The sequence below is a fragment of the Vibrio crassostreae 9ZC13 genome (genome assembly GCF_000272045.2).
Lineage (GTDB): Bacteria > Pseudomonadota > Gammaproteobacteria > Enterobacterales > Vibrionaceae > Vibrio > Vibrio crassostreae_C.
This window is the reverse complement of sequence record NZ_AJYZ02000019.1, coordinates 2034625-2092295: the sequence shown is the minus strand read 5'-3', so window position 1 is coordinate 2092295 and position 57671 is coordinate 2034625. Positions and strand designations below refer to the sequence as shown.

The window sequence follows — 57671 nt, the reverse complement described above, 5'->3', positions numbered from 1 at the left end:
AAACAAGCACGTTACTTCAACTCTATACGTGTGTTGGGCGGCTCAGGCTGGTTTGAAATTACTGTATGATTTGCCAAAACGCACGCGTAAAGAGAAGTTGTCTGGTGTTTATAATCACGAGATACATAACCCATACCACCCTATTTTACGTGGCTTCGACGATACATTCTTAGCTCCGCACTCTCGCTATGCGGACTTCTCTCAAGAGTACTTAGCGGAACATACTGACCTTGATGTTCTTGCAACTTCTGATGTTGCAGGCGTATACCTAGCAGCAACCAAAGATAAGCGAAACGTGTTTGTAACGGGTCACCCTGAGTACGACTCTCACACACTTCACAATGAGTACATTCGAGATTTGGGTGAAGGCATGGAGCCTGTGATACCAATCAACTACTACCCGAATAACAATCCAGACAACAAACCGGTTGCAAGCTGGCGCAGCCACGGACACTTGTTGTTCTCAAACTGGCTAAACTACTGCGTTTACCAACAAACGCCTTACGATCTGGATCATTTCAGCGAAGACAACTTTACCAAAGACGATTAAGTTCTTTCTTCCGATTCACAAACACATAAACCGTGTTCAGTATGTTGTTGATAAAACGACGAATTGGACGCGGTTTTTTTATGGTGTGTGGGTCGCATTCCATGATAGATTTACGACTTCAATGGGTTTGATTTCATATGATGGGTTGGTGTTCATAAGGAGCTTCACATGCCTGCCAAGCCATCATTTTCAAATCCGATTTCGTTGTCCCGCCCTCTTTCGTTATCAAGTGTGGTACTACTTGCCTCGCTTTCCTTGGCCGGTTGTGTCTCTGTCACTGAAGGACCGCCAAAGATTGAAAGTGATCCTATCGCGATGTCTGAATCTCGAATCGAATTAGGTTTGGGCTATATGGGACAAGGCAATATGGTGAGAGCGCGTGAAAACCTTGAGCTCGCGATTAAACACGCACCTAGCTACTACCGTGCTCGGCTTTCAATGGCGCATTACTACGAACAAGTGGGTGAAGTAGATGAAGCGAGAAGCACTTACCGCAAAGCACTCAGTCTTGATTCAAGAAATGGCAATGTATTGAACAACTACGGTACCTTCTTGTGTAAACAGGGCGAATACGAACAAGCCGATAATTACTTCAATCGCGCCATCGACCAACCCTACTATTACTTGGTGTCTGCAAGTTATGAAAACGCCGCGTTTTGCGCATTTAAGGCTGGCAATACCGACCAAGCGAAGTACTACTTCAGCAGAGCGATTGACCACGATCCAAACCGCGTAAAATCGATACTACAGTTATCAAAAATTGAAGTGAGTGACGCCGATTACAATGACGCTCGAATCCGTTTATTCAAATTCCACCAGCGTTATGGCTATCAAATTCCATCGCTTAAAATCTTGGTCGATCTCGAAAACAAAGCAGGTAACAAAGCTCTAGAGCAGAAATATCAGAGTAAGTTAGATGAGTTGCTTTCTGCTTAGGTTATATGCAAAACACAAAAAAAAACGGGCTTGTTGCGTTAACAACAAGCCCGTCCGTATTTCAGCTTAATATCTTAACTAAGTGCAGCCGCTATTTTAGCGCGATCCACTCTTGTCTTTGCTCATCGTCCATAAAGGTCCATGCGATAAAGCGACTTACCTTCTGGCCTTGTGACATCTCGACGACTTTCACTTGTTTAGCTCTAAGCTTGCCAAGCTCTGAACGAACCATATCGACGTTATCTTTCTTAGAAATCAATGTCGTAAACCACAAAACTTGAGTAGCAAAAAGTTGACTCTCTCTCGCCATCTTCATAATGAAAGCGGCTTCACCACCTGGGCACCAAAGCTCGGCTTTTTGACCACCAAAGTTTAAGGTTGGTTTATCTTGCTTAGTTGATTTATCTAACTTAACTGGCTTCTTATTCATTTCTGGCTTGAACGACTGACCGGCTTTCTTAGCACGGTTCGCCGCTAGATTATCCAGTTTACGTTGTGACCCCTTTTCAGCCTCTTCAAGAGAGCTGTGGAATGGAGGATTACAAATAGTGACATCGTAACGTTCATTATCCTTAATCACGCCCTTAAAGATAGATTCAGAGTCAGCTTGTAGGCGAGCGCGGATCTTACCTTTTAGATTAGGGTTGCTTTCCGCTATGAAGTTCGCTGTTTTGATGGAGACTGAATCAACATCTGTCCCTGTACAACGCCACTTATACTCTGTCGCACCAATGATTGGGTAGATACAGTTTGCACCGACACCAATATCTAATGCTTTCACAGACGCGTGGTTATAGGGTTCACCTTGGCCATCGCTATTAAGGATGTCGGCCACTCTGTGAATGTAGTCTGCACGACCAGGAATTGGCGGGCACAAGTAACCAGCAGGAATATCCCAATGTTCAACGCCATAGTGATGCGCCAACAAAGCTTTGTTGAGTAGCTTAACGGCCAATGGATCAGAGAAATTAATGGTGTCTTCGCCAACCGGATTCTTGATCAGATGCTCTTTTAGCTCAGGCAAGGCTGCAACTAGTAACTCGAAGTTATAGCGGCCAGTGTGCTGGTTTCTTGGGTGTAATCCACCTTGAGGTTTTTCAGCCGAGCGTCTTTTCTGAGCTGCGTTCTTGTTAAAAGCCGTTTTATTGAAAGAACCCTTATTCGATGATCCTTTATTTGCACCCTGCTTCCCTTTACTGTCTTTTGCAAAAGGTCGCTTTGCTTTGTTATTGCCCGCGCCTTTAGGTGCACTATTCTTGCGGCTTTTATCAGATGTATTCTTTGTAGAAATACGCTTGTCGCTGCTTGGCTTAGCTGTACTTGGCTTAACATCAGCTTGGTTGTCTTTTGTTTTTGCTGATGAAGTGCTGTTTTTCGACAGGCTTAGCGTCGTTCTATTTTGTGATTGGCTCATTGGGCTACTTCTTTAAATCTAAATACATCATGAATAAACGGGCATCCAACTCAAGTTGATGATATTCCGGTTCCATGTGACAGCATAGTTGGTAAAAGGCTTTGTCGTGCTCTTTCTCTTTGATATGCGCCAGTTCGTGTACCACCAGCATTCTTAGCAAAGGTTCTGGTGCATTTTTAAAAACACTGGCGATACGAATTTCATTCTTTGATTTGATCTTTCCACCGTGATTCTTAGCAACGTAAGAATGCAGACCTAACGCATTATTGATTAGGTGTATCTTGCCGTCGTAAATCACTTTGCTGATCGGTGGTGTTTTTTTCATGTAGCGATTTTTTATCTCAATCGCATAGTCAAACAGGGCTTTCTCGCTTTTTATTTCATGATTCTTTGGGTAGCGAGCTTCAAACCAAGGCACCAAATTACCCGACTCTACAAGTTGAGTAACAGGATCAAGAATGTGCTTAGGATAGCCTTGAATATAGCGTAAAGAAGGATGCATGCTGAAAGACCGTACAAGTTACACCACGACAATACGTTGTGGTCTTGAAAATTGAGCCGCATAGTGTAACTGATCACACTTTTCTAATCACCTAGGATTCGTTACACTTTAGCGAGATTCACCAAGAGAATGAAAAAATGAAACGTGTTGTATTGTACGTCGCAGACAAATGCCCGCACTGTAAAGATGCCCAAAGGTATTTAGACTCTAAGAAAATTGTTTACCGCCTAACGAATGCAAAGATGCAGCGTGGTCGTAAAGAATTGCAAGCGATGGGTGCTCGTTCTATCCCCGTGCTTAAGATCGGCGATCAAGTGATGGTCGGTTGGAATCAGAAGAACTTCGATAAGATGTATAACTCAAAGAACACTTAACGTGATTTAAGAGACTTATATTTCTACAAACAAAGCCCGAATGTCCAACCTAGGATGTTCGGGCTTTGTTTATTTAAATCTTACTAAATCACACATACCGCTTAACGAAATCAATAAAGGTTCGGTCTGCTTTTGACAGATACCCTTCCTTTCTCCACGCCAAAGATAGGTTCAGTTTCACAGGGTCTTTAAATGGCACGCCTACGACATCTTCCTCGTATTCTGTCACCAAGCTAAGCAACGCGGTGATGGCAAACTCTCGCTTCACGATAGAAAGAATCATTGGCAATAAATTGGTTTCGAACGCAATGGTCATATCGAGATTGTACTTCTTACAAGTCGCATCGATAAAATCGCGGTGGAAGTAGCCCGATTTGAACATGATCAGCTCTTGAGCAAAAAATTCTTCAAAGGTGATGGATGGTTGCGTTGCCAGTGGGTGATCTTTGCCAACTACAGCTAACATTTCTGAGCTTAACAGATGATCCGTTTCCAAATCATCTGGAACGTTTTCATGATTAATTACGCCAATATCGAGTTCGCCGTTTAACAGCATTTCACGAATCGATGCGGTGCCAGCATCAATCAAGGTCAACTTTAGGTTTGGGTATTGGCTTTTAAATGCCATCACTACTTGGGGGAAAAAGTAACTGCCCATCATACTTGGAGCGCCTAATCGAACCTCGCCTTTTTCTAGCCCCTTTAGTTCATTCATCGCGAGCTGAGCATCATCAAACTGCTGGGCGATTCGCTTTGCATGCTCAAACAGTACTTTGCCCTCCTCCGTTAAAGTGACGGATTTATCGCCTCGACGAAATAGAATCAACTCTAGTGTCTGTTCTAGTTTTTTAATGGAGATACTCAATGCAGGCTGTGCGATATGCAGCGCTTTGGCCGCCTGGGTGAAGTTACCAAACTGAGCAACAGCCAGAAAATGTCGAAGTGGTTTTGATTCAAGCATGGCGATATATTTAATATATAGAGGTGATATTTTTAATATATTTCTTTAATCACACCTGTACTGATAACTTGTTCACAAATAGCTTACTAACTCGCGCAGGCACAACGTAAATGTTTGATAAAGGCAGTCCTCAATACAAACGTATCACTCAATCATTGGCGATTGGTTCATTTATCATTTTCTGTAACCTTTACCTCTTTCAGCCTATCTTGCCGCACATGGCGGAGCACTTCCAAGTATCTGAAACTCAGATCAACTGGTTATTTGCTGCTACAACACTCGGCCTTTCGATTAGCTTGGTACCTTGGGCAATTGCCTCTGAAACCTTTGGTCGTAAACCCATTATTCTGTTCAGTCTGTTCGCTATCCCATTAATAGGGTTAAGCATGGTGTTCACGACTACCTTGTTGCAACTCGTTATTGCCCGCGCATTTATGGGCATCGCTGTGGCGGCGTTTGCTGGTGTGGCGGTTGCCTATATGGTTGAGGAGTTAACACCCAAAGCCTTTGCTGTCGCGATTGGAGGTTATATTGCGGCCAACTCATTGGGTGGAATCTTCGGACGTGTATTAGGCGGCTTAATTACAGACTATTTCGATTGGCATGCAACTGTACTGTTTTTCGTTGTCGGTTCATTGCTTGGTGCACTCTTTATTGCCTATCGCCTACCTGACCAACAGAACTTCAAACCTCAAAAAGGGCTGTTCTTTCATCACAACCGCTCCGTTGTAATGCACTTAAGAAACCGTACCTTGTGGCTTGCCATGTTGATTGGTGGTGCTAACTTCGCGCTGTTTGTTAACCTGTACTCTGTAATGGGCTTTAGGCTAGTATCCGAACCTCACTCGGTACCCGTTGGTTTAGCTTCACTGATATTCCTATGTTACTTGGCCGGTACGGTAAGCTCTAAGCTCTCCAACAAATGGACACTTCGCTTTGACCCGTTAAGCGGAATATTGATGGGCGTGTGTATTAGCTTAATCGGAATGCTAATTTCTGCAGTCGACAAAGTTCCGTTCATGCTAGCAGGCTTGTTATTGATTAGTGGCGGCGCGTTCTTCGCCCATACCCTTGCCTACTCTTGGGTAAGTCAAAAAGCACCGAGCGCCAAAGCGACAGCAACGGCACTTTACTTAGTTCACTACTACATTGGCGGGAGCTTAGGTGGTTTCTTACTCTTATATTGTTGGCAGCTGTTCGGTTGGAATGGCGTGATTGCGGGCGGTTCAATCTTCTATGTCGCGATATTTGCTTGGGTCTACCAGTTGAAACAGCTACAAGTATCGGCGTCTAAACTTGCACAAGCATAAGTACGACTAAGGTTGTAACTCAATTATTGCTTTTGATTGACGTCCGTTCTGATATCCTACGCAAAATTTCATTTCGGAACCTGTTATGTCGAACACTCAAAGCACAGATCTTCAAACCATCCACGACCAAGTAAAACAGTGGTTAGACGATGTCGTTATTGGCCTAAACCTGTGTCCATTCGCAGCCAAGCCACAACGTAATAAACAGATTAAGATCTTTGTGAGTGAAGCAAATACGGAAGAAGCGTTGTTGCAAGACATCATGACGCATTTCGTAGAGTTAGATAACACGCCAGTCGCGGAATTAGAGACGACTTTGGTTGTTGTACCTAACATGCTGCAAGATTTCTTCGACTACAACATGTTCATTGATTGGATTGAAGCGTTGATCAAGCAAGAAGATTGGGAAGGCGTTTACCAAGTAGCAACCTTCCACCCAGACTATTGTTTTGGTGGTGCGGATCCAGAAGACGATGAAAACCTAACGAACCGTTCTCCGTACCCGGTTTACCATTTGATTCGTGAAGCGAGTATGGAAAAAGTGTTGAAGCACTACCCTAACCCTGAAGCGATTCCTGATACCAACATCGCGAGAGTTGAATCCTTAACTCCGGAAGAACGTCGTCAACTGTTCCCTTATCTGTTCAGCTAATCGTTCAGTTAATCGCTAACAAAATGGCTCATATTCCTGAGCGTTCTTGATGATATGGACGAGAAATGAACTGATCTCGTCCATTTTGTTTCGCAATATACAGGCATTCATCGGCAACTTTGATGAGCTTATCTAACGCCGACATCCTTTCCCCTTTGGTATCCCCTGTACTCAACTCAAAATGACACGCACCGATTGATATAGTGACAGGCTTTCTATCCAGTGTGATTTTCTTCATCTCTTGCAAAAGAGTCATGAACTTATCTTCAACACAACTTGGTGTTTTATTTGGGTACCAAAGAATGAACTCCTCGCCACCAAAGCGCGCCACAAACTCACCTTCTTGAGTGTTATTGCTCAGCACGCTCGCCACTTTCTTTAATACAACATCGCCCATTTGGTGACCGTAAATGTCGTTAACCTGTTTAAAGAAGTCGATGTCGACAACCGCCAAGGTTCCCTTTCCTAAAGAACCTTTTAACTGCTCGACTTCCGCATTCAACGTTTTAAACAAGCAACGTCTATTTGGCAAGTGTGTCAGAGGATCATACAGAGCTTGGTACTCTAACTTCTCATTCAGCTCTTTGAGTTTTCGTTCTTGCTGTCTTCTAACCAGCTCCACTTCAATCCATGATGCCATTAGTCTCATCACGTCAACATCGAACTCTTTGAACTCGCGATGATAGGGGGCTGGGCTTGAAAAGTTTAAAGTGCCATAAAGCTCATCATTAACGAAAATGGGAACCCCAATATAAGACTCCAAGCCAAAAGACTGGTAAGCAGGGTGCTTCGCATACTTATCGTGTTTACCACAATGCTCAATGCAGATAGGACCAATCGATTTACAGGTAATTTCGCAATAGGTTGAACGATAATCAAAAGTGTCACCGCTATTGAGTTCTACCCCTTCAGGCGTAACACAATGTTCAACAACATAAGTATTGCCATCGACTTTCGATAAGATACCAATATCTAAATCGAAACGCTCAAGCCCCATTGTGAGCAACTGAGCAATCTGAACGTCGAAGCCCTTTCGATAATCATTGGTGATTTGATACAAGCGGCGTATAACAATTTCGCTTTCACTGGCTTGGTTCATAAATGGGATTCCACTACTGCTGACATTAATGGCAACATTAATATTTCGTATATTAAGAAGAGTAAAGTGTAAAAAAACATAATAATCAATTAGTTTGTATGCAAAATACCTCATTGGTCCAATGAATAAAAGTCGCGTTCTTCCACTTTGCGTTAGCACCCCATTCCTACCTTTGTTAAAATGGTCCATTAACGAAACAAAATGGATAGGAATATGAACCTTTCTCAACTAAACCAAGAAATCTACGATCACCTTTACCGCGACATTGAAGAGTTCCGCAGTACTTTTGATCTGCCGGTTGCTGCTCCTGAAACAATGGACGAAAAAGGCGATACGCTACATACCTCTCTAGCGATCGAAGAGCTAACAGAACTTGCAGAAGCTGACTCTAAAATCGAACAAGCGGACGCTATTGTAGACAGCGTTTATGTTTTGATGGGACGTTTGGTTCACCTTGGCCAATCCAAAGTAGAAGACAACCTAGCGATCAGCTACTTAATCGACTTACTGTTGAACGTTGCCAAAAACCGTTCAATTGACTTCTTACCTTGCTGGGACGAAGTACACTCAAGCAACATGAGCAAAGTATGCCGTAATGAAACAGAATACGCAGAAACAGAAGCATTCTATGCTGAGCAGAACATTAAGCTAATGGCGGTTCAAAAAGGTGAATACATCATTGCTAAATGCGCTGAAGATTTTGTATCGGAAGGTAAAACAGTTCGCCAAGGTAAAGTACTAAAATCTGTACACTACCGTCCTGCGAACCTTGAGCCTCTTACAGCTTAAGTAGAGTTAAAACTGAAGCGCTTCAAAGCATCAGTTGACTGAAATAGAAAACGCCACGTTATTGTAACGTGGCGTTTTATTATCTATTGAAGAACTCTAGCTGTTTTAATTGTAGCCTTGGTTAGAAGCCGAGCGATATACTAGTCGAGCCATATGATAAGCCGCCACATATTCGCCATTTCTGAAAGCGAATCCTGCGGACTCTCCTTCAATCACGAAACCAAACTTCTTATACAGACTGATCGCTCTTTCGTTATCGGTATACACCGTTAACTCCATTCGCTTGATGTTAATCCAGTTATCACACAAGTCGATTGCTGTTGCGAGCAGTTGGCTACCGACACCTTTGCCTAGCACATCGTCCTTAACACCCATACCAAATGAAGCCACATGTCGTCTTCTTGGGTTCACACACACTTCCATTCCCAAGTTGCCAACAATCTCATCGTCGATCATCGCGACATACGAATACACGTTATCAGGCATATTAGAGATTCGTTTTTGCCAGCTTTCCAGAGATGGATTTGGGAGTTGCAGCGTACCGGTATAAGCATTCGTGCATTCGTAAACTTCTTTTATTCCCTTCGCATCTGACGGCTCAGACCGTCTCACTATAATACTCATCGCAACTCCTACTATTTTCATCGCTAAATATGAAACACATCCTCAATGTGCACCTAAACACACTAACAAATAGTGAATATTTAACAATAGGTTAGATGAACTTATCTTATTGGGCTTAATTGATACTGAGTAAACGCCCTCTCTCAATATCTTGCTCAAGTACCTCCGGCGTTAAATCGCCATGTCCATGGTGGTCATGATTATGGTGATGACCATGATCGTGTCCGTGGGAATAACCTTTGTGTTCATTTGCTCTTTGAGCTAACTTGTGTGAGTCCAAATAGGTATCAGTTAAATCAGCACAATATTCTTCGGTCCATAAACGTCGAGCCTCATCATCACTCATGATTTGCTCGGCTTTAGGGCCCAATTTGTCCATGTAGAACATCCCCAACTCCTCTCCTTCAACATTGGCGTGGTTGATAAGGTTCATAAACGCAGGCTCTTGATTCTCATCTGATAGATGACCATTTTTGTAACACACGGTTAGGCCAATAATGTCGTCGCCAAGTTGCTCTAATTCAGGGTTAAAATGATTGTGACTGTGATTATGTTCGGCAGCGGCGACAAGCATTGGAGTAAGTAAAACACATGCGATAGCCAGTAGCTTAATGGTATTTTTCATGGGATAGACCTTCTGTATTTTCGAATACAAATTTGATTAGTTGGCTGACTTAGCTTCTTGTAAGGTGAGCTAAGCTGAGGGGAACTTCATGAGCATTTCAGCCTGAGTACCCCTCTGTCTCACTACAAATAATCAATGTGATTGGATAACAAGGCTCGATATAACGAGCGTTCTGTAGACAAAAATCACTTATCAACTACGATTCTTGCTGGTGCGATGGTGTAAGTCATTGGCTTCACCTCCCATTCACCTTTTGCTTCCAATGCAACCGCTAGTGCTTGCGCCTCTTCACATACCTTCGCTGGTTTCCCATCAGCCCAAAATGAAGGACCCGAGGTGTATCCACACATAACAGAAAAAGCGTGTTGGCCATCCTTTATTGTGTATTCCGTCATAATGCCTCCACCTTCACCGAGCGTTATTTTTAGCGAGCCTTCATCGGCAACATGCATTGCATCGGAAGGTGCTCTACCACTTACGTTACTCAGCAGCGCAGCGTTTGCGACTTCGACTCAAGTTTACATCGAACAAAACGTTGCCTCTAATGCTGCTGATAACGGTGTCTACACCACAGAAGCTGGCGCATTAATCGATACCTCAGAAAATGGACAAGTCTATATAGGTTTTGATGACCAGGGTTGGTTGGCAGCGGGTTACGGGCACGATTTTCACATCAGCGAATCTTTCACGTTCAACTTATACGGTGAACTTGGTAAATGGGACAACGGTGAAGAGTTATTAATCGAAGCTATTATCGATTATCAAGTGAACGACAACTTCAATGTATTCAGTGGATTGGGATATAACCAGTCAGGGCAAGTACTCGAGAATGTAAGCGACACCACGATCAACACCAATAAGTTCATCGCCGGTGCGGGGTACTCACTCGCAGGCTGGAATTTAGCTTATCAATACACTCACGAAAACAGTGATGGATCCAATGGCGGGTTTACCCACAACGATGACAACGTAATCTTTCATCAAGGCGACTACCGTACCAATGAACACGAAGTCGTTCTCTCTAAGAGCATCGACGACTGGACACCCTACGTGAAATACACCTATTTCAACACCAACGAAGGTGACCTTTACTTGAACGGCCAATCGATGGGCCCGATCGACAACGACAGCATCATCACACTTGGTTTGTCTTACGACTTCTAAATATCTCAGATTCAATTCTCATAGGCAGATGGATTTGCCCACCTTTCGAGGGCACTACTATGAAAATTACTTCTCAACGTAACAAAGCCATTAATATCGCTGCAGCGATCAGTATCGTTTTGTTTTCTGCGATTCCCACCTACGTAAGTGCTGATCACTTAGACCCCCATTATCTAGAGCCGAGTTATCTAGAAACCAGCTATCTAGACTCCTCCTCCGTCGAATTTATGACACCAGATTTTGATCAGGGGTATCTTAACGATGAGATTAAAGAAAACCTTATTCTGAAATAATTCGTCAACACATTACAAAACGTTATATAGCTCTTGTTTTCTATATAACTCTCATCTTCTTATAGAGCCGTGCTGAGTGATTAAGACTCCGTTCCTGAATCACTTTTTCTAGGCTGATGACATTCAAAACCGCAAATGCAGACGCTAAAAAAGACACCACACTCGTCAAAAAGTGTGGTGTCTTGGTTATTATTGCAAGGCTAATTAACTAACAATAGTTAAGATTAGTTGGCTGGACGCCAAACGCCCCATTTGTCATTTTCGTAAGTCGCTTTAGGGTTAGTACCACCTTGAACCCACCATTGTGCTTTCCATGACTGGTTCGAGTAAGTCACGACTTCGCCACCAAGGTAAGTCGCTGATGAGTCCCACGTACCTGGATCTGGCGTAGGGTCTGGGTCAGGAGTCGGATCAGGATCCGGCGTTGGATCTGGGTCTGGTGTCACGCCACCGTCATCGGCAATTACTTCAAAAGTGAAGGTTTCAACACTGTCGCTTTCAATCGAGCTAGCCATAAACGATAAAGTTTCGTTTGCAGTGATGCCAGTGGTATCAACTACGATAGAAGCCGTGCCGTTATTTTGAATGCTTACTGAAGAACCTTGAGTTTGAGTCAATGTCGCGGCTTCGCTTGTTGCAATCACAACCTTATCGCCAGCATTGACTACATTGTCACTCTTCACTAGCTCGTAGATGTCACCTTTCAATGGTTCAACACCACCGTCGCCACCATCAATCAACGTTAACTGACCAGAAGCACGGCTATCTTTTGAGTTGAAGAAGTTACGTGAAGGATCGTTTTGGAAGTACATGTAGTGCTGCATTTCAGCGTGCCAATCACCAATGAAGATCGCGCTGTCTTTAAACTCTTCATGCCAGCCGTTAATTTCTGAAGCCAACAAACGAGCCCAATCGTTAACGTTTGAAGCGTCGATGACGATGGTGAAGCTACGCGCTACTTCACCGTACTTGTTGATGATGTCGTATTTAACCGTATCACCAATTTCTGGCGTGCCAAACTGGTCAGAAACAAACAGGTCACCACGCACTAGATCAGGCTCTGGACCCGGCTCTGGTGGAGGGGTTGTGCCACCCGCGATAGTGATGTCTGAACAGTTGTAGAAGCCTTCGCCCGCAGCATCATCACGTTGCCAACGAACGAATAGAATCGCATCGCCAGAACGGTCTGAAGGAATAGTGACATTAATGCGGTACTTGCCGCCATTAACCGGAACGTTACCCTCTTCTTGGATAAGATCTAAGTCTCCCCACGCTAGGCCTTTGCTTAGGTCCGCGTTTGGTTTCGTTAGGTAGAACTCCCAGAAAGAAGGGTTGTGTGGCGCTGTCGCATTGAATACATATTCAAACGTACCAGTATTTAGCTCGGTACGAGTCCAACCAGTATGAGGCGCACCCATGCCGCGTTTTTGCGAATCGTTGGCATAACATAACGTGCCGTCAGGAATCGCCGCTTTTACAGCATTGATGTTGTTGAAATCTTGGATATTTTTCGCGTACTCGTTACGTTGAACAAACGGGTATGAACCCGAAATGTCTTTTGCTTGAGCACACGCAGCATTAGGTGGTGTACCCGACCAAATCCCGCCTTGCTCGTAACACGTGTTCTGACGCGCGCTTGGAAACTCAGACCAACCATGAGCATTTGCCACTGACGGCACACTCGATAGCATAGCCATACCCACTGCTATTTTTAGAATATTATTATTTATTGTTGTCACTTTCCCACTCTCTATTATTTTACCCTAAACACAAAACCAATTGGTTACTAACCAACCAGCACTGTAATTCGAAGGTTTATAGTTTCTGACTTAAAGAACAACGAAAAATATATACGTCAATTTTATCAATAACAGCGGGTTTTATATTGATAGGAATCAGCATCACACAACTCAAACAAATGCGTTGTAGATAGATGATGTTGCTTCGAATTATGACATTTCAGTATTCTATGTTGATTGAGGGAACATTATTCGGAATGAATAAAAAAGCGGCTTTATGATTAAGCCGCTTTGGGGATATAAAGGCGTTAGGTAGTAAGAAGATATTTAATAACGGCTATGCATGCCCATGCGATGTGACATGTCATCGTCCATACGACCGCCCTTCCAACCGCCGCCACCCAATAGATTAAGTACATCTCGCGCTGTGTAGTCTTCTCCGCCAAAGAAGTCATTAGACACATCGTTACGCAGCAACTGAATAGTTGGAGCTAATTCAACAGCAAGATCTTGTGGATCCGCAAACAAGGCTAAAGCAATCTGTTGTTGGCGTTTACTCAACTCACGAGAACTTGTTTCAACCTGCCCAATAGAGAAGAAATCACGGCTTCCGTAGCTCTTTACCATCTTTGCAGATAGCAGCTTAATCACCTTTTTGATTCTTCGTCTTTGGATGTATCTAAACATATTTGATCCCTTTACTAGCTCGTCTTTAACCCAATAATCAGCTAAACCAGATGACCTTTTTAGCAAATACTCTTTCTAGCCAAACGCCCTCTCTAACCAAACAGCAGATAGGTTTGATTATCGACTGAGATACTTTTGACTTCGGTATTGAACACCGATTCTAGTTGTTCTGGAGTAAGCACTTGATCAGCTGTACCTGATGCTTGAAGTACGCCTTTATCGAGCAGCAACACCTGGTCGGCGTGTCTTAAGGTGCGATTCAGGTCGTGGTTGGCCATGATCACGGTAATACCCTTCTCCGCCACTCGTTCAATAAGTTTGTAGAGCAAAGCTTCTTGCGCAATATCCAGCGGAGCTGCGGGTTCATCGAGGATCAATAGCTTTGCGTAAGGATTAAGCGTCGGCCAAATTTGCAAGCACATTCCCGCCAAACGGACGCGTTGCCATTCACCACCAGACAGTGTCTGAATTGAGCGATGAAGTTTGTCTGCAATGTCTAGCATCTGGCTGATTTCTTCCAAAGCTGCGTTGATTTCAGCATCAAGGCCGTGTGAGGAGCTTGGTAGTGACAATGCAAGATATTGGAACACTTCTAAGTTGAAGGCTGGCCTTGCGCTTTGGCACAAGTAAGCACGATGCAATGATAAATCTTGTAAAGACAGCTCCGACAAATCCTGCCCGTCGATCTTTATATCGCCTTTGTAACCATCACCAATTCCAGATATCGCTTCGAGCAAGGTACTTTTACCGCTGCCATTAGGGCCGATAACGTGAGTCACCTGCCCTTGCTTGAGCTCAAATGATAGTGGTAATAAACGAGCGCCGACGCTCAGGCTCTTAATTTGAATCATGATTTTTAATTAACATCCAAATGAAGATAGGCGCACCGATACTGGTGGTCATCACACCCAAAGGCAGCTCTGCGGAATCTAATAAGGTTCTTGCACAGATATCAGCAAACACCAACAACGCAGCGCCAGCAACGGCAGACAAAGGAAGAAGGTATTTGTTATCAGTACCAATCGCTAAACGCAATAAGTGTGGCACAACCAAGCCAACAAAGCTGATCACGCCGCCCAATGCCACCGCGCAACCTACTAAAATAGACACGGCGAAAATTAGACGCCAGCGTAATCTCGGAACGTTCACGCCTAACTGTGCGGCATGCGTTTCGCCAATCATTAACTTATCTAGCTTACTACCTTGCAGGCACAGCCAAATAATCACGGGGATCATCACCAACGTGAGCGAGTGTTGATACCAAGTGACGCCACCTAAGCTGCCCATCAGCCAATACATCAATAAGCGTAGACTTAAGTCATCACTAAAATAGAACGCCCATGTCACCATCGCGCCAGAAAGAATGCCCAACGCGACACCGACTAGCAGTAATTTAGCCGTGGTGAGTCGCATGGTTTTTACCATGCTCACTAGAATCACGGTAAAACAAAGTGACCCTAAAACGGCGGCAATCATGAACAGTTCTGGTGTAGGAGCAAACGGCAAGAAGAACAGTACGATAACCATCGCCAAGCTTGCGCCACCAGAAATACCGAGCACACCTGGCTCTGCTAATACATTACCCAATAAGACTTGTAGGCTTGCGCCAGATACAGCTAACCCTGCCCCGATGGCAATAGCCGCCAATAATCGAGGTAAGCGTAAATCAACCAGTAGTTTTTGTTCTAACGTGGACAAGGTGCCCAGAGGGGAAATGAAAAGATCGCCAACCATTAGGTAAATCGCACTCAGCGCGACAAGCAGTGCTGCCATCAGATAAATGGCTCTAGTCCATTTGCGCTGTTTTTGGTGAAGAAGTTGTTGGAAATCCATATCAAGCTACTTTGAAAATGTTCGCGTAACCTTACCTGTATCCCCAAATAAACTCAAGGCTCACACCGTAATGTGAACCTTGATATTTCAACCAGTTGAGCGGTTGTTTTCGTCGTTTAAACCCGAGTCGATATTAATCGTACACAAGCTGACCATGGTCGAATCGCGTTTCAACTTCACACACCATTAAGGCTGCTCGTTGACCGATAGCAACATTACGATTAGGGAACACCACCGCTTCGTTTTCATTCTTAGCCATTAACGGTTTATCACCATCATGACCGAATACTTCACCGTGCTTGAACGCGGTAAAGTTCTCTACAGAATCTGAGAACATGAAATCGAAGTCATCATGTAAACGAACAATGGTTCTGCTCACGCGATAAGTGATGGTTCGCTTAGGTAAATGCTCTGGCTCAACTTCAGCAATCAAGTTACGCATCGCCAAGTCAAAAGCCGTTAGCTTATCAAGTTGGTTCTCACCAATTCTCGCGACCTGCCCTAGTTCCATTGTCAGTGCTTGCGCTTCGAAGTTTTCAGCACTGTACCAACTGAATGTACTGGTTGGCGCATTTGACAACAACACTGCTTCCACGTGCGCACTGTTAATGAAATCAAACAGCTCTTTACTGCGTACTTCGTGGCGAACTTTAGGGCTCACTGCAAACGAGTAATGCTTAGATAAACGGATTGCACAGTGCAAATCTAGATGCCAACGAGTGGCAGGTTCCGTTTCTTTGTAAAACTCAGTCACCAAGAACTTCAAGTTCTTCGCGATATCCACTTCTCGATTGCTCTCGTACTGCTTTTCATCAAACAGACGATTCATGTTCACATCAAGAAAACGAGTATGCGCGTTAGTGGCTTCTGGGTGAGCTATGATAAACAAGCATCTCGCGTTTACTACTTGGAAACCTGTTTCAATATCCTCAATGAGCTTATCGATCAGCTCCATTGGTGAAGTTTCGTCGCCATGAACACCGGTTGAAAAAATGATGTTCTTGGTTTCAGAATTAAAATCCGCGGGAATCACTTCCAAGACACCGCGTTGATGAAGCTTAATTTGAACACCGTTACTCAGTACGGTCTGTCCTGCAAACACTTCTTGCTCAAGATCTAGGCTGTCAAAAAGAAATGATTGGCGAAAGAGGGTCTTCGTCATGCGCTACTCCTTAATTGCACGGCCGTATGTTAATAAATTGTACATAGAAATTGTGTTGCTAGGATCGCACTTATCAACAGAAACTCCGTTATCACTCACAAATACTACCCATATATTTTTATATTACCTGCTGACTTTACTAACCGACATCTGTTCCAAATAACTTTCTCTTAAAGAGACTTTTGGTTGTTTCGGCTTATCTCAGGTTATGCCAGCAAGATAAGAGCCACGTAAGCTAACACAGCTCTTACCTGCTATGAACAGATTGAGATCAATTAATCTTCCTGATCGAGCAATCTTTCAAATTCATCGATTTGAACTTTGACCATGTCGATGCTTTGTTGCCAAAAATCAGCTTGAGTCAGGTCCATTCCTAAGTGCTTTTGAACGACTTCTTCCGCCATCATGCTGCCCGTATCACGAAGCAACGAAACGTAATCGCTGTAGAATTGCTCACCTTTCGCATCGCGCTGAGCGTAAACACCTTTACTGAACAGGTAACCGAACAAGTATGGGTAGTTGTAGAAGCTTACTTGAGAGATGCTGAAATGCAGTTTGCTCGCCCAGAAGTAAGGGTCAGCTTCTGTCATTGCATCGCCATACCACTCTTTCCAAGTCGTTTCCATCAAGTCACACAGCTGCTGAGCCGTTAGCTCGCCTTTTTCACGCTGCTCGTAGAAGGCTTTTTCGAATTCGAAACGCACTGGAATGTTCACCATTAAAGCGAGTGAAGAAGACAACTCTTCCCATAACATCTCAAGTTTCTCGTTACGTGTTTGAGCTTGCGTTAACAAGTGATCACGAACGATGTTTTCAGCAAAGATAGAAGCGGTTTCTGCTAGCGTCATTGGGTAGCGTGTTTGACACAACGGCATGTCTTTCATCACCCAGTTGTGGAACGCGTGGCCTAACTCGTGTGCCAATGTCATTAAATCTGAGCGGCTACCGCTCCATGTCATGAACACAAGCGGAGTGCGTGTAGCAGCAAACTTGGTGCAGTAAGCGCCTAAACGTTTGTTGGCTGCTGGTGCGGCATCAATCCAACCATTATCAACCATCAAAGCGACAAAATCAGCCATCTCTGGATTTACTTCAGCGAACGCAGTTTTGATCACGTCGATCGCCTCATCAAATGGGTAAACCTCAGATTCAGCGTCACCCAGCGGCGGCATCGCAGCTAAGTGATTCCAAGGCTTCATTTCATCTAGCCCGTGAACTCTTGCCATTAACAAACCTGCTTTCTGACCAACAGCTCGATTAGCTTTCGCTACCGACATCATGGTGTCTAGCGTTTCTGGCACAATGCGGCTGCCGTGTAGGCTTGGATCTAGGAAATGCACATCGCTAATCTTCGAACGCTTTTTGTTTTCAGTCAGTCGCCAACCCGCCAATGCATTTAGAATCGAAGCAAAAGACTCTTGGTGCGTTTTCATCGCACCTTGAACCGCGCGCCATGCTGGTTCTTGTTTGTCGAATTCGCTGCCGTACAACAGGCTCGCGGCTTGTGAAAAGCCTAGGGCTTCCTCTTCACCGTCCAGCTTTAGCGACAGTTTTAAAGATCCGGTTAGGTTATCGTATAAACGACCCCATCCGTCACGACCATCAACCTTCATCGCTGCCAATAACTGCTCTTCAGCAACACTGAGTCGGCTGCTTGATAACTTACGAGAGCTTTCAATCGCAAAGCGCTGCCCTGCTACGTCCGCACTATCATGCTCTAATACTGCATCAATAAATTCTGGTTCTGCGTGAATTAGCGTATCTTCGTAAGGGCTGAACGCTTGAGACATTTCAGAGTTCAGCTTCGCTACACGACCAAGCAATACTTTCGCTTCTGTGTGTGTCGCGTCGACCGATGCGTGGCAATTAGCGAAGGTGTTGATTGTACTCAGTAATGTGCCTGCCGCTTCTGAAGTCTGAATCGCGTTTTGCATCGCTAGAATGATATGACGCTTTTCAACGTGTAGGTTCAACAGCTCAATGCACTGCTGAATGAGTTCAATGTCCTGTTCGATTTTTGCATCATTAAGATCGCTATAAGCAATGCTTAGATCCCAACTTGGTGTTGTCATGACTAAATTCCTTTCACGTAGGTAGTAATACCAATCAGGTATAGCGGCTGTGAACGCCGCTTTATACTTCTATTTATATTTCTGTTTCTATTTACAGATCTAAAAGATTGTTAATTCTTAAACTGTGTTTTTTGAACACTCAGAGAACAGGTATCCCTATCGATTTAACGCTGATAAAGCTCTGCGCAAACTGAGTGATTTGAATATGCGTTATCGATGCGTTTTCTATCGATAACTTCGAGTACAAACTCGGGTTTTTCCAATCAATATTAAGGCAGTGCGCTAGCAGTATGCGAATCACACCACCATGAGTAACCAACAATATGTTGTCACTTGAATCATTCAAAAGTTGCGACCAAGCTTGAGTTACTCTGTCGTGGAAGCTCTGTAAACTTTCTGCGCCAGTTAATTGATGATTAGCAGGGTCTTTCCAAAAGGTTTCTAACATTCCCCACTTGTCTTCAAGTTCATCAAATGGGACACCATCTACTTCACCGAAGTTCATTTCCTGAAAACCCGATGCAACTGATAAAGGCACAGACATACGCTCTGCAAACAAGCTCGCGAGATCACCACATCGTCTTAGTGGAGAGCTAACCACGCTATCAAAGGTAATGTCTTGTGTAGTTAGTGCCTCACATATCTGTTCTTGAAGATCAGAGTTGACCAGCACATCAGATAAACCATTGAGCGCAGCTTTTCCTTCGACTTTGCCATGTCTTAACAAATAGATGTTTTTGGTTGTTCCATTGACCATGTGTGCGACCTAGCCTTGAATATCAAGCAAGTGATTAGATGGTTTTAAGTGCAGCGGCAATCCGGCAGCAACCAGCGTGACGCGCTCAACGACGCGAGCTAGCGCTTGGTTCATTCGTCCTGCATTGTCCACAAACAAGCGAGACACTTTACCCAGCGGCACCACACCTAAACCGACTTCGTTAGAGACCATGATAATTTGCGCCGGACTTTGCTCGACGCTTTTGACCAATACTTCAACCACGGCTTCAACCTGTTCATTAGTTGCGTCATCACCCAGTTCAAAGATGATGTTGTTCAACCACAAGGTTAGGCAATCAATCAATACCACATCTTCTTTCTCAAAAGACTGCAGTTTTTCGGCTAATTCGACGGGTACTTCATGCTCAATCCACTGCTCGCCACGACGTTGTTGATGGTGCGCGATTCGTTCTCGCATTTCATCATCAAGATATGTCGCTGTCGCAATATAATTGAGGCGTCCATTTGAACATGCTTCAAGCGCACATAATGCTTGTTGCTCTGCAAAACTAGACTTACCCGAACGAGCCCCGCCCAATACCAAATGGCTGTTTCGCTGACTTGCTTGATTAATTTGATTAGCTTGAATAGTTTCATTCGTGTTGGTCATAGGAAGCCGTTATAGAAAGCCATTGTAAAATGCAGTAATGAATACAAGGTAAGTCAGCAACTCCATTAACTGTTGAGCCGCACCCAAGCAGTCCCCAGTAAAGCCGCCAATTCGAGCCGTTAACCACGTTTTAAAACCTGTTCTGAACAGATAGGCGACGACAGATAAAACCAAAGCGAATTCAAGACCAAACCACAGGCTAGGCAGCACGCCTACCAGCAACAAGAAGACAAGTTCGCCTTTGGTTTGCTTGTTGGCCAATGGTTTACTTTTACTGGTATCTAAATCACTGACATAAGGCATGTCGTAAATTAGCGATGCAGCAATCGCGCGGCTAAAGGTATAACTGGTCACGATTACCATAAACAGTCCCGTCATGCTTATGAGTTCATTCAACAGCACCCACTTGCCAAGCAGAGCCATAATCAGAGCAGACGCACCATAAGTACCGATTCGACTGTCTTTCATGATGGTCAAACGGCGTTCTAGGGTCATGCCGCCACCAATGCCATCGGCCATATCAGTCAAACCATCTTCATGGAATGCGCCAGTGAGCATCAGGCTAAAACTCATCATCAAAAAGATCGCTACTGCACTCGGCAGTACCACATCAAGTAGCAAGAACACACCGCCACACAGAACACCAAGCAACAAACCAACCGTTGAAAAGTAGCGACCAGAACGGTTCATTCGCTCTCTAGAATAGGGCGTGTTTTTCGGCATTGGCAAGCGAGAAAAGAAACCTATCGCCAGCGCAAAAAGCTCCCACTGATAAGTAACTCGATCTTTCAACGATCTTTCTGGTGCATCACTCATTAAACCGTGACTCCAGCACTTTCGAAGCTCGCCATGTTGTTATAGAACTCGGCTGCCGCACGAATGATTGGCATAGCTAGCGCAGCACCTGTGCCCTCGCCTAATCTCAATCCAAGATCGAGCAGTGGCTCAGCGTCGAGCAGCTCTAACAGAATTTTGTGTCCTGACTCTTCAGAGCGATGGGCGAAGATCATATAGTCTCGGCAACTCGGTTCAATTAAAGTCGCGACATACGCCGCAACCGACACGATAAAGCCATCGACTAATACTGGGGTTTTGTTTTGGTAAGCGCCAAGGAAAGCACCGACCATTTGAACGATTTCATAGCCACCGACTTGTGCGAGTACCTCTTTAATATCTTTAACTTCATTCGCATCTAAACCTTTGCAACGCGCGACACCTTGCTCAACCACAGCCACTTTACGTGCAAGCTGTTCATTGTTGATGCCAGTGCCTAGGCCAACACACTCCGCTGCAGCACGATTCGCTAATGCACTTAAGATCGCTGATGCGCTGCTGGTATTTCCGATACCCATTTCACCAAACATGATGATATTGGTGCCATTCGAAATGGTTTTAGATACAAGATCTGTACCCAGTTCAATCCCACGTTCAACCGTTTCTAAACTCATTGCCGCTTCATTGGCAAAGTTATTGGTTCGCGTACCCAAACGCTGAGAGATCAACATGTCACTGTCTGATTCCACAGGCAACAATATCCCCGTGTCGACTACCGTGATATCGATATTATTCACCGCACAGAAGCAATTGATCGCCGCGCCATCGCTTAAGAAGTTCAACACCATCTGTTGTGTTACCGCGCTTGGAGCAATACTCACGCCTTCGTCAGCAATGCCATGGTCGCCAGCAAAAATGATGATACTTGGCTTATTCAATTCGATGTGTTCAACCGCAGCTTCTTTGCCTTGGCTCTGAATCAAAGCCAGTTGATGTGCGACTTTTTCTAGTAAGCCAAGTGCGCCAAGTGGCTTGGTTTTTTGGTCAATTCGGTGTTGGATGTACTGCGAGTATTGGGTATCTAACATAGTTTTTAAAAACGCTTATTCTGGGTACGTTGATATAGGGCTGCTACTTAGGTATTGCTACTTAGGGCGTGCGACAGAAAACACATTGGAAAGCGTGGCGTATTCACCGCCACCCAATCGAGATAAAGGATCAAGTGCTAACGCGTCGATCTTAAGACGCTCACTGTCTTTGTCGATCACGTCTTCGGAAATGTACACGGTTTCGACTTGAGCAAAGATAAGGCTTTGTGGCACTTCTCCAACCTCTTTTACTTCGTACAAGGTGCATCCAAAAGCGACCGCGCACTCTTTCAATCTCGGTAAAGAGAAGCCTTCAAATTCAACCAGATCAATATTATTCGCGGTGACTTCCGAATCACCATGTTCAAGGGTAGCTGCTGTCGCCGTCATGGTTTCGGCAGAACTTGAAGAAGCAATGTGAATCACTAGCTTACCCGTTTCTAGGGCATTACGAGTGGTATCTTTGATTTCGCCGGACGGCTTCTTCCCAACCGATAACATCAGTAACGGCGGATTACTAGAAACAGGCGTGAAATAAGAGAAAGGCGCGAGGTTGTACTCTTGGTCAGAAGATTCCGTCAATGCCCACGCAATCGGGCGAGGAACAACGGTTTGTGTCATCAGGTGATAAATCTGAGTGGGAGCAAGAGTATCAAGCTTGAGGTTCATAGCACGTCCTTGGTCTATGTGAATTACGACTCAGTTTACGTGTTAAGCAAGGCTGTATCTATGGCTATGTGGCAGAAACCGCAGAGAGTGTTCTTAATTTAAACAGATCACACTGGTTTTTTCTCAGATTGACAGTCAAATTGACGAACCCTAAAACACAAATAATACTGATAATAGATTTATCAATAACTTACATTTTGGCATCGTTTATGCCTTATCTAAATTACTTATTAATCTCTCCATTGATAAGTACCCATACAGTGAATGCCCACAACACTGACGCTACACGAAGAAAGACAATCGATTGAAAGACAAAACAGAACAACGATTTAGGAGGTGTAATGATTCCAAATTCAAGTAAAAGAAAACCAAATAAATCAAGTAAGAAAGCTAGCAAAAAGGTAAGGAAAATCCCACTGTCCTTTACCTAGTAAGAAGCAAGAAAAGTAACAAAGCCCGTCGCCCAGCGGGCTTTGTTATGTTTAACGCCTAACTTAAGTTTCAAACCGCATTTATCTTTCCCACCGCCATTATGTTTCATATCGTACTTATGCTTCAGACCGTACTTATGCGTCGAGCCAAACTAAATCATCTCTTTTTCCATAAACAGGCGACTCCCCACATACTACTGACCACTCGTTTAACAAACTTTTATTCGCTTAAAATTCAAACACTGTTTATATTAAACAAGCACTTGTGGAGTGAAGAAGGGATTAAAATGAGCATTTCTGGAGACAAAACATCGGTCGTGGTGGCTGGTGCAACCGGGTTAATTGGTCATCATGTGATGAAGTTGCTCATCGATGAACCCGCCGTTGATCATATCTATGCCCTATCTCGCCGAGCGTTAGATTCACAGTTTGATTCCAACAAGCTCCACACACTCATTCACAGCGACCTGCAAGTTACCAGTTGGGATGACACGAATGCGACGCCTAATCTTGGCGTTATCTGCTTAGGTACGACTAAGAAAAAGGCAGGATCAAAAGAAGCGCTTCGCAAAATCGATGTGGAACTGGTTAGCCAAGTCGCACAGTCGATGAAGTTTCTTGGGGTTCAACGCGTAGCGGTCGTTTCTAGCTATGGCGCTTCACCAGATTCCTATTCGCACTACCTTCGCTGTAAAGGACAAATGGAACAAAATTTAAAACGTATTGGCTTCAAGCAGCTTTTCATCGCACGCCCTGGGCCTCTGGTGGGTGAGCGTGATGAACCTAGAGCTGATGAAAAACTCCTGCAAAGTGTCTTTCCTCTGCTGTCTCCATTTATGCTTGGTAAGTTCAAAAACCTACGCCCTATTCAGTCGGAAGACGTAGCCAAAGCAATGTTGTTCCGGTTATTCGAAAATAATTTCCAAAATATCGAAATTTACTCGTCAAGTGACATGCTCAATTTATTGGCAAAATATCGCTAAAAAGCTCACCTATTCATCACAATGTTGAATATCCACCCATCCTATTGAGTGGATATTACTAATCGTTCTAATAAATTACTTTTCCTTATTTTACGTTTTGTTACAGGTCGCTACTGTAGCTAACAGTATTTGCGCCCATATATCTAAGCGCCCTATCGATTTAAAGAAATTCATAAGGAAAACAAATGTCATTTTCAGCTATCGCTGCCTTAGCGGTATTCACTGGTATCCTCTTTTTTCTCTACGGACAGCAGAAAAAAGAAAACACACTTTCTCGCCTCGTTTTACTCGGTTTAGTATTTGGTAGCGCATTTGGTCTTGGTCTTCAGTTGCTATTTAGTGAAGGCAATCCGGTCATCAATGAGACACTTGATTGGGTAAACATTGTTGGCCGTGGTTATGTCGGCCTACTGAAAATGGTGATCATGCCATTAGTATTGGTTTCAATGATTGCCGCAGTAGTGAAGCTTGAAAAAGGCGGTTCACTGGGCAAGATTTCTGGCATCACCATTTCTGTACTGCTAGCAACAACCGCGATTTCTGCGATTGTTGGTATTGTTGTAACGCAAGCATTCGGCCTGTCTGCTGAAGGTTTAACAGAAGGCGCTCGCGAAACAGCACGTATCGCAACACTTGAAAGCCGCATCGGTAGCGTTTCAGACTTAACAATTCCACAAATGCTGATTAGCTTTATTCCGACTAACCCATTTGCAGACCTAACGGGCGCTCGCTCTACGTCTATCATCGCTGTGGTTATCTTTGGTGTGCTAACGGGCATCGCTGCTCGTAAAGTGATGGCAGAGAAAGAAGAACTAGAATCTCCGATCCGTACGTTTGTTGAAGCGGCACAATCTATCGTTATGCGCTTAGTTAAGATGATCATGGCACTAACGCCATACGGCATCGCAGCGTTAATGGCGAAGGTAGTTGCAACATCAAGTGCTTCTGACATCCTCAGCCTACTAGGTTTCATCGTTGCATCTTACGTTGCGATTCTACTGATGTTCGTTGTACACGGTGTGTTGGTTTCTTTTGTTGGTGTAAACCCGAAAAAGTATTTCCAAAAGATCTGGCCTGTACTGACGTTCGCTTTCACGTCTCGTAGTTCTGCAGCAACAATTCCACTGAACGTTGAAGCTCAAATCACTAAGCTAAACGTGCCACCAGCGATTGCTAACCTGTCTGCCTCTTTCGGTGCGACGATTGGTCAAAACGGTTGTGCGGGTATCTACCCTGCAATGCTAGCAGTCATGGTTGCGCCTACAGTTGGCATCGACCCAATGGACATCAACTTCATTCTGTCTCTGATTGCTATTATCACAGTGAGCTCATTCGGTATTGCTGGCGTAGGTGGCGGTGCAACGTTCGCGGCGCTTATCGTACTTCCTGCTATGGGCCTTCCTGTAACGATTGCAGCACTGCTTATCTCTATCGAGCCACTTATCGATATGGCACGTACGGCGCTTAACGTATCTGGTGCTATGACAGCCGGTACGATCACAAGCCGCCTATTAGGCAAGAAAGACAAGCAACAAGATCTGGAACAAGCGAACGCTTAATGGGTTCGATTGATTCAAGCACTTGAGTCTCGTTAAACAAAAAAACCGATGCACATGCATCGGTTTTTTATTATCTGTTACTTCTAACTTCCATTACTTCACGAGCAACAGCTTAGAACACAAGTTGAATGACTTTTTCGGCAAGTGCTTCATCGTCGTCTTCACTTAATCCGCTGACACCAATAGCGCCAATCACCTGCCCATTTAATTCAATGGGAACACCGCCTTTAAAGCCAGTGATCTTTGAGTCAGTCCAGTAACTTAAGTCTTTACCAGTTTCTCTCGCCCAAGCACCTAAGTTACCGCCTGGCTGTCTATCTCTTGCAGATGTATAAGCTTTGTTCTGTGCTAACAATCCGGCTTGAACACTCACATTATCCATGCGAATAAACGCCAGTAACTCACCGTGCGTATCACACACGCTCACCGCGATTGCTTGTTGATTACGCTCAGCAATGTCTAGAGCGTTAGACACCAGTTGTTGCGCGATCTTTTGATTCAACATATTCATTCCTTATGGCAGTGCTTGACCACGTGAGTACACGTATAGGTTGTACCACTCTTCACGAGACAGGTTTATCTGAGTCGCGACTGCCGAAGCTTTGATTCGCTCTAGATTTGTGGTGCCAATTACAGGTTGGATACGAGCAGGGTGACGAAGCAAAAATGCCAACACAATCGCTTCACTTTCTACGCCATATTGGTTCGCTAACTGAGCCACGTAGTGCGCTGTCTTTTTCACGTTTTCATGTTCTGAATACAAACCTTGCTCAGCAAATCGGCCTTGTGCCAAACAGCCCCAAGCTTGCAGTTGGATGTTATTCAATTGGCAATGTTCAAGAGTGCCTGCGGCGAAGTCTGATTGATGGTGCCCTTGCGAGTTAATCATCACCCCATCATTCAACCAATCCAATTTGGCTAAGCTCATCTCAACTTGATTCGCGACGATGGGTTGCCCAAGCGCAGATTGCAGGTACTGAATTTGATGGCTGTTCATGTTCGACACACCAAAATAATCGACCTTACCTTGCGCTTTTAAGTTCTCTAACGTTCTTGCTAGCTCATCGAGTTCCATCAAAGGGTCAGGGCGGTGCAATAACAGCACATCAAGCTTTTCAGTATTCAATCGATTGAGAATACCGTCTACCGATTGGCCTACCCAATCAGCCGAGAAATCATAACGACCAACATTGCCCTCGCCTTCAAAACGAATCCCACACTTAGATTGAATGAACATCTGTTCACGCAGATCAGGCGCTTGTTGTAATGCTTGACCAAAGGCTTGCTCAGCTTTGCTGAAGGTATAGATATCCGCATGGTCGAATAAGTTAATGCCCGATTCTAGTGCGGTGCCGATTACGCTTCGTGTTTGAGCAACATCCGCACTCGTCACTGGATTATCATTCCAGCCACCACCTAACCCCATGCAGCCATAGGCAACTTGCCCAACATTCGGTAGATAATTTGATAATGGGATACGTTTTTTGTCATTCGTTTTGTTTGTAGATTCAGTGCTGTTCGTCATATCGATTCTCGCTTAGAAGATTTGCTGACCAGAAATATGCCTCTATCATATTGTTCTTTTTAAAAAACAGAATATGCTAGTTACGAAATGATTGTTTGATATGACGAACAATAGATTGGTAGGAACGCGCGAATGAACGAACACAAAAGAATAGAACGACTGATCCTGTTTGTAGAACTTGCTCAGCAACTCAACTTTACCAAGGCAGCCGAAAAGCTCGGTATCTCTAAGAGCTACCTTTCTGAACAGATCAAACGTTTAGAGAACGATTTACAGTGCCCGCTTTTGGTCAGAACCACTCGCAGTGTTCGTTTAACCCAAGAAGGCGAACGCGCGTTACAACAAGGCTTAACGATTCGCTCGCAAGTCTTACAGCTTGAACGCAGTGTTTCTGAGCAACACGACATCGTCAAAGGCCTATTACGCCTCACTGCGCCAAAGATGTTTACTGAGGTATATCTATTCGATATCTGCCAACAGTTTAGGCAGCAATACCCTGAGATTCGTTTCGAGATAAACAGTAGCTACACCAACTTTAATCTCAATCAAGATGATATCGATATCGCGTTTCGTGCCACCAATACGCCACCTGACAACATGGTGGCGAAACACTTGATTAGCTATCAACATGATTTAGTCGCGACTCCCGGTTATCTTAACCAATTTGGTCGCCCTACCAATGTGAGTGACTTAAGTGATCATCAATGCTTAGCAACTCTGCACCAAACCGAGTGGCCTTTAAAATCGGTAAATATTGATGTGTCCGGCTGGCTTTCAAGTAATGACAACCACCTGCTTAAGCAACAAGCTATGGCAGGCAGTGGCATCATCCGTATTGCAAGTTACTACGTTGCGAAAGAGGTCGAACTGGGAGAATTAGAGCGAGTGCTGCCTGATGAATGTCTGCAACAAGGCAACAGTATTTATCTGTTCTATCCGCAAGTTATTTATCCGGCAAAGAAACACCAAGTGTTCGTTAAATTTGTTCAGTATTACTTTGAAAACTTGAGAGCTTGATAGTTTAAGATCTTGAAAACTGGAGAGCTCGATCATTTAAGAGCTTGAAGATTTGGTAGTTTAAGAATATGAAAGCTGAGTTAACGAGTTGAAGAAACGGAAACCGATGAACAGATAAATCAAATAACACGAAATAAGGTTTAAATAACCCTCTTGAATTATATGCCTATATTTAAAATGGGATTATCGAACAATAATAAAGCGATTTTTCGAATGCTCTCATCGATGATTGTTCTTGATAGAAAGAAATCGTGCATTTGTTCAATAATACAATGAGTTACCTATGAATGATTAACATAACTGATATATGATGCACCGCTTCAGTATGTCACATCATCTTGGCACCAGTTCGATAACAGGATCCTCATGAGCTTTATTATATTATTACTTCTTCTGCTATTCGTAGGCTTTACACGTTTACTTCAGTGGCGAAAAACCTCTCTGTTTTTATCTCTTGTTCTTATATCGTCATTTGTGCTGATTGGTTCAGGTTTAATTCCTCGTTATTTACTGAACGATCTGCAAGCCGATTACGAAAATAAGCCTGATATCCAATGGTCTGACAATAACGCCATTGTTCTTCTGGGTGCGGGAACGCAGTTAATTAAAAGCACGCAAGAGTTCGAGCCAGCCTTTTTCTCTTTTGGCCGAATCAGTGAAACCGCCAGCCAATATAAAGATTGCGCCAAAACCCAAACCACATGCAAAGTGATCATCAGTGGTGGCGATGCACAAAATAACGGTGTTGCCGAAGCAGAAGTTTATCAGCAACAATTGCTGAGACTTGGCGTTCCGATGGGTGACATCATTCAAGAGCCAAATAGCGTCAACACTTGGAAGAACGCTCAGCTCACTAGTGACCTAATGAAGCATCATAAATTCGACAACATTGTGTTGGTTTCATCTGGCCTACATATTCGTCGTAGCGAGCTCTACTTCAACCACTTCGGCTTGAATGTTATTCCAGTGAGAGCCGACTACATGGCTGCTCAAATTTCATGGTTGCCATTGTGGTACAACTTTGCGGTCACAGATTTTGCTTTGCATGAACAGATTGGCTTTGCTCGTTACAACATTTACAACTTTATGGGTTGGAACAGCAAACGCGAAAAACCAGGTGATGCTTAATCTCTTCCAATTAAGTTAACTCGAACAATAAAAAATGCAGCAGCAATCGAACGGTTGTTGGCTGCATTTTTCGATCTTGCTTATCACAACATCCCTCCTTATTTGGCTTACTCAGTACTTCCCCCTCCTTTAAACAATAAACCTATCTAATCCATCTTGCTGGCCTAAATTTTCCAAGCCAACATACCAAATAACGAGGCTTCAAAAACAGAAACGTTCAACAATTAATCACCCATAGATTGGATTGTTGAAACTAATTGAAGTCATCAAGATAAGTCTTTATCAAACAACAAGTTGATCAGTACAACCTCCTGATATCTATAAGTATTTATTTTCAATTCATTTCAGTATTTTTAGCATTGTTTTATATGACAAAGTACACCCCGCTAGAGCCCCTCGGCTTTAAATAATATCAATAAAATCTAATAACTCGATTCTAATAAAAATAGCCAAATAATGGCATTTAGGAACTTATTCATGCTTAACGTCAGTAAAACCGTTCTATTTAGCTCTGCCCTCTGTTTCGTCTCTTTTGCCACTCATGCCAAGATATATTCAGACCAAATCGTATTGGATAACCTCGGTGAAGATATCTGCCGTTCCGATTATCGTCCGCTCAGTAATACAGAAGCTCAAGAACACAAAACCGCCCTACTATCTCGCATGAATGTGTGGGACATTGCTGGCCTTAAAAATGACTGGGTGATCATGGGGTCTGGCTACCACGGGCTCATCAAACAAGGACAACCAAGTGACAATACTTGGTGCTACCCCAATACCCCAGACGCAGGCCTGCCTTACTACGAAGCGCAAGCTATCGAAACGAACAATAACCTTGATATTCAACGCGCCTTAGTCAGCGACAACACGAACTTTATCAGGCCACTGAGTTACTTGGCCCATAACCTCGGTTACGCTTGGGTTGGAGGCGATAGCGCGCGTTACGTCGGCCAAGACATGGCAATAAAACCGCTTAACAATGGTTGGGAGATTAAAGGCAATAACGATGGAAGCTGTGCCGGTGATCGCTGTGATGAGAAGACAAGCATCACTGTTGATAACTTCGCTTACACGCTCGATAACACATCGTTTTTACACGGTTCTATGACAGAGACCGACCAAGAACTGATTGAAACCGTCTCGGCTTATGCAATCAATGACGACGATCAGTCTAAACAAATCGTCGTTGACCTTCATTTTGAGCAATCCACACAATGGAGTAAAACCCAACGCTTCGACCTTGCTGATTCAGTCGTCATTGATGAAACCTTTCATTGGCCACAAGTTGGAAAGACAGAAGTAAGAGTAGCGCTAGAAGATGGCCAACGTTTCTCCGATACCAACAGTGGTGCTCGTTTTGAACCAACAGAACTGGAAGCCATCATCACCGTGCCTGCTCACTCAGTACTTCCTTTTCAAGTAGAGTTCTTACGCTCTACCATCACTTACCCATACCGTATCAAAACCAGCATGAGTTACGACGTGAACTTCACAGGTTTCCTTCGTTATAGCGGCAATGCGCTAAGCTCACACCCAACAAACCGCCCGACGGTCTCTCACACCTTTACCATGGGAACCACCAGCGAAGATCAAGCCAATATCCGCTACCAATGGGATCACCGTTATATTCCTGGAGAGATGAAATGGTGGGATTGGAGCTGGGCAATCAACACCAATGGTTTAAGTAGCATGCAGTACGCCGCAGGTGCCAGTGTCCGTCCTTTCTACACCTATGTTTCAGGCCAGTTTAGTGCGGAGTCACAATATTCTGGAATGATCGATATTGGTACCGAGCACTCTATTGATTCATTTAACGCCATGACACCTTCAGGCGATTACACACCCTACTACGCTGGTGACATCAAGGTTCTGACTGACTTCGACCCTGCAGCCCTAGCGCAACTGGGTTATAACAGCGCTCAGCTAACGCTTACCCCAATGCAGCCATAAGCCCATAGAAAGTTTCAGCTGTTATTCCAAGCCCATTGCGTCTGCTCTGGGCTTGATTCGTCTTACATTCTCTCAGTCATACATCTGTATTAGCCGCTAAGTATTCACTTTCTGAATCGTTTTTCATTGACTTAAAAATGAAATCATAACGACACACTAATTTGCGTAACTTAGGGTGCAAATAGGCAATCAGATTACAGTGCCTATCAGGAGGATGTATGAAACCAAATCGATCTACGGTACTCACTGGACATGTAAAACACTGCCCATGCTGCTCTACCGAACTGGTCATCAAAGACCACATTCACGTTTGCCCGCGCAATGAAATTGGCGACTGTTACTTCGATGGCTATGACCAACACGAACAGCGCGCTAATACCGATTTTATCGATCATGCAAGTGCCAATGATAGCCTTGTTTACGGCATGTCAGAACACTAAGCGTTATTCAAGATTTGTTGAAGTCATTTCGCGCCAAAAAAATGCAGCGCCAATCGAGTGATTGTTCGCTGCATTCTTAGATCCTGTAAACTTAGCTAACCATTAAAATGGAGCTAGGCAAAACGGATTACCACATTAGATCATCTGGGATCACGAAGTCTTTGTACGGGTCATCTTCGTCTACTTCGTCTGTGCTACCTGCCTGCGTATCAACGATAGATTCTTCGTCGCGCATAGCAATCTTGTTCGCTACTGCTGTTGGAATAACAACGTAGCTCTCGCCTTGACGAGCAATACTTAGAATGCCTTTACTTAGTTGCTTTTGAGTCAGCTCTTCTACGTAAAGATATTTAACTAGCGTACCGTCGGTGAAGTTGTATTTGATCTCACCGTTCTTCTGTTCGATCTTGTTCATCTCAATCAGTTGCTTCACTTGAGCTTTAATTTCTTTGCTCAACTGTTGTTCTTTCAACTGTTGGTTTAGCTCTTTGTCTTTCGCTTGCTGCGCCAGTTTAGTTTCTTCAGCTGCCGCTTTTGCTTCACGAGACTGAACGCGAGACTTTTTAGAGCCTTTCTTCGCCTTCTTTAATTTTTTCTCATTTACCAAGCCAGCTTTAAGCATCTGCTCTTGGAGTGTTAACTTTGCCATGACTTTCCCAGTTCAGGATTAAAAACGGCACTATCATACCTGTTTTTGAGGTTTCTGTTTACTGAACAAGAGTAAATTACAGAACAATCGCAAAATTTATGCTGATAGCTCTAAGCTGTGTCCATATTCCCTTCTTGTTGCTCACAACCTCCACTTTACCGCGACACACAGTTTTCACTTAAGCACGCCAATATTGGCTGTTCCACCGACTCGAAAGCATTAACTGACCCTATTATTCGCGCGCGTACCACTTATCATTCCGATAAGACAATATGTTAATTTTCAATGGTTAATCAATTTTATAAAACCTTGGCATATATCTCATATTTGAATAAATGCCATAGAGTTATAACTCCAATGTCATAACTCTTGACTACGTTATTCTAGACATCAATCAATAAGGATAACGTAAACGATGAAAACTCAATGGACTTGGTTAGCTGCACTTGTGGCATCCACATCAATCGCTTCGACCTCTGCGATCGCAGACACCGACGTGTATCTCACCAATAACACCAATCAAGTGATGACCATTCAAGCCAACCACACTGGTACCGACCTGCTTCAACTCGGTGATGAGTGGCAACAGCATGTTGAACAGATTGGTCCTTGGGAGACGAAGAAGCTGATAAGTTTCAACCGCTGGACTGGTGTGAAATCTGGGAAGACCTATGAGTTTGACACTGTGGTATCAAACGCTGTGGGCGAAAGTGTCACGCTCAACCAAACCATGAAGGGACATTGGTATAACTCGACTCTGCAACATGGTTTGAGTGCCGCAGACGTCAACCTAACATTGCATGACGATCGTAATATTCATCGCAGCACAACCGATGCGTTCGGGGTCAATGCAGAGCTAGCCCTCAAAGCCGATTCTACAGCGCGCTATGATGATATTTATTACACCATCACCCCACCAAAAGTGGATGAGCAACCAGAGCCGGATGCCAATACACTCAAGGTCATGACTTACAACATCTGGGCGCTGCCTGCCATCGCTTCACATATTGGTGACCGCTATGACCTACTCCCTCAATATGTAAAGGGCTATGACGTGTTGGCGCTTCAAGAGGTGTTTGCTAACGGCAGAGATGAGTTCTTGCGTGAGCTTGCGAAAGAGTATCCTTATCAAACTAAAATGCTCGATAAAGATGGGATTAACATATACGACGGTGGTGTGATCATTGTCAGCCGCTATCCTATCGTTAATGAAGCGCAGTATGTTTTCCCTGATTGCACGGGCACAGATTGCTTTGCAGATAAAGGCGTTAACTACGCGGAAGTTATCAAGAATGGTCAGGCTTACCATGTTTTCGGTACCCACACGGCATCATTCGATACGGACACCGCTCGTGATTACCGACAACGTCAATTCAAGCAGATGCGTGCACTGGCGCAGTCTCTGAATATCCCGGCATCAGAAACTGTGGTTTACAGCGGTGACTTCAACGTGAACAAGCTCAAGTTCCCAAGCGACTATCAACAGATGTTTGCTAACCTGCAGGCTGATGAACCAACATACTCAGGTTACACCGCTTCTACCTTTGACCCACGCATCAACAACTTTGCGGGAGAGCCTATGTCGGGTGGCGAGAACGTTGAGTATCTCGATTATGTGGTAGTGAGCTCAGAGTATACCGCTAAAGCGCATAACGACAATCGCGTGGATGTCCCAAGATCAACAAGCAGTGAGTTATGGAAGCACTACAACCTTTCAGACCACTTCCCTGTTAGCGCCGTGATCAAGTAACTCGGTGAACCAATAATGCATCGAGTTATATTAATCCTAATGCTCGTCTTAACGGCGAGCATTATTTGCTATTCGTGGTCATCAAAAACGAACGAAACAGCGCTATCTTCTGCTCAACACACAGAACCTAAGCCGCGTGTTTCTACGACAACTAATGACGATAATTCCACGCCTACTGCAACCGCTAGTTCGGAAAACTCCGCATCGCACAGCAATCAAGCCCAAGCTGGAGCACTGGACGGTAAAATTCTTGCTGAAAACTTGAGTGAGCTTGAAGGCAAGGCTTTGTTCGATGAACTCGATGGGTTCTGGAAGCTTTGCCAACAACGCGATGACTGCGCAGAGCAACTCGCACGATTGAAATCAGAATTGCCGGGCATATGGTTTGAGTTACTGAGCGACTATCCGCAGCTATCGGCTGACTGGCAATTAACACAAAGCACTATCCCACTTGAATCCATAGAGACTCTTGAAGATCGTGTTGCCTTATTCAAGCAATCTGCACAACAAGTATGGGGAGAGTTGGCCCACCAGCTATTCGCTGACCAGTTTGCTCATCTGGATTTTACGCTTGACGCTAACACCCTTGAAAAGAACGAAGCGAGCCAGTTTTTGGCCAACTATCAAGATTTGCTTAGTGAATGGCAAAACAATACGGGCACGTTAAACGCCGAAACACAGCTTCAAAAATATGAACTGGCAGTATCTTTGATACCCAGCAGCTATAGCCCTGCTGAAGTAGCATCAGTCAAAGCCGACCTTCAAGATGCCTACTTAGATGAAGCGCAGGCCAGCAACATTGCCGCGCGAGAACAACAAGTCGCACAACAGCAACAAACCGTGATGAGTTATCACGAGCAACTGGATCAGCTCAAAGCAACCTTAGACTCTCAGCGCTCATCAAGTTATGCCACTTGGACTCAACAAGATTGGGACAGTTATTATCAACAGCAAGTCACCGATTTCAGGGAGCAGTTCTTTAGCAAGTAACGCCTTAACTTAAACCATCACGAAACTGAGCGGGCGTTTTATTGAGCCAACCTTTAAACGCCCTTCTGAAATTTGCAGGGTCGCTATAACCGAGCCTTTCACCGATGTCATCAATGCTCATGGTTGTGCCGAGTAATAGCTCTTTGGCCAGCTCCACTCGAACTTCGGTAAGCAATATTTGGTAACTGGATTCATGGGTCACTAGCTCTCGCCTGAGTGTACGAGAGCTACAACCAAACTCATCCGCGAGTTGTTCTATAGTCGGGAAACTACCTGCGGTTTGATAAAAGATCGTTTTGATCTGATTAGTCAGCAGATGCTCAGAGTCCAACGTTTCGACTATCGACTGGCAAGACGCAAGATAGCGCTTCAGTGTCGCGGCATCATGAGTCAATAAGGTCTGTGATAAAACCGAGGCATCAAAACGCAATTCACAATGGCTCTGCTCAAAAACTACAGGGCACTGGAAACGGTCGTCATAGAGCTTAGCGTAATTGGGACGAGCATAAGGCAAAGCCAAAGTGTGAATATCCAACTCATGACCAGTCAGTTCTTTGAACAAAGAGACGATGGAACTTAAGAAATACTCACTGCAGAAAGGGAGCAGATCGCCCACTTCCAAGGTGTTCTCAATCTGAATCACTGCGTGCTCGGAATCTAGAAACAATTTAACCGAGAAAATAGGACCGTTCAGGCGCAAATACTTGAAGCCCGACTTGATGGCCTCCCCGACATTTTGACTGGTCGATAGCGCATAACCCAACACACCAAAGTGGCTCAAGCTAGCGTGTTCCCCCAACCAAAGCCCCAAACCATCGTGAGGAAAACTCTGATTAGCCGCGCTAAACAACGAAAGCTTGTCAGCGTAAGTCAGTTTTCCATTCGGACCTCGCCAATCCATGTTCGGCAAACCCACATCATTGAGTAGCCTTTCAATATCGATACCTCGTTGCTCTAGCGTATTCAACAGCAGCGCGATATCTAATGTACCCAACTGGTGCCTATGTCCGGTTGGCTTATACTCCGCGATAATCTCCAATCGTCTCTCCTTATATCGAGCCCATTCCCATAAACATGACTACTCAGCTTCAACAACACTACTGACAAAATCGTGATTGGTAACGCGCTCTTGTCCGAATATGACCTCCCAATTCTACGCTACTCATCGCACAATGGCTTTAGTTGTTAAAATAATGTGAACCATCGCAATGATAAAAACCAACCCAGCCCCACACAGTTTGATTAATTCTAATGGTCAGCCGATCATTGGGCATTTCGATGGCATCCTTAAACACCTAAACATCGAGAACTTTGACTACCGAAACTCGATGGATTCAAAAGCAAACCCTTGGCAGAAGCACTTCCACTATAAGCAATTCCAGTTTGTCAGCATCGTCACCGACACACACATTATCGGCGTCGCTATCGCGGATATTCGCTACTTAGGCTCGGCATTTTGTTATCTGTACGACATAGAAAACAACCATCTGCAAGAGTCATCTTGGTTGAGGCCATTAGGGTTTGATAAGCATGTAACGCCTTCACCATTTGAAGGAAAGACAAGCATTGCAGATCAAAGCATTGCTTTCTATATCGAGGGCGGACAATGGCGAGTTCGCTTGAAGACCAAACTCATCAAGGCCGATATCGCTTTAGAGCCTGAAACCGACAGCCTGCCCATGGCGATGTGTAGCTCAACGGGTTATTCAGGTTGGACTTACACCCAAAAGCACAATGCTTTGCGCATCAGCGGCGACATCCAAATCAAAGGAGAATCACTCGATCTCACTCAAGCTCGTGCCGGTTATGACTTTTCAGCGGGTTACATGAGACGTGAAACCAGTTGGCGCTGGGCAAGCATCAACACGCAATCCAATGGGACAGATATTGGCTTGAACCTCGCAGCAGGCGTCAATGAAACCGGAGGCTGCGAGAACGTTTTATGGATCAATGGAACTCGGCACTTACTTAACCCGGTACAGTTTGCGTTTAGTCGCCAAGACACCAATTTACCTTGGCAGATAACATCACAAGATGGACGTATAAACCTGACCTTTACGCCCTTAAATAATCGCAGCGAAAAGCTCAATTTATGGCTGTTAAAAAGTAACTTTCGTCAGTTCATTGGTCACTTTTCTGGCTCGATTGAAGACAACAATGGAGTGACACATCAACTCGATGGTGTTCTTGGCCTAACAGAAGATCACTTTGCTCGCTGGTAGCGAAATTTTGCTAACTGAATTTCAGGCGAGCAAGTCTAAGTAAACTTGATACTAAGAACGCGTATGGCGTCTCAACAAGGATAAAACATGAATATCGACGCATTAATCAATTACCCAGAATGGCTACTGCTGGTATTAGCGCCCTTGTTCGTGGTGTGCATGTTGGCTGAGTATTTTATCGGTCAGAAGCAAGGTCGACTGCCTGATAACTCCAGCTATAAGCTTTCAGAAGTGATGTGTAATTTCACGCTGGCGGGAATGCATCAACTCTCCGATTTGCTCACCGGGTTATTGGTCGTGCAGCTGTATCTCTGGATGTTTGGTTGGCGCCTAATGGACATTGAAATGGGCGTGCTGAGTTTTGTTGTATTGATGGTGTTGCAAGACTTTTGCTATTACTGGTTCCACAGAGCAAGCCATCGTGTTCGCTGGATGTGGGCAGCACACGTGGCACACCACAGTTCAGAAAGCATGAACTTCAGTACGGCTTTCCGTCAAAGCTTAATGTATCCACTTGCTGGGATGTGGCTTTTCTGGATACCGTTGGTCATCATAGGTTTTGCCCCTAAGTGGGTCATCTTTGTGGTGCTTCTCAATCTAGGTTTGCAGTTCTTCGTCCATACACAATGGATACGAAGCTTGGGGCCACTTGAATACATCTTTAATACCCCTTCGCATCATCGAGTACATCACGGCAAAAACCCGCAATACATTGATAAGAACTACGCCGGCGTTCTTATTATCTGGGATAAGTTATTTGGTACATTCGAACCTGAAGTTGAAACTGTACGTTATGGCGTCACCAAACCCGTGAACAGTTTTAATCCGATAGTGGTCACCTTTCAAGAATGGAAGGCCATATTCAAAGATTTGAAGAACCGAGAGTTAACCATGAAGCAGAAAGTCCAGTTGATACTCTCGCCTCCATCGGATTAAACGGACGATAGACAGATTGTATTAACTAAGAAACCGCCTCAATTGGTTTCAAAACCTTCCCCACTGACTCGATTGAATAGTAAAGCACCGTTTTCCGGCAATTTATTTGTGATCTGGGTTGCACGCGTACCGCATACTATCAGATACTGAACAAAACTAACCTTCAGCCACAGTAAACGTTCCGCGCTTGCTGTTCAGGAAATTCAATGAGTTCAGATAATCAGCCAACCTACTTCTTTTTCGATTACGAAACATGGGGCGTTAGCCCAGCAAAAGACCGTCCGAGTCAGTTTGCGGGTGTTCGTACCGACCAAGATTTCAATGTTATTGGAGAGCCTCTGGTTATCTATTGCCAACCTCCCGCTGATTACCTCCCTGCGCCTGAAGCTGCACTGATCACCCGTATCACACCACAAAAAGCGGCTTCACAAGGTCTTCCTGAACCAGAGTTTATCGCTAAGATCCATGCTGAGTTAGCCAAACCAAACACCACAAGCCTTGGCTACAACAGTATTCGATTTGATGATGAAGTAACGCGTTACACCTGTTACCGAAACTTCATCGACCCATATGCGTGGAGCTGGCAGAATGGCAACTCTCGTTGGGATTTATTAGATGTAATGCGCGCTGTTCACGCACTGCGTCCTGAAGGCATTGTTTGGCCAGAGAACGAAGAAGGTTACCCAAGCTTCAAACTGGAACACCTATCTGTGGCAAACGGCATTGAACACGAGAACGCGCACGATGCGATGGCCGATGTTATTGCGACCATCGAGTTAGCGAAGAAGCTGAAAGCTGCGCAACCTAAGATGTTCGATTACCTTTACAACATGCGTCATAAGCGTAAGCTGAATGAGCTGGTTGATATCGTAAACATGACACCATTGATGCACGTTTCGGGCATGTTTGGCCGTGACTGCAACTACACAAGTTGGATTGTGCCTATGGCTTGGCACCCAACCAATCAAAATGCGGTTATCGTGGTTGATTTAGCCAAAGATCCAAGCCCACTGTTAGAACTGGACGCTGATGAACTCAGAGACAGACTCTACACCAAACGCAGTGAACTGGGTGAAGACGAGCTACCAGTACCAATCAAATTGGTTCAACTGAACAAGTGCCCTATTCTTGCTCCAGCCAAAACGCTGACGGCTGAAAATGCCGAAACCATCGGTATTGATCGCCAACAATGCTTGAAGAACTTGGCACTGCTGCGCGAACACCCAGAGATCCGCGAAAAACTGATCGGCCTGTACTCACAAGAGCGAGAGTACGAAAAGAGTGATGATGTTGATACACACCTTTATGACGGTTTCTTCTCACCTGCTGATAAAACAGCGATGAACATCATTCGCGAAACTGACCCAAATAACTTGGCAGCTTTAGATATCACCTTCGGTGATGAACGTATTAAACCGTTACTGTTCCGTTACCGTGCGCGTAACTTCCCATGGACGCTCGACGAAGCTGAGCAATTGAAATGGGCGAACCATTGTCGTGAGTTTTATGAAAGCCGTTTAGAAGAGTACATGCTAAACCTTGAAAACCTCGCGCATGAACATGAAAGTGACGAGAAGAAAATGGCTATCTTAAAGGCGGTTTATCAATACGTAGAAAAGTTAGCTAGCTAATTCCATTATCAAGAGACGTAACACTTTGAAAGAAAGATTGATCCAACTGGTTTACTGCTTAATCTCCTTCACCTTAATCATAGGTGCACTTACAGCAGGTAACGCGTTACAGCACTTTTTGGATACCTCAATCCCAGGCAGTATTTTTGGCATGTTGATTCTGTTTGCCGCCATGGTGATTGGTATTGTTCCTTCGCACTGGGTACAACCCGGTGCAAGCTTGATGATCCGCCTAATGATCTTACTGTTTGTTCCAATCAGTGTTGGGTTGATGGATCATTTCGACATGCTCATCGCGAACGCATTGCCAATTATGGCGAGCGCCGTTGGTGGCACATTATTGGTGTTAGTATCCTTATCATGGTTCTTAGACCGCTTGCTTTCGAGAGGTAACTGATCATGTGGATTCTACTCACCATCGTGGTATTCCTATTTGCTCGCTGGGTAAGTCAAAAAGTAAACTCGCCGCTGTGTAACCCCCTGCTTATCAGCATTGGTATCATCATTCCGATTCTCACGTTCTTTAGAGTACCGTTTGAGACTTACTATGCTGACAACACTTGGATTACCTACATGCTGCAGCCTGCGGTTGTTGCACTTGCTTACCCACTTTATGAGCAGCTACCTCAAATCAGAGCCAACTGGCGCATCATTACCTTTGCGTGCACGCTAGGCAGTGTGATGTCGATGACAACAACGGCAGTGATCGCAGTAGCATTTAAAGCGGACTTAACTTTGATTGCGAGCTTGTTAGGCAAATCAGTCACCACGCCAATTGCAATGGAAGTATCGAGCCATTTAGGTGGTGAAGCAGCGATTGCGGCAATACTGGTATTGATTGTGGGTCTATTTGGGGCAATTTTTGCTTACCCAATCTACAACCTCATTGGTATTAAGAGCCCGATCGCCCGTGGTTTAACCATGGGTACCGTGTCTCACGCTTTAGGCACCGCGACTTGTGCGGAAAAGAATCAGGAAGATGCAGCATTCAGTTCTTTGGCTCTTGTGCTTTGTGGCGTCATTACCTCAATCATCGCACCGAGTATATTTTCGCTCGTGGTTTGGTTCTACTCTTAACCTAAACGATCACTACGCGATTCAGCCCAACCAGAATGCTGTTTATTACAGTGTCTGTTTGGGCTTTTTATTCGCATTTATTTAGCAATAGCAGTCAAGTCACGGTCTTTTACGAGCAATAAGTGCGATATCAGCTGTATAAATGGCTCTTGTAATCGATTTCAAGTGTGACCTCACTCTAATTATGCAAACCAATGTAACAACAACAATTCAATAGTGATCTTTATCACAGAAAGTTCCTGAGCAATGCATAAACTTAAAGCCTAAGGTCAATTAAGGATTCAACATGAACAGTCGTATTACCCTGGCGCTGGAAAGTGCTCCATCATCAATGAAAGCGCTTTTGAGTGACATCGTATTAGCAGACAACTTTGACGCGACATTGTCTCCAGAACAATTTGCTAGCCTACTGCAAGCAAGTGGTCTAGCGGATGACGAACTACGTATTGCGCTACTTCCTTTTGCCGCAGCGTATTCTTACGCTCCGTTATCTGACTTTTATGTTGGTGCAATCGTGCGTGGTTTGTCTGGTACTCTGTATTTTGGTGCAAACCTTGAAATCGCTGGTGCTCAACTTGGTCAAACCGTTCACGCTGAGCAATCTGCAATCAGCCACGCTTGGATGAAAGGCGAACTAGGTATCTCAGATATCACCATCAACTTCAGTCCTTGTGGTCACTGTCGTCAATTCATGAACGAACTGACAACAGCAAAAGAACTTAAAGTTCAGCTGCCACAACGTGATGAAATGTCTCTGCAAGAGTACCTACCAGACTCGTTCGGCCCTGCTGATTTAGGTGTGACAACTGGCCTAATGACAAAGCTTGATCATAAGTACACGACCGAAGAAACAACGCCTATTGTTGTAGAAGCGCTAGCAGCACTAAACCGCAGCCATGCTCCTTACACCAAAAACCTAAGTGGTGTTTCACTACAACTGACGTCAGGTGAAATTTTTACGGGTGCTTACGCAGAAAATGCGGCGTTCAACCCGAGCCTACCACCCCTTCAAGTCGCGTTAATTCAACTTAAACTGGCTGGCTTCGATTTCGAACAAATTGAAAGTGCTGCTTTGGTTGAAATCGCAGAAGGTAGCATCAGTCACCTAGCGGATACGCAATCTACATTAGAAGCGATTAATCCCGACATTCCAGTGACTTACTTAGCAATATAAGCACATCTGATTAACAAAAATTTAAATAAGCAGCCCTATTTAACAGGGCTGCTTTTTTTATACCTGTAATTAAAGCAACAACTTGCGCAAACGTTTGCTTTTGTCATTGAAATAAGTATGATCACCCCGTTTTCAATCAATCGTTCAAAAGATCGGAAGGAATTTCTATGTTTGGTACTGCTACTCGTGAAAATGCTACTCGTGTACTTCTATTAGGTTCAGGTGAACTCGGCAAAGAAGTTGCTATCGAGTGCCAACGTTTAGGTTTGGAAGTTATTGCTTGTGACCGTTATGCAGACGCACCAGCAATGCAAGTTGCGCATCGTAGCCATGTATTAGACATGTTAGACGGCGATGCACTTCAAGCAATCATTGAACTAGAAAAGCCAGATTATGTGGTTCCTGAAATTGAAGCTATTGCCACCAGCAAGTTGGTAGAGCTAGAAGCACAAGGCTTAAATGTCGTTCCAACTGCGAATGCGACCAAGCTAACGATGAACCGCGAGGGTATCCGTCGTCTAGCGGCAGAAGAACTAAAACTGAGCACTTCTCCTTACCGCTTTGCAGACACCTTGGAAGATTTCTCTGCCGCTGTTGAATTCGTAGGTATGCCTTGCGTTGTTAAGCCGGTAATGAGTTCTTCAGGCAAAGGCCAAAGCGTTATCAAAACCGAAGAAGATATCCAGAAATCTTGGGACTACGCACAAGAAGGTGGCCGTACTGGCGCGGGTCGTGTAATCGTTGAAGGCTTCATCGACTTTGATTACGAAATCACGCTTCTAACCGTTCGTGCTGTCGACGGTGTTCACTTCTGTGCACCTATCGGTCACCGTCAAGAAGACGGTGATTACCGTGAATCATGGCAGCCACAGGTCATGTCTGACAACGCACTTAAAGCGGCGCAATACACGGCAGAGCAAGTGGTTAACGCATTAGGCGGTCACGGCATCTTTGGTGTTGAACTGTTCGTTAAAGGCGACCACGTGATCTTCAATGAAGTCTCCCCTCGCCCACATGATACTGGCTTGGTTACTCTGATGTCTCAAGACTCATCGGAATTTGCACTGCACGTACGCGCCTTTACCGGTATGCCGATCAAATCCATCACGCAATACGGCCCATGTGCATCAGCGGTTATCCTTGGCCAAGGTACTTCAACCAACATTCGTTTTGAAGGTCTTACAGAGGCGCTAGACGCACCACAAACACAAGTTCGCCTGTTTGGTAAGCCTGATATCGATGGTCGCCGTCGTTTAGGTGTGGCGCTTACTCGTCGTAACAGCACAGAAACAGCGATTGAAGATGCCATTGAGAGCGCGTCAAAAGTAAAAGTGATTTACTAACCTGCTATTCAATTCTGAACAATCACGAGTTCAAATCTGAACCATAAAAAGACGGGCTATCGAGCCCGTCTTTTTGTTGGTGTTATCTGTTCGCTTAACTAAGCAGACTGAACTTAAGCGTCTGACTCAATCAAATACACTTCTTCACAGAAGCGAGACAACCCTTTCTTAGCAATCTTCGGATGTTCATCGTTCGCTATATCTTGATTCAACAATGTAATTTTGTATCCTGCAAACAATTGAGCAATCTCTAACTTAGGTACGCTAAACGGAGGCCCCGCCATCTCGCTTTGATCATAATCCAGTGTTACCAAAAGAATCTTACCACCCGGTTTCAGTAGTTGTTTCAAACGCTCGACATACTGCACTCGCATCTCTTCAGGCAATGCGACTAAAGACGCGCGATCATAAATGGTATCGACAGGTTGGATTGGCGCTGAAAAGTAATCGCCCGTGTAGATGTTCAGTTCATCGAATTGGTAGAGCTCGTGCTGACCGCTAATTTGAGTCACAGTCGGGGTATAAAGGTGCTCTGCAAAAAATGCGCGAACCGCAATCTGGCTTAACTCGACACCTTGAACATCTTCATGCTTTGAAGCTAGCCAAATCAGATCTTCACTTTTGCCACAAAGTGGAACAAACACACTCTTCTCGTAGCTAGGCTCAGTCTTTTCCCAAAATTTAATCAGAAGTGGGTTTACATCTTCGAGGTGGAAACCAATTTGGTTGGCTGCCCATTTATTGTGCCAAAATTCAGGATTATTCATCTTTCGTTCATGTTAAACAGTCATAATGCAAGGGTACAGGATAGAGAGGTAAGAGCAACCTTAGCTTGGTTTAAAGTACTAAATTGATTTCGATAAAATCAGAAACTGGCTAAGTTCAAAGTTCTGATAATTGCGGAACTAACGGTTGGGTTATTTGGCTATATCTTCACATTTTAAAGCAATATTAAACGTTAGAATTGGTTTCTGTCTTAGCTAGCCTCATTTAATATGTAGTGAAATTAGTTAAGCTGTTTTTACTCTTGTGCGTTACTGGTTACCCCTTTTGACTACCCGTTTTTTGTAACCTTGTATTTTGGAGTTTGAATGAGTGTATTTCTCCGTACGACGGCCCTAATGCTTTTGGTATTGAGCCGAGCGCCTGCATTCGCAGCAGCACCTGTTTCAACAAGTTCAACAGATCAAACGCGCACTCCTGCGCAAAACCAAGTATCTTCAAACGTATTCCGTCATAGTTTGAGCGGCCTTTACGGCATCAAAGCCTTCGACTCACGCCCGACTCAGCCTTACACCGACTTCGATATTTTGTACAGCAAAGCGCATCAAGGCCAAGCTGAACTAGAAACTATCTGTAAAAGTACTGCCCTACTCACCAATTCTGAAGCGCTATTTGCTGGCGTTAAATCTCAAGCTCGCGCAGAAGAAAAAATCGCCCTTGAGCTTGATGGTGATGTGACAAAAATTACCGACTTAGCCCGTGCAACTATCATCGCGAACGATGTAGAGAGCTTGGTTGAAGTTTACGAAGCGCTAAGCCGTGAAGCAGACGTTGTTAAGCTGAAAAATAAGTTTAAATCGCCGGCTGACTCTGGTTACCGTGACCTTAACTTGTTGGTTCGTTTGCCTAAAACCAACATCATTGCAGAGGTTCAACTTCACTTAAAAGCGATTGCTGATGTGAAAAGTGGTCCTGAGCACGAGCTGTACGAAATTATCCAAGGTATTGAGCGTCACGCAATTGCAGAACATCGCCCAATCAACGATATCGAAGCGGCACAAATCAATAGCCTACGACGCCAATCTTTAGAGCTTTACCAACAAGCATGGCAACCGTACATTACAACGCACATTCAAGCGGCTTAACACATAGATAGGCTATTCCAATAAACATCACAAGGGCTGCACTCGCAGCCCTTTTTAGTACTTGTTGAGTAGCCTCTCCACTTCCTATCCCAAATAATCAGATCGTTTAAATTTAGATCTCAGTCTCTTTTCTCCGTCGAACATTTCTGTTTCTATAGCGAATAAGCTTCTGACAAGAAAAGGAATTACGTCAATGCAGAATAACAAATCCATGCTTTCCAGCGCGCTACTTGCTGCGTTTTCTGTACACGCTAGTGCTGACGAATGCGGAAAGATCACCATTGCAGACATGAACTGGAACTCGGCGAGCCTATTGCTCATGTCGACCAATTCATTTTGAATAACGGCTACGGCTGTGAAGCGGACTTAATCCCCGGTGATAGCGTCCCTACGGGCACGCCAATGATTGAAAAAGGTCAACCTGATGTTGCGCCAGAGCTTTGGACTAATGGCATCAAAGAAGCGTTGGATAAGGGTGTTGCGGATAAGCGTCTACGTTACGCGGGCAAGTCTTTGGTCAACGGCGGTGAAGAAGGTTTCTGGGTACCAAACTACCTTGTTGAACAGTACCCAGAGCTTACAACCATTGAAGGTGTGATTAAAAACGCAAAGCTGTTTGAACACCCAGAAGATGATGAGAAGTTTGCGTTTTATAGCTGCCCTGCGGGTTGGACTTGTCAGATTACCTCCGGTCACCTGTTCGATGCGCTTAAGTTAGAAGATCACAATTTTGAAATGGTTGATCCCGGCTCAGGCGCCGCTTTAGCAGGTACGATAGCGAAAGCTTACGAACGCAAAAAAGCATGGTTTGGATATTACTGGTCGCCTACGCCTGTGCTAGGTAAGTATGAAATGGTGAAGGTTGATTTCGGAAGTGGTACTGACATTGAGGAATTCCGTAACTGTACGACACAACCTGATTGTGAATCTCCTAAAGTGACCATGTATCCACCAGCACCGGTTCACACAATCACCACAGGTATGGAAGCCTTGGGTGTCTGAAGACATCGCAAGTAAGGTTCAACAAGCCCTTTAGAGTGAAGATTCAAAGTCAGAGGCCTAGCCTCTGTTTTCGCATCTAAAGCAAGTTCTTACCGGACAGTAAATAGATGGAGTTTGAGAAAGGTTACTAAAAATTAAAGAAATGCGTTTAGCTTAAACTCTATGCAGATACAAAAAGACCACGCTAGGCGTGGTCTATTGCTTGGCTACTTCTCGATTTTAATATTTTCGACACGGGCCTTTAGTTTTTGTCCCGGTCTAAAAGTAACAACACGTCGAGCAGAAATTGGAATGTCTTCACCAGTTTTCGGGTTACGACCAGGTCGCTCGTTTTTCTCGCGAAGATCAAAATTACCAAAACCAGACAGTTTTACCTGTTCGCCATTTTCGAGCGCTTTACGAACTTCTTCGAAAAACACTTCCACCGTTTCCTTGGCATCCCGCTTGCTGTATCCGAGTGTCTCAAACAGGTTCTCAGCCAAATCGGCCTTCGTGAGTGCCATAAAACTTTCCTCAAAGCTATGTTAAACATTGCTACCATCGCCAGTAGCGCCAAAGCATTTACCCTATTCAATCAATGAGATAAGGTCATTTACAAGGAAAGTGTATGCCAAGCTTCTGATTTTCGCCAACTTTTTTATCTTAACTATTTAATTATTCTTTCAAATCAGAAAGATAACTCGCTTCAAATTTCACATATATAGCTAAAAACCATCTACTCAACAGTAACGAAATGGAGTTATATTCCATACAAACAACCATTAATAGAATTTAAAACTTTAGCGAACTAAATAATAATTTTTGAGACTTTTCTCCGATACCCAATAAAATCAGCCACTTGATTTGATATGGGACTCAACAAGGGTTACTAAATAAGCGTTATTAAATATAAGATTTGTATCATTTCAGAATTTAATTCGAATTCACTTATAAAAGCCTATGTTCTTTTGAGGTTTTCGGTTACAACTTAACAGAGGATGGCTTGACGGAATCAGAACTCGATGAGTGTATCGAAATCAGAATAGAAATGATCGGTCTAGAAATAGAATATGATCTTGAGAGCCAGTTACTTGCGTGTATGGTTAGTTGATTGCTTAGTAAGTTGGTTATTTTAATAACTTCACTTCTTCGACATAGAATAAGACCTCACAAGTGCGAGGTCTTATTTGTCATTCAAAGCTGCTCATGCAATATCAGCTTTCTTCAATCATTTTTGTTCAGCAAGTGTTTGTGTCGCTTTGGTATTCGTTACATTCGCAGGTTTCACAATCAAACCAATCCCGACAAGAAACAGTATTGATGCAACAACCTGAGCCACAGACAGCACCTCATCATACATAAAGTAACCGCTAATCAATGCGAAGATAGGCACTAACAAGGTTAACGGCGCGGTCGTACTTAACGGGTATTGGATTAGCAGCTTATTCCATACCCAATAACCAAATAGCGTGGTTGGGTAAGCTTGAAACAGCACCGCAATCGTCGTGTTCCAATCCCATTGTTCGATGCCCTGCCAGATTATTTGGTCACCGTGTAACATCACGGCAAATAACACTAATGGCACTGGAGCAAACAGCACCCCCCAGACATTGAACGCAAAAGCTTGAGTGGTTTTCGATGCCTTAACAATCACGCCCATCAAGGTCCAACTGCACGCCGCAATCATAATCAAGATCACGCCATTAACGGTGACATTACCCGTAGCTGCAGATACCAATACCGCCAATGCACACATAGCTAGCATCGCACCCAATAATTTACGAATAGAAGCACTCTCCTTGAACAACCACACGCCAACCGCCATGCCGATTAATACGTTGGTTGAAAGCAAGACCGATGAAAGCCCAGACGATAAACCAGCAGTGATCGACCATGAAGCCATACCCCAGATACCCACACCGAACACAAAGCCATAACTGACTAAGTAGCGCCAAGCAACAGGTGATCAGCATGTCGACCGTGGTGAGCTGCTACCAAGAACTGGAATCACAAGGTTGGATTCATTCTCGACCGCAAGCGGGATATTTTGTTTCTCCTCATAAACCTGCTCACTCAACCCCAGAGTGGGCACAGTTTGAGAGTAAGATATCGAGTGTTAAGCAAACCTCTTCGACCCACAACTCAATCAGCGGACCTTTAGGGGTTTCGAGCACCACCAATGATGAGCAGTCGATCGTAGAATTGGAACGAAGTTTTCGTCGCGCTATTAAACGGATGGGAAGTAGGCTCAACCATTACCCAGATACACAAGGTGAGCCGATGTTGCGACAGGCATTATCCACTTACTTTGCCAAGCTCGATGTCCATTTTTCACCTGAAGAGATGGTGATCACCGCAGGCTGTATGTCAGCGATTAAAGCTGCACTCGAATCGCGTACCAAAGAAGGCGACACCATTGCGATTAGCTCTCCTTGTTTCAATGGAATTCTGGAGTTACTCGGAAAGATGTCACGCCAGATCATAGAAATCCCGTCTCTAGATGATGGTGTCGACTTGCAACAACTGGAAGCGCATTTGAAAAATAAACAAGTCGATGCCGCGATCTTTTGTACCTCTCATATGAACCCTCAAGGGATCAACATGTCAGCCACTCAAAAGCAGAAACTGGCTGAATTAGCGAATCACTATCGAGTGCCGATCATTGAAGATGATGTGTATCTGGAACTGTCCTACTCCTCACACACGCCGCTCCCCGCGAAATACTACGACAAAGGCGGTTTTGTCTTATGGTGTGGATCAGTATCGAAAAGTTTGTCACCGAGTTACCGTTTGGGATGGTGCTTGCCGGGCAGGTTTATCAACGAATACAAGGCTCAGTTCTCAGCTGCGAGCTACAGCGTTGCCCTGCCCACTCAGCTTGCGGTTGCTGACTTTGTTGGATCTGGCCAATACGCTAAGCACGTGAGGAGAAGATGCACTCAGATCTTGTCTTTGCGCCAACAATACCTAAGTTATTTGGCTCAGCATCTTCCTCAAGATGTGAATATAAGTAATCCACAAGGTGGCATGGTGCTTTGGCTGCAAATCCCAAACTTAAACCAAGCAACCTTTGCTCAGGCAGTTGCCGACCAGAACATTGATATTAGGCTTGGACACCTGTTCAGCACTCTCGACCTTTACAGCAATTGCTTACGCCTCAATATTGGGTATCCGTTAGAGGATGAAGCCAAGCAGCAATTGGATGCCTTAATCGAGCTTATCCATATTCACAGCTAACAGCACGTAGCACGTAGCACGTAGCCTTTCAAAATCCGCTTTTTTAAATGCCTTCGAATGCCGAATTCTAATAGCCTTTTGTCATAAAAAAGAAGGCTATTATTCCTATCTTAATTCGGGTAAAGCCCCGAACCGTAAGGAAACCCACTCGCCTCAAAACCCTTAAATGCTGAGTTTGCAAGCACCCACAAAATTATGCAACTTGGCTAATGACACATCACTTTTTATCGTCAATATACAGCCGTCAGCGCTGGCGTTTTCCTGTATTTGAAGAGAACTATTATGAGTGATAAAACAAAAAACAAACCACTACCTTCCTTTATCGAAGAACGCTTGAACTTCTATATTCAAGACCTGATTACCCAGAACCAAAGCCAGAAGCATTTAGTATTGGGTAAACGCCCCCAGCGTAATTCCGTTGTGATGCAGAGCAATGATTACTTAGCGCTGTCACACAACAAACAGATCCAACAAGCCCATCAAGCGGCGATCTGCGAGCACGATGACAACGTGGTGATGTCTGCCATTTTCTTACAAGATGATCAGTCTAAACCTGCGCTTGAAACTAAGCTTGCGAACTATGTTGGAATGGAGAGCTGTTTGCTTTCTCAATCGGGCTGGGCGGCCAATATTGGGCTATTGCAAACCATCTGCCCACCGGGCACACCTGTGTATATTGATTTCCTTGCACACATGTCGCTATGGGAAGGGATTCGGGCTGCCGGCGCAGTTGCCCATCCGTTTATGCATAACAATATGAATCACCTACGCAAACAGTTAGAGCGCCACGGCTCAGGTGTCATTGTTGTCGACTCGGTTTACAGCACAATAGGCACCATTGCCCCACTGCGTGACATCTACGAAATGGCGCAAGAGTTTTATTGTGCGGTCGTCGTTGATGAATCCCATTCACTGGGTACACATGGAGAGAATGGTGCAGGCTTAGTGCAAGCATTGGGGCTCACCAACCAAGTCGACTTCATCACCGTTAGCTTGGCAAAAACCTTTGCTTATCGCGCTGGGGCAATCCTTGGCCCTAAACAACTGTCTAAAACCTTGCCGTTTGTGGCGTACCCTGCGATTTTTAGCTCAACAGTGTTACCACAAGAAGTGGTTCGTTTAGAGAAAACGTTGGAGGTGATCAAAGGTGCGGAAGACAAACGAGAAGCCTTATTCAATCGGGCTAAGTCGCTGACTACGGGGCTAAAGCGAATTGGCTTTAATATCCGCAGTGAGTCTCAAATTGTAGCGCTAGAGTGCGGCAATGAAAGAAACACGGAGCGTGTGCGAGACTTCTTAGAAGAACGTGATGTGTTCGGTGCGGTATTCTGCCGCCCTGCGACTGGCAAGAACAAAAACATCATCCGTTTTTCAGTGAATGCCGATATGACACCAAGAGACATTGACCATGTGCTCACGGTTTGTCACGAAGCGTACCATCACCCCGAGTTAGAGTTCGTGTAACCTTTTTCGAACCATATTTATAACCAACACCAACGGCAGGACTGAATGGACGCTATCATGTCGCGATACAAAAAGAGCCCAGCAATTCGCTGAGCTCTTTCTTGAATCTATGTCTACCCAATGGCCGTGAACTTCAGATTATTACACCCGCTAAATCCAGTGAGCAATTTTATCAAACAGTCGGTTTTTATCGGCAGGTTTAACAATAAAGTCCGACATGCCTGATGATTCCATCTTTTCCAAGGTAACGGGAGAACTGTCACCCGTGTGAGCAATAATCGGCACCGAAGAGTATTCTTTGTCGGCACTGCGAATTCGGCGAGAAGCTTCAACACCGTCCATGATTGGCATTTCAATATCCATTAGGATCAAGTCGATTTCGTCGGTATCAAGCGCATCTAAGGCTTGTTGTCCGTCTTCTTTTTGCACAACATCAAAGCCCTGTTTTTCCAATAACATTGCCGTAAATCGGCGTAGAGATTCATTGTCATCGACCACCATAATCGTACGTCTAGTGGTGGCCTCTAGCGGTTTTACAGCAACCGATGGCATCACGTAGTTGGAGTCAAACAGTAAACGGTCAATGGTCGCTTTAGTATTTAGTAGCCAGACTTGTGTTTCCACCCAAATAGGCTCGAAAGAAATGTTACGTACACGCTTGATAGGATGACGCTCATACAAGTAAATGATTCGCGCCTCAGTGAACGAAAGTAACGATTCAATCTTATCGAGGCAACTAGCTCTTAAATCCAAGCTCTCCATATCAACGAAAATCAAGTCGAACTCAAATTGATATTCCTTATTCTGAAGCGCTGATGCCACATTCAAAATCTGGAGGTCAAAACCCATAAAGCGAGAGATTTCAGTCATTTTACTGGAAAGCACTGTCTGATCACTGATCATCAGCACCGTCTTGAGTTTAGTCAGTTCGCTCTTGATTTCCTCTACCGAATTGGAAGTCAAAGATGGGAAAATCATCGTGAACTGTGTCCATTGATCCACTTCAGACTGGCATTTAATCTCACCACCAAACGAGCGCATGACCTTCTGACAAAATGGCAAACCTAAACCGTAATTACCCGACTGGCCTGTGGTGTAAAAGTCTTGGAAAATACGACGAATGATATCGCTCGAAATACCAGAGCCGTTATCCGTCACCATTATCTGGTTCGTCACTTCATCACTGAACATGGTGACATGAATATGAAAATCTTCAGGGCTACGATGATGGAACGCATTCTTGAACAGATTATACATGACGTATTTCAACAAGGTGTCGCTACCCAAGAACTCAAAGTTACTCTGCACATCCAAGGAGATTGCTGACTTATCAGCAGAGCGCTTGTAATTGAAACTGTCTATCGCACCCTCAATCACCGCTTGCGCTGAATGCTTCTTGAAGGTAGATCGAGATACTCGGTTTTCATCAATTGAAGTCAGTAACAGATCAATCGTCTCGTTACCTGAGTGAATGATCTCCATCGCTTCATCGCCCACTTCACGTAACTGCATGACTTCTTCGTTGCTTAAAGCATATTGCCCTTTGTGAACACCACTTTTAGGGTTCGGCAATATGGACTGCATAACATCAATAGAGGTCAACAAACCGCTCAGGGGGTTTCGCATCTCGTGCGCGATACCGGCTCCAAAAGATTTCGCCAACGACACCTTATTCTCGTGTTCCATCTGATTGCGGAAGTAGAACAAGTTGCCAAATAAGTAGATAAACAAAAAGATTGGCACATGCGTCCAATCCATTGTGAGTTCTAGGTAGAAGCCTTGTGCAATCCAAGCGCACAAGGTAGCTATCCCAATACCGGCAAAGGTTTGTGCAAACATCACTCTTGTCACGTGCACTAATAAAATATGGAGGAAAATAGCCGACATGAATGACATAACCCAAACGTTGGACCAATTATTCATGAGTAGCATGTAGAAGAAGAAACCTGGCAAACAGATAGTTACAGCAACTTGATAATAAGCCGGAAGGTATTTTCGCCATTCAAATGGGACACGATTGCGATAGATAATGCCGAAAAATAACACTGAGCAAAACAGACGCAGCATTAAGTTTTCATAAGGTTGAGGGAACAAGAACTCCCACACTATGTAGTAAATTGGGAAGCCGACAAAGCCCATCCAACCCACGAGAGTAAGGTTTGGTTCTGCGTACTGATAAACTTTACGAATAGCGTTCATACGAAATTCTTTATTCTCTAAGCCCTAACGTTTACTAATTCTATGGTTTGATTTTTATTCTTATATTTTGGCGTCGATTATATTACACATCACGTCCGAGCAGTGAGGTTTCAATCAAATATGTATCAACGCTTTTGTTTTAATTATTGACTAAGATGAATGAAGTCTCAGTTTTATACTCTAATTCAGACACTAAACCTGAGTTCCTAAGATTTGTCCGCTAGCGCTTACACCAATGACCCCTCTTACTTACCATTATGTCACTGTAACGCGATGCATCTTTCTTGGGGTATCGCCGTAATCGATCACAGCATAGTGCTGAGTTACTCGATTATCCCATATCGCTATTGATCCCTTTTCCCATTTGAAGCGCACCTGATACTCTGGACGTCGTGCAATTTCAAACAACTGGCTGAGCAACTCATCGCTCTCTTGGCGGTCTATTTCGTTGATATAACGGGTAAACTGCTCATTGATATAAAGTGTTTCTTTACCTGTTTCCGGATGGCTCTGAACAACAGGATGGATTACTGGTGGATTTTCCTGTGCGGTTTTAATTAGCGACTTATGCCAATCAAGCTCAATCTGATCCGACTCTATGCCTTCAAAAGCCACCAGCGAGTGAGTCGCCGATAAGCCCCTCAGCTTTGCTTTCATACTTTCATCTAATGAATCAAACACAGCGGTCATCGAACACCAAATCGTATCTCCGCCGACGCTTGGAATATGTTGAGCATGCAACAAAGAAGCTTTAGATGGCAGGCTGCGCCACGTTAAATCGGTATGCCAATAGCTTTCCATGGGAGCATTGCCACGGGTTGTTTCAATCACACTGACCTGAGGCGCGCTTTCCACGCGAGGAAAAAAAGGATGCACAGGTTCTAACGTTCCAAAACGTTCTGCAATCATCAAGTGTTGTTCTGGTGAGAGTACTTGATCACCTAGGAAGATGACTTGATGGGTAATCAGCGCCTGATACACCTTATCGAGTTCATCAGCACTGCATGTGGCGAGATCGACTCCATGGATTCGCGCACCGATATGAGGGGTAATGGGTTCTATTTTCAACATACTTTCGCTTATTGGGGATTTTGAGTTGCAGGACAGATCTGGCTACTAGGCTAATCTGACTACTAACAGTAAACCGGGAAAATGCAGATTTTCTTTCCCACTTGAAATAAAAAATCGCCTCTCCGAAACAAAAAAAGAGCCCCTAAGCTGGAGCTCTTTTCGTTTTTTGATACTTCCTGTATCCATAGACAAGTCCAATCTGTAGTACTTTCACTGAAAGCCAGATCATCGATATCTCCAGTTGTGTATCAACTTAAATCTAGCACACAATCTTCAAGCTTTTCTGAGACACAACCGAGATAATGAACTTAGTGCCACTCCATCTCACCGCTTAACACTTTAGCACCCAGTTCTAGGTCGCCTTCCGTTGCCTTAAATTGCGGGTAAGCTGTCTTCATGTAATCACTGATATCAACAGACGTTGGATTGCTTGTGCTTGCTAACGCCTTTTCAATATCAGCCACGTAATCCAATGTAAATTGAACGCCATTAGTACCCGTTGGCATTTCACCTAAGTAGTGACCCGGAATGACAACTTCAGGCTCAAGTGCTTTCATACGCTCTAATGATTGTGCCCACTGGCTACGAATCTCGTTCGATGCAGTATCTGCCATCCATACATGCACGCCGCTATAAACCGACACGCCACCAAACACCGTTTTTTCAGATGGAACCCACAGATAAGCTTGGTGTGTATTGATTTCTCTCACTTCGATAGTTTCACCTTCTATGCTCAGCGTGGTGTCGTTAAGCACGGTTGGAACAATGACTTTAGACGGTGCGTTGTCTTCTAAGATTGGGCCCCAGTATTCGAGCTTTGCATCTTTAGTGCGTTTGATATGTGCAACAACCGCTTCACTGGCAACGATCTCGACGTTTGGAAATGCCTTTACTATAGGTTCTAAGCCAAAATAAAAATCTGGGTCGCCGCTGCTGATGTAAACCATCGACAACTCTTTGCCAGTCGCTTTGATTTGATCCACCAACTTTTGCCCATCTGCGACGCTAAATTGCGCATCAAACAAAATCACTTCCTTCTCACCCGCGACCAACACAGAGCTTGCGGGGAATATCGCGTTTTCACCCGGATTGTAATGAGTGATGTTTAGTTCAACAGCAGAGACAACACTCGATGCTGCCAACATTGCTCCTAGGCTCATCGTTCCTAAAAGCGCGGTTCTCGATAGAAGGATTTTAGATAACTTTTTCATAGCTTGATTCCGTTATTTCGAGCTGAACGCCTGCCAACTCATTGAGTGTGCAAACATCTTATTTGATTGGATTTAGATGAAATAGACATTAAATTAACTTTCACTGTTGCGATTTTCGGACATATACTAATTTTCCGGTAGCTATTAGATTCAAAAATCATTGGGTAATTAGAACAATGGATAAACTCGAGGCAATGAACGTCTTTGTCACCATCGTTGAACGTGGCAGTTTGAGTGCAGCAGCAGAGCACCTTGAGCTCTCTCGAACCAAAGTCACTCGCTATTTGGGGGAACTCGAAAGCTGGATGGACACACGCTTGCTTCATAGAACCACTCGAAGCTTGAGCTTAACCAGTGCAGGGAAAGAAACACTAGAAGTCGCAAGAGAGCTGCTTGCCCTTGAAGCATCGTTAGCAGGTATCAGAAACCAAAGCCGAGAACACTTAAAAGGCCAACTGCGTATTACCGCAAGCTACTCCCTTGTTGATAGTTTCCTGATGGACGTAATCAGCCGTTTCATTGCCAAGTCGCCAGAGGTATCGATGGATATCGTTTCTACCGATCAAACAGTCAACCTTGTTGAATCACGCATCGATTTGGCAATTCGTATCACTAACGAACTAACGCCGAATATTGTCGCGAAGCAGCTAGGTGAATGTCGCTCGGTGATTTGCGCATCTCCTCAATATCTAAAGGAGAAAGGCACGCCATCAAACGCACAAGATTTAGCGCACCACAACTGTCTGTCATTCAGTTACTTCGGCAAAACCGCGTGGACGTTTAACGGTCCTAATGGACTCGAATCTGTTCCAATTAAAGGAAATATCAGTGCCAACACCTCTGAGGTATTGTTGTCTGCCACACTTAAAGGCAATGGGATCAGCATATTACCCTTCCCTTCTGTCGAAGGCTTGATACAAGATGGTCTTTTAGTGTCATTACTTCCTGAGTGGCAACCGAAAACGCTGGGTGTGCACGCGGTTTATGGGACGCGCAAACAAATCACACCGTTGTTAAGGGCCTTTATTGATCACCTATCTGACGATATGGAACAGTCTAAGAGCTGGTAATGTCGCAACTCAACGTCCTCATAAATAACACGGCGACACAGTAGTAAGAATTACATTAGGACTCAAAAATAAGCCCACAACAAGGTGGGCTTTAGCTACCAGTCTTTTGAACTGACTAAACTAGTGAGTAACTTGGCTTCCTTAAGCTGTGATTCAAACCTAAGGTTAAAAGTTTGCTTGGAGCGTCAAGCCACTGTAAGCCGAGTAAGCGTTCAACATCACATGATATCTGCCGCTTTGGGTGACATTCACCGTACAAGTCTCACTGTTACCCGAACGATAAGGTCGACAGTCCCAAGTATTGAGCGTTGGTTTGTCTCCAAAACGTAGATACAGATCCGCGTCGCCTGTGCCACCAATGGTGACCACTGTTAGCTGCTGGCCCTGTTGTAAGTCCATGTAGAAGTAATCCTTTTGTCCTCGGCTGCCACTTAATCCATTAACCGGCACGCCAGAGACTAGCTTTCCATCTGGATCCGGTCCAGGTGTTGGACCACCGCAATCCGGCTCACAACCACTGTCTGCCAAGCTATATAGCAGTTTATTGGTGGTGCCTCTTGTGTCAGAAACCTTATTCTCCGAGGCTCTTGAGTTCAGTAACCCTGTAAGCTGAAGCGGAGTTAAGCCGTTGTTTTCTTGTAAGTACAAGGCTGCAACGCCGGCAACATGTGGCGTCGCCATGGAGGTTCCGCTAATCGTTTTATAGCCGCCATCATACCAAGCTGACTTAATTTGAGACCCAGGTGCGAATAGGTCAACACAACTGCCCCAGTTCGAGAAACTTGAACGCGAATCAGAGCTGGTCGTTGAGCCTACCGTCACACCACTTGGTACACGAGCTGGTGATGTATTACACGCATCGGCATTTGAGTTACCTGCCGCCAACATAAAACTCACTCCAGATTGAATCGCGCCTTGCACCGCGCTATCTAATGCAGTGGATTGACCTCCACCTAAACTCATGTTGGCGACCGAAGGCCCTGATGCATTTTGTGCTACCCAATCCACACCAGAAATCACGCCGGATGTGGTTCCTGAACCCGAACAGCTAAGTACTCTTA

The 57671-nt window shown here is 44.5% G+C and carries 54 protein-coding genes and 4 pseudogenes (1 of these 58 running past the window's edge); 29 read left to right on the top strand and 29 right to left on the bottom strand.

Annotated elements, in window-relative coordinates:
* On the top strand, window positions 1–550 hold the 3' portion of the coding sequence (gene metA / locus A136_RS10445; RefSeq protein WP_017059174.1) for a homoserine O-acetyltransferase MetA. The gene continues 392 nt to the left of window position 1, outside the view; only the last 550 of its 942 coding nucleotides appear in the window; its start codon lies off the left edge, out of view; its stop codon occupies window positions 548–550.
* A gap of 168 nt (window positions 551–718) precedes the next feature.
* On the top strand, window positions 719–1486 hold the full coding sequence (gene pilW, locus A136_RS10440) for a type IV pilus biogenesis/stability protein PilW (protein ID WP_017065536.1): 768 nt from the start codon (window positions 719–721) through the stop codon (window positions 1484–1486).
* A 91-nt stretch (window positions 1487–1577) separates the two neighbouring features.
* Here pilW and rlmF read toward each other — a convergent pair whose 3' ends face one another.
* Together rlmF and A136_RS10430 are read right to left on the bottom strand one after the other, a co-directional pair.
* On the bottom strand, window positions 1578–2900 hold the full coding sequence (gene rlmF, locus A136_RS10435) for a 23S rRNA (adenine(1618)-N(6))-methyltransferase RlmF (RefSeq protein WP_017065535.1): 1323 nt from the start codon (window positions 2898–2900) through the stop codon (window positions 1578–1580).
* Window positions 2901–2904: 4 nt separating this feature from the next.
* On the bottom strand, window positions 2905–3402 hold the full coding sequence (locus A136_RS10430) for a YgjP-like metallopeptidase domain-containing protein (RefSeq protein ID WP_017065534.1): 498 nt from the start codon (window positions 3400–3402) through the stop codon (window positions 2905–2907).
* Between the two features lie 137 nt (window positions 3403–3539).
* On the opposite strand from A136_RS10430, the gene A136_RS10425 reads away from it, so the two are divergent.
* Window positions 3540–3776 (top strand): glutaredoxin family protein, encoded by a 237-nt coding sequence (locus A136_RS10425; RefSeq protein ID WP_016786183.1) that lies wholly within the window; start codon window positions 3540–3542, stop codon window positions 3774–3776.
* Between the two features lie 88 nt (window positions 3777–3864).
* On the opposite strand, the gene A136_RS10420 is transcribed toward A136_RS10425, so the two are convergent.
* A complete protein-coding gene (locus A136_RS10420) occupies window positions 3865–4737 on the bottom strand; it encodes a LysR family transcriptional regulator (RefSeq protein WP_017065533.1) in 873 nt (290 codons plus the stop codon).
* 110 nt (window positions 4738–4847) lie between these two features.
* Between A136_RS10420 and A136_RS10415 the strand changes: the two genes are divergently transcribed.
* Window positions 4848–6047: an MFS transporter gene (locus A136_RS10415; protein WP_017065532.1), complete on the top strand. Its 1200-nt coding sequence runs from the start codon at window positions 4848–4850 to the stop codon at window positions 6045–6047.
* An 85-nt stretch (window positions 6048–6132) separates the two neighbouring features.
* Window positions 6133–6699 (top strand): DUF1415 domain-containing protein, encoded by a 567-nt coding sequence (locus A136_RS10410; protein ID WP_017065531.1) that lies wholly within the window; start codon window positions 6133–6135, stop codon window positions 6697–6699.
* A 28-nt stretch (window positions 6700–6727) separates the two neighbouring features.
* Here the strand turns inward: A136_RS10410 and A136_RS10405 are convergent, their stop codons facing one another.
* Complete coding sequence (locus A136_RS10405) at window positions 6728–7798, bottom strand: sensor domain-containing diguanylate cyclase (RefSeq protein ID WP_017065530.1); 1071 nt, start codon at window positions 7796–7798, stop codon at window positions 6728–6730.
* Between the two features lie 213 nt (window positions 7799–8011).
* On the opposite strand from A136_RS10405, the gene A136_RS10400 reads away from it, so the two are divergent.
* Window positions 8012–8587, top strand: a complete 576-nt coding sequence (locus A136_RS10400) for a nucleoside triphosphate pyrophosphohydrolase family protein (RefSeq protein ID WP_008217561.1) — start codon at window positions 8012–8014, stop codon at window positions 8585–8587.
* 105 nt (window positions 8588–8692) lie between these two features.
* Here the strand turns inward: A136_RS10400 and A136_RS10395 are convergent, their stop codons facing one another.
* The 3 genes from A136_RS10395 to A136_RS10385 all read right to left on the bottom strand — a co-directional run bounded on the left by A136_RS10395 (window position 8693) and on the right by A136_RS10385 (window position 10231).
* Entirely contained in the window at window positions 8693–9211 is a 519-nt protein-coding gene (locus A136_RS10395; protein ID WP_029235315.1) for a GNAT family N-acetyltransferase, read from the bottom strand.
* A 115-nt stretch (window positions 9212–9326) separates the two neighbouring features.
* The gene (locus tag A136_RS10390) at window positions 9327–9836 is read right to left on the bottom strand and encodes a hypothetical protein (RefSeq protein ID WP_017059165.1); all 510 of its coding nucleotides are present in this window, start codon (window positions 9834–9836) and stop codon (window positions 9327–9329) included.
* A 185-nt stretch (window positions 9837–10021) separates the two neighbouring features.
* Complete coding sequence (locus tag A136_RS10385) at window positions 10022–10231, bottom strand: hypothetical protein (protein ID WP_017059164.1); 210 nt, start codon at window positions 10229–10231, stop codon at window positions 10022–10024.
* A 1-nt stretch (window position 10232) separates the two neighbouring features.
* Between A136_RS10385 and A136_RS10380 the strand changes: the two genes are divergently transcribed.
* Window positions 10233–11000, top strand: a complete 768-nt coding sequence (locus tag A136_RS10380) for a hypothetical protein (protein WP_017065528.1) — start codon at window positions 10233–10235, stop codon at window positions 10998–11000.
* Between the two features lie 59 nt (window positions 11001–11059).
* Entirely contained in the window at window positions 11060–11293 is a 234-nt protein-coding gene (locus A136_RS10375) for a hypothetical protein (RefSeq protein ID WP_017065527.1), read from the top strand.
* A 224-nt stretch (window positions 11294–11517) separates the two neighbouring features.
* Here A136_RS10375 and A136_RS10370 read toward each other — a convergent pair whose 3' ends face one another.
* The 11 genes from A136_RS10370 to A136_RS10320 all read right to left on the bottom strand — a co-directional run bounded on the left by A136_RS10370 (window position 11518) and on the right by A136_RS10320 (window position 22704).
* Window positions 11518–12984 carry a lytic polysaccharide monooxygenase gene (locus tag A136_RS10370; RefSeq protein WP_029235313.1) on the bottom strand — a complete coding sequence of 489 codons (1467 nt, stop codon included), beginning with the start codon at window positions 12982–12984 and terminating at the stop codon, window positions 11518–11520.
* A 375-nt stretch (window positions 12985–13359) separates the two neighbouring features.
* Window positions 13360–13719: a DUF6559 family protein gene (locus tag A136_RS10365; RefSeq protein WP_017065525.1), complete on the bottom strand. Its 360-nt coding sequence runs from the start codon at window positions 13717–13719 to the stop codon at window positions 13360–13362.
* A gap of 92 nt (window positions 13720–13811) precedes the next feature.
* Window positions 13812–14570 (bottom strand): vitamin B12 ABC transporter ATP-binding protein BtuD, encoded by a 759-nt coding sequence (btuD, locus tag A136_RS10360; RefSeq protein WP_017065524.1) that lies wholly within the window; start codon window positions 14568–14570, stop codon window positions 13812–13814.
* Window positions 14557–15552, bottom strand: coding sequence for a vitamin B12 ABC transporter permease BtuC (gene btuC / locus A136_RS10355; RefSeq protein ID WP_017065523.1), 996 nt, complete (start codon window positions 15550–15552; stop codon window positions 14557–14559). Before btuC ends, btuD begins: the two co-directional genes overlap by 14 nt.
* A gap of 133 nt (window positions 15553–15685) precedes the next feature.
* Entirely contained in the window at window positions 15686–16714 is a 1029-nt protein-coding gene (locus A136_RS10350) for a succinylglutamate desuccinylase (RefSeq protein ID WP_017059157.1), read from the bottom strand.
* Window positions 16715–16989: 275 nt separating this feature from the next.
* Window positions 16990–18786: a M3 family oligoendopeptidase gene (locus A136_RS10345; protein WP_017065522.1), complete on the bottom strand. Its 1797-nt coding sequence runs from the start codon at window positions 18784–18786 to the stop codon at window positions 16990–16992.
* 139 nt (window positions 18787–18925) lie between these two features.
* Window positions 18926–19543 (bottom strand): alpha-ribazole phosphatase family protein, encoded by a 618-nt coding sequence (gene cobC, locus A136_RS10340; RefSeq protein ID WP_017059155.1) that lies wholly within the window; start codon window positions 19541–19543, stop codon window positions 18926–18928.
* A 9-nt stretch (window positions 19544–19552) separates the two neighbouring features.
* Complete coding sequence (cobU, locus tag A136_RS10335) at window positions 19553–20173, bottom strand: bifunctional adenosylcobinamide kinase/adenosylcobinamide-phosphate guanylyltransferase (protein ID WP_017059154.1); 621 nt, start codon at window positions 20171–20173, stop codon at window positions 19553–19555.
* A 9-nt stretch (window positions 20174–20182) separates the two neighbouring features.
* Window positions 20183–20989 (bottom strand): adenosylcobinamide-GDP ribazoletransferase, encoded by an 807-nt coding sequence (locus A136_RS10330; protein WP_017065521.1) that lies wholly within the window; start codon window positions 20987–20989, stop codon window positions 20183–20185.
* Entirely contained in the window at window positions 20989–22035 is a 1047-nt protein-coding gene (cobT, locus tag A136_RS10325) for a nicotinate-nucleotide--dimethylbenzimidazole phosphoribosyltransferase (protein WP_017065520.1), read from the bottom strand. The genes A136_RS10330 and cobT overlap by 1 nt, the downstream gene beginning before the upstream one ends.
* A gap of 57 nt (window positions 22036–22092) precedes the next feature.
* Window positions 22093–22704 (bottom strand): flavin reductase family protein, encoded by a 612-nt coding sequence (locus A136_RS10320; RefSeq protein ID WP_017065519.1) that lies wholly within the window; start codon window positions 22702–22704, stop codon window positions 22093–22095.
* Window positions 22705–23422: 718 nt separating this feature from the next.
* Here A136_RS10320 and A136_RS10315 point away from each other — a divergent pair.
* On the top strand, window positions 23423–24118 hold the full coding sequence (locus A136_RS10315) for an NAD-dependent epimerase/dehydratase family protein (RefSeq protein WP_017059149.1): 696 nt from the start codon (window positions 23423–23425) through the stop codon (window positions 24116–24118).
* Between the two features lie 185 nt (window positions 24119–24303).
* Entirely contained in the window at window positions 24304–25677 is a 1374-nt protein-coding gene (locus A136_RS10310) for an L-cystine transporter (protein ID WP_017065518.1), read from the top strand.
* A gap of 112 nt (window positions 25678–25789) precedes the next feature.
* Here A136_RS10310 and A136_RS10305 read toward each other — a convergent pair whose 3' ends face one another.
* Both A136_RS10305 and A136_RS10300 read right to left on the bottom strand, forming a co-directional pair.
* A complete protein-coding gene (locus A136_RS10305; RefSeq protein ID WP_017065517.1) occupies window positions 25790–26182 on the bottom strand; it encodes a GlcG/HbpS family heme-binding protein in 393 nt (130 codons plus the stop codon).
* A gap of 9 nt (window positions 26183–26191) precedes the next feature.
* Window positions 26192–27202 carry an aldo/keto reductase gene (locus tag A136_RS10300; RefSeq protein ID WP_017065516.1) on the bottom strand — a complete coding sequence of 337 codons (1011 nt, stop codon included), beginning with the start codon at window positions 27200–27202 and terminating at the stop codon, window positions 26192–26194.
* A 132-nt stretch (window positions 27203–27334) separates the two neighbouring features.
* Here A136_RS10300 and A136_RS10295 point away from each other — a divergent pair, with 132 nt between their 5' ends.
* The 4 genes from A136_RS10295 (at window position 27335) to A136_RS10280 (ending at window position 31737) form a co-directional block, all read left to right on the top strand.
* Entirely contained in the window at window positions 27335–28219 is an 885-nt protein-coding gene (locus A136_RS10295) for a LysR family transcriptional regulator (RefSeq protein WP_017065515.1), read from the top strand.
* Window positions 28220–28585: 366 nt separating this feature from the next.
* A complete protein-coding gene (locus A136_RS10290) occupies window positions 28586–29347 on the top strand; it encodes a YdcF family protein (RefSeq protein ID WP_017065514.1) in 762 nt (253 codons plus the stop codon).
* Window positions 29348–29824: 477 nt separating this feature from the next.
* Window positions 29825–31297, top strand: coding sequence for an aerolysin family beta-barrel pore-forming toxin (locus A136_RS10285; RefSeq protein ID WP_017065513.1), 1473 nt, complete (start codon window positions 29825–29827; stop codon window positions 31295–31297).
* Between the two features lie 218 nt (window positions 31298–31515).
* Window positions 31516–31737, top strand: a complete 222-nt coding sequence (locus A136_RS10280) for a hypothetical protein (protein WP_017059142.1) — start codon at window positions 31516–31518, stop codon at window positions 31735–31737.
* Between the two features lie 127 nt (window positions 31738–31864).
* Here the strand turns inward: A136_RS10280 and A136_RS10275 are convergent, their stop codons facing one another.
* Window positions 31865–32386, bottom strand: a complete 522-nt coding sequence (locus A136_RS10275) for a DUF2058 domain-containing protein (protein ID WP_010441213.1) — start codon at window positions 32384–32386, stop codon at window positions 31865–31867.
* Window positions 32387–32801: 415 nt separating this feature from the next.
* Between A136_RS10275 and A136_RS10270 the strand changes: the two genes are divergently transcribed.
* Window positions 32802–34136 carry a sphingomyelin phosphodiesterase gene (locus tag A136_RS10270; protein WP_017065512.1) on the top strand — a complete coding sequence of 445 codons (1335 nt, stop codon included), beginning with the start codon at window positions 32802–32804 and terminating at the stop codon, window positions 34134–34136.
* A 39-nt stretch (window positions 34137–34175) separates the two neighbouring features.
* Entirely contained in the window at window positions 34176–35126 is a 951-nt protein-coding gene (locus A136_RS10265; protein WP_017065511.1) for a hypothetical protein, read from the top strand.
* A 4-nt stretch (window positions 35127–35130) separates the two neighbouring features.
* Here A136_RS10265 and A136_RS10260 read toward each other — a convergent pair whose 3' ends face one another.
* On the bottom strand, window positions 35131–36165 hold the full coding sequence (locus A136_RS10260; protein WP_017065510.1) for an AraC family transcriptional regulator: 1035 nt from the start codon (window positions 36163–36165) through the stop codon (window positions 35131–35133).
* A 169-nt stretch (window positions 36166–36334) separates the two neighbouring features.
* Between A136_RS10260 and A136_RS10255 the strand changes: the two genes are divergently transcribed.
* From A136_RS10255 to purT, 7 genes are all read left to right on the top strand, one after another.
* On the top strand, window positions 36335–37348 hold the full coding sequence (locus A136_RS10255) for a DUF2804 domain-containing protein (RefSeq protein WP_017065509.1): 1014 nt from the start codon (window positions 36335–36337) through the stop codon (window positions 37346–37348).
* A gap of 87 nt (window positions 37349–37435) precedes the next feature.
* Window positions 37436–38284: a sterol desaturase family protein gene (locus tag A136_RS10250; RefSeq protein ID WP_017059137.1), complete on the top strand. Its 849-nt coding sequence runs from the start codon at window positions 37436–37438 to the stop codon at window positions 38282–38284.
* A gap of 206 nt (window positions 38285–38490) precedes the next feature.
* A complete protein-coding gene (gene sbcB, locus A136_RS10245; RefSeq protein WP_017065508.1) occupies window positions 38491–39915 on the top strand; it encodes an exodeoxyribonuclease I in 1425 nt (474 codons plus the stop codon).
* A 25-nt stretch (window positions 39916–39940) separates the two neighbouring features.
* Window positions 39941–40312, top strand: a complete 372-nt coding sequence (locus tag A136_RS10240; protein WP_017065507.1) for a CidA/LrgA family protein — start codon at window positions 39941–39943, stop codon at window positions 40310–40312.
* A gap of 2 nt (window positions 40313–40314) precedes the next feature.
* Entirely contained in the window at window positions 40315–40992 is a 678-nt protein-coding gene (locus A136_RS10235; protein WP_017059134.1) for an LrgB family protein, read from the top strand.
* A gap of 286 nt (window positions 40993–41278) precedes the next feature.
* On the top strand, window positions 41279–42166 hold the full coding sequence (gene cdd, locus A136_RS10230) for a cytidine deaminase (RefSeq protein ID WP_017059133.1): 888 nt from the start codon (window positions 41279–41281) through the stop codon (window positions 42164–42166).
* A 167-nt stretch (window positions 42167–42333) separates the two neighbouring features.
* Window positions 42334–43509, top strand: coding sequence for a formate-dependent phosphoribosylglycinamide formyltransferase (gene purT / locus A136_RS10225; RefSeq protein WP_017065506.1), 1176 nt, complete (start codon window positions 42334–42336; stop codon window positions 43507–43509).
* Window positions 43510–43622: 113 nt separating this feature from the next.
* Here the strand turns inward: purT and A136_RS10220 are convergent, their stop codons facing one another.
* Window positions 43623–44276 (bottom strand): thiopurine S-methyltransferase, encoded by a 654-nt coding sequence (locus A136_RS10220; protein ID WP_017065505.1) that lies wholly within the window; start codon window positions 44274–44276, stop codon window positions 43623–43625.
* A gap of 324 nt (window positions 44277–44600) precedes the next feature.
* Here A136_RS10220 and A136_RS10215 point away from each other — a divergent pair, with 324 nt between their 5' ends.
* Together A136_RS10215 and A136_RS10210 are read left to right on the top strand one after the other, a co-directional pair.
* Window positions 44601–45377 (top strand): RelA/SpoT domain-containing protein, encoded by a 777-nt coding sequence (locus tag A136_RS10215; RefSeq protein WP_017065504.1) that lies wholly within the window; start codon window positions 44601–44603, stop codon window positions 45375–45377.
* 193 nt (window positions 45378–45570) lie between these two features.
* Window positions 45571–46355: pseudogene (locus A136_RS10210) on the top strand (glycine betaine ABC transporter substrate-binding protein); the annotation flags it as partial.
* Between the two features lie 230 nt (window positions 46356–46585).
* Here A136_RS10210 and ihfA read toward each other — a convergent pair.
* The gene (gene ihfA / locus A136_RS10205; protein WP_004734853.1) at window positions 46586–46882 is read right to left on the bottom strand and encodes an integration host factor subunit alpha; all 297 of its coding nucleotides are present in this window, start codon (window positions 46880–46882) and stop codon (window positions 46586–46588) included.
* Between the two features lie 449 nt (window positions 46883–47331).
* Between ihfA and A136_RS23040 the strand changes: the two are divergent.
* Window positions 47332–47469, top strand: a pseudogene (locus tag A136_RS23040) (GTP-binding protein); the annotation flags it as partial.
* 117 nt (window positions 47470–47586) lie between these two features.
* On the opposite strand, the pseudogene A136_RS10200 reads toward A136_RS23040, so the two are convergent.
* A pseudogene (locus A136_RS10200) lies at window positions 47587–48318 on the bottom strand (DMT family transporter); the annotation flags it as partial.
* Here A136_RS10200 and A136_RS10195 point away from each other — a divergent pair.
* Window positions 48309–49595, top strand: a pseudogene (locus A136_RS10195) (PLP-dependent aminotransferase family protein); the annotation flags it as partial. The pseudogenes A136_RS10200 and A136_RS10195 overlap by 10 nt on opposite strands.
* Window positions 49596–49877: 282 nt before the next feature.
* Window positions 49878–51059, top strand: coding sequence for an alpha-hydroxyketone-type quorum-sensing autoinducer synthase (cqsA, locus tag A136_RS10190; protein ID WP_017065501.1), 1182 nt, complete (start codon window positions 49878–49880; stop codon window positions 51057–51059).
* Between the two features lie 150 nt (window positions 51060–51209).
* Here the strand turns inward: cqsA and A136_RS10185 are convergent, their stop codons facing one another.
* The 3 genes from A136_RS10185 to A136_RS10175 form a co-directional block, all read right to left on the bottom strand.
* A complete protein-coding gene (locus A136_RS10185) occupies window positions 51210–53258 on the bottom strand; it encodes an ATP-binding response regulator (protein ID WP_017065500.1) in 2049 nt (682 codons plus the stop codon).
* Window positions 53259–53513: 255 nt separating this feature from the next.
* Complete coding sequence (locus A136_RS10180) at window positions 53514–54329, bottom strand: TauD/TfdA dioxygenase family protein (RefSeq protein ID WP_017065499.1); 816 nt, start codon at window positions 54327–54329, stop codon at window positions 53514–53516.
* 308 nt (window positions 54330–54637) lie between these two features.
* Window positions 54638–55540: a Vmh family MBL fold metallo-hydrolase gene (locus tag A136_RS10175; protein ID WP_017065498.1), complete on the bottom strand. Its 903-nt coding sequence runs from the start codon at window positions 55538–55540 to the stop codon at window positions 54638–54640.
* 176 nt (window positions 55541–55716) lie between these two features.
* Here A136_RS10175 and A136_RS10170 point away from each other — a divergent pair, with 176 nt between their 5' ends.
* Entirely contained in the window at window positions 55717–56610 is an 894-nt protein-coding gene (locus A136_RS10170; RefSeq protein WP_017065497.1) for a LysR family transcriptional regulator, read from the top strand.
* A 165-nt stretch (window positions 56611–56775) separates the two neighbouring features.
* Here the strand turns inward: A136_RS10170 and A136_RS10165 are convergent.
* On the bottom strand, window positions 56776–57671 hold an 896-nt coding region (locus A136_RS10165), incomplete at its 5' end, for a S8 family peptidase (protein WP_017065496.1).

Coding starts and splice junctions, on each gene's coding strand:
- pilW (WP_017065536.1), top strand. CDS start 719: ATGCCTGCCAAGCCATCATTTTCAAATCCGATTTCGTTGTCCCGCCCT.
- rlmF (WP_017065535.1), bottom strand. CDS start 2,900: ATGAGCCAATCACAAAATAGAACGACGCTAAGCCTGTCGAAAAACAGC.
- A136_RS10430 (WP_017065534.1), bottom strand. CDS start 3,402: ATGCATCCTTCTTTACGCTATATTCAAGGCTATCCTAAGCACATTCTT.
- A136_RS10425 (WP_016786183.1), top strand. CDS start 3,540: ATGAAACGTGTTGTATTGTACGTCGCAGACAAATGCCCGCACTGTAAA.
- A136_RS10420 (WP_017065533.1), bottom strand. CDS start 4,737: ATGCTTGAATCAAAACCACTTCGACATTTTCTGGCTGTTGCTCAGTTT.
- A136_RS10415 (WP_017065532.1), top strand. CDS start 4,848: ATGTTTGATAAAGGCAGTCCTCAATACAAACGTATCACTCAATCATTG.
- A136_RS10410 (WP_017065531.1), top strand. CDS start 6,133: ATGTCGAACACTCAAAGCACAGATCTTCAAACCATCCACGACCAAGTA.
- A136_RS10405 (WP_017065530.1), bottom strand. CDS start 7,798: ATGAACCAAGCCAGTGAAAGCGAAATTGTTATACGCCGCTTGTATCAA.
- A136_RS10400 (WP_008217561.1), top strand. CDS start 8,012: ATGAACCTTTCTCAACTAAACCAAGAAATCTACGATCACCTTTACCGC.
- A136_RS10395 (WP_029235315.1), bottom strand. CDS start 9,211: ATGAGTATTATAGTGAGACGGTCTGAGCCGTCAGATGCGAAGGGAATA.
- A136_RS10390 (WP_017059165.1), bottom strand. CDS start 9,836: ATGAAAAATACCATTAAGCTACTGGCTATCGCATGTGTTTTACTTACT.
- A136_RS10385 (WP_017059164.1), bottom strand. CDS start 10,231: ATGACGGAATACACAATAAAGGATGGCCAACACGCTTTTTCTGTTATG.
- A136_RS10380 (WP_017065528.1), top strand. CDS start 10,233: ATGCCTCCACCTTCACCGAGCGTTATTTTTAGCGAGCCTTCATCGGCA.
- A136_RS10375 (WP_017065527.1), top strand. CDS start 11,060: ATGAAAATTACTTCTCAACGTAACAAAGCCATTAATATCGCTGCAGCG.
- A136_RS10370 (WP_029235313.1), bottom strand. CDS start 12,984: ATGCTATCGAGTGTGCCGTCAGTGGCAAATGCTCATGGTTGGTCTGAG.
- A136_RS10365 (WP_017065525.1), bottom strand. CDS start 13,719: ATGTTTAGATACATCCAAAGACGAAGAATCAAAAAGGTGATTAAGCTG.
- btuD (WP_017065524.1), bottom strand. CDS start 14,570: ATGATTCAAATTAAGAGCCTGAGCGTCGGCGCTCGTTTATTACCACTA.
- btuC (WP_017065523.1), bottom strand. CDS start 15,552: ATGGATTTCCAACAACTTCTTCACCAAAAACAGCGCAAATGGACTAGA.
- A136_RS10350 (WP_017059157.1), bottom strand. CDS start 16,714: ATGACGAAGACCCTCTTTCGCCAATCATTTCTTTTTGACAGCCTAGAT.
- A136_RS10345 (WP_017065522.1), bottom strand. CDS start 18,786: ATGACAACACCAAGTTGGGATCTAAGCATTGCTTATAGCGATCTTAAT.
- cobC (WP_017059155.1), bottom strand. CDS start 19,543: ATGGTCAATGGAACAACCAAAAACATCTATTTGTTAAGACATGGCAAA.
- cobU (WP_017059154.1), bottom strand. CDS start 20,173: ATGACCAACACGAATGAAACTATTCAAGCTAATCAAATTAATCAAGCA.
- A136_RS10330 (WP_017065521.1), bottom strand. CDS start 20,989: ATGAGTGATGCACCAGAAAGATCGTTGAAAGATCGAGTTACTTATCAG.
- cobT (WP_017065520.1), bottom strand. CDS start 22,035: ATGTTAGATACCCAATACTCGCAGTACATCCAACACCGAATTGACCAA.
- A136_RS10320 (WP_017065519.1), bottom strand. CDS start 22,704: ATGAACCTCAAGCTTGATACTCTTGCTCCCACTCAGATTTATCACCTG.
- A136_RS10315 (WP_017059149.1), top strand. CDS start 23,423: ATGAGCATTTCTGGAGACAAAACATCGGTCGTGGTGGCTGGTGCAACC.
- A136_RS10310 (WP_017065518.1), top strand. CDS start 24,304: ATGTCATTTTCAGCTATCGCTGCCTTAGCGGTATTCACTGGTATCCTC.
- A136_RS10305 (WP_017065517.1), bottom strand. CDS start 26,182: ATGTTGAATCAAAAGATCGCGCAACAACTGGTGTCTAACGCTCTAGAC.
- A136_RS10300 (WP_017065516.1), bottom strand. CDS start 27,202: ATGACGAACAGCACTGAATCTACAAACAAAACGAATGACAAAAAACGT.
- A136_RS10295 (WP_017065515.1), top strand. CDS start 27,335: ATGAACGAACACAAAAGAATAGAACGACTGATCCTGTTTGTAGAACTT.
- A136_RS10290 (WP_017065514.1), top strand. CDS start 28,586: ATGAGCTTTATTATATTATTACTTCTTCTGCTATTCGTAGGCTTTACA.
- A136_RS10285 (WP_017065513.1), top strand. CDS start 29,825: ATGCTTAACGTCAGTAAAACCGTTCTATTTAGCTCTGCCCTCTGTTTC.
- A136_RS10280 (WP_017059142.1), top strand. CDS start 31,516: ATGAAACCAAATCGATCTACGGTACTCACTGGACATGTAAAACACTGC.
- A136_RS10275 (WP_010441213.1), bottom strand. CDS start 32,386: ATGGCAAAGTTAACACTCCAAGAGCAGATGCTTAAAGCTGGCTTGGTA.
- A136_RS10270 (WP_017065512.1), top strand. CDS start 32,802: ATGAAAACTCAATGGACTTGGTTAGCTGCACTTGTGGCATCCACATCA.
- A136_RS10265 (WP_017065511.1), top strand. CDS start 34,176: ATGCTCGTCTTAACGGCGAGCATTATTTGCTATTCGTGGTCATCAAAA.
- A136_RS10255 (WP_017065509.1), top strand. CDS start 36,335: ATGATAAAAACCAACCCAGCCCCACACAGTTTGATTAATTCTAATGGT.
- A136_RS10250 (WP_017059137.1), top strand. CDS start 37,436: ATGAATATCGACGCATTAATCAATTACCCAGAATGGCTACTGCTGGTA.
- sbcB (WP_017065508.1), top strand. CDS start 38,491: ATGAGTTCAGATAATCAGCCAACCTACTTCTTTTTCGATTACGAAACA.
- A136_RS10235 (WP_017059134.1), top strand. CDS start 40,315: ATGTGGATTCTACTCACCATCGTGGTATTCCTATTTGCTCGCTGGGTA.
- cdd (WP_017059133.1), top strand. CDS start 41,279: ATGAACAGTCGTATTACCCTGGCGCTGGAAAGTGCTCCATCATCAATG.
- purT (WP_017065506.1), top strand. CDS start 42,334: ATGTTTGGTACTGCTACTCGTGAAAATGCTACTCGTGTACTTCTATTA.
- A136_RS10220 (WP_017065505.1), bottom strand. CDS start 44,276: ATGAATAATCCTGAATTTTGGCACAATAAATGGGCAGCCAACCAAATT.
- A136_RS10215 (WP_017065504.1), top strand. CDS start 44,601: ATGAGTGTATTTCTCCGTACGACGGCCCTAATGCTTTTGGTATTGAGC.
- ihfA (WP_004734853.1), bottom strand. CDS start 46,882: ATGGCACTCACGAAGGCCGATTTGGCTGAGAACCTGTTTGAGACACTC.
- cqsA (WP_017065501.1), top strand. CDS start 49,878: ATGAGTGATAAAACAAAAAACAAACCACTACCTTCCTTTATCGAAGAA.
- A136_RS10185 (WP_017065500.1), bottom strand. CDS start 53,258: ATGAACGCTATTCGTAAAGTTTATCAGTACGCAGAACCAAACCTTACT.
- A136_RS10180 (WP_017065499.1), bottom strand. CDS start 54,329: ATGTTGAAAATAGAACCCATTACCCCTCATATCGGTGCGCGAATCCAT.
- A136_RS10175 (WP_017065498.1), bottom strand. CDS start 55,540: ATGAAAAAGTTATCTAAAATCCTTCTATCGAGAACCGCGCTTTTAGGA.
- A136_RS10170 (WP_017065497.1), top strand. CDS start 55,717: ATGGATAAACTCGAGGCAATGAACGTCTTTGTCACCATCGTTGAACGT.